The organism is Kitasatospora sp. NPDC098663 (genome assembly GCF_044760075.1).
Taxonomy (GTDB): Bacteria; Actinomycetota; Actinomycetes; order Streptomycetales; family Streptomycetaceae; genus Kitasatospora.
On the sequence record NZ_JBIWAP010000018.1, the window covers coordinates 115344 to 171203 of the forward strand.

A 55860-nucleotide genomic window follows, 5' to 3' on the forward strand; every position below is an offset into this window, starting at 1 on the left:
CGGGAGCCCGACCTGCTCGTCCCCGAGCTGGTCGCCGCGGGTGTCCTGGAGTCCGACGGGATCACCCGCGGCCCCGGGGGCGAGCCGCCCGCGGCCGTCCGCCGCCGCACCCTCGGCGTGGTCGGGCGGCGGTTCGGGCTGAGCCTGCCCCGGGCCGTCCTCGGCGAGCTGCGGCTGCCGGCGTACGCGGTGCGGGGCAGGCCGGGGATGGAGCCGCAGGGCCGTTGAGCCCGACCGGCCCCGGGCCCGCCCGGGCCGCGGGCCGGACGTTTTGGATGCCCCGGACGCGTGTTCAGTCGGAACGTGGCCTGGTCCGGCCGGCCCGGGCCTCCAGGTAGCGCCGCTCGGCGAGGCTGGCGGTGGCCTTCGCGGCGCGCCGGTAGTGCTCGTGGGCGCCGGCCGGGTCGCCGGCCTTCTCCAGCAGGTGCGCCCGGACGGACAGCAGCCGGTGGTGCCCGGCCATCCGCCCGTCACCGTCCAGAGCGGACAGCAGGGCCAGTCCGGCGGCCGGGCCGTCGGTCTCGGCGAGGGCGACCGCCCGGTTGAGGGTGACCATCGGGTTGGGTGCGATCCGTTCCAGGATCAGGTAGAGGGCGTGCACCTGGGGCCAGTCGGTCTCCTCGGCGGTGGCCGCGTCGGCGTGCGTGGCCGCGATGGCGGCCTGCAACTGGTAGGGCCCCAGGGTCGGGCCGGCCAGCGCCGCCTCGACGAGCCCGACGCCCTCGTCGATCAGCGCGCGGTCCCAGGCCTTGCGGTCCTGCTCGTCCAGCGGCACCAGGTCGCCGGCCGGGGTGGTCCGCGCCTCCCGGCGGGCGTGGGTCAGCAGCATCAGTGCGAGCAGCCCGGTCACCTCGTCGTCCCGGGGCAGCTGCGCGTGCACCGTCCTGGTCAACCGGATGGCCTCGCGCGCGAGGTCGGGGCGGTGCAACTCCGGTCCGGAGGTGGCGGTGTAGCCCTCGTTGAAGATCAGGTAGAGCACGTGCAGCACGACCCGCAGCCGTTCCTCGCGCTCCGCGCCGTCCGGCAGGGCGAACGAGCTGCCGGCGGCCCTGATGCGCTGCTTGGCCCGGCTGATCCTGGCCGCCATGGTGGCCTCCGGCACCAGGAACGCGCGGGCGATCTCGGCGGTGGTCAGACCGCCGACCGCCCGCAGCGTCAGGGCGGTCCGGGAGGCCGCGGTGAGCGTCGGATGGCAGCACAGGAACAGCAGGACGAGCGTGTCGTCGGTGTCCGGCACCTCCGGCGGCACCACCTCGGCGGCCGTCGCCGACTCCCGTTCGCGGCGCGCGCGGTCGCGGCGCAGCTGGTCGATGAGCCGCCGGGCGGCGACGGTCACCAGCCAGCCGTGCGGATTGTCGGGCCTGCCCTCGGACGGCCACTGCACGGTGGCGGCGAGGACGGCCTCCTGGACGGCGTCCTCGCACCCTTCGAACCGGCCGTACCGGCGAACCAGGGTGCCGAGGACCTGCGGCGTGAGCGCACGCAGCAGGTCCTCGAAATCCGGTGCTGTCATGCCTCCAAGTGTCCGTCGGCGAACATCACCTGCCGCACCTCGACCCCCAGGCCCTCGATCGCGGTGTCCGGGATCAGCGCCGCCAGCTCGATCGCCCGCTCCTTGTCCTCGCAGTCGATCAGGTAGAAGCCGCCCAGGTACTCCTTGGCCTCCAGGAACGGGCCGTCGGTCACCACCGGCTGGCCGTTGCGCACGGTCACCACGGCGGCCTGGGCCGGATCGGCCAGTGCCTGGGTGGTGATCAGCTCGCCGGACGCCTTCAGCGCCTCGATGAACTCGCCGTGGCCGTGGCCGATCGCCGCCTTCTCCTCGTCGGTCAGCGCGTCCATCACGGCCGGGTTGATGTGCAGGCTGATCAGGAACTTCATCTCGTGCTCCTCGTGGTTCGCGGGCCCGGCTGGGCTCCTCGACCGGTGGTCGGAGCCGTCGCCGCGGTCTTGACGTCCTCCGCCGGACGTTCGGAGGAATCCTCGCGGCCGCATCGCCACCCCGCACCCCGCACCCCGCACCCCGCACCCCACATCTCCGCATGGCCCGTACCGGGAGGGCCGGGGCCGGGAACAGTCCCGCCATCGCCCGGGAGTGCGATGGTCACGTCACATCGGGCGCCGCTACTGTGACCCGGTGGCGGAGCGTCACATGGAGCGGGTGGGCCGTCCCGGCCCGGTCCCGTCAGGAGGGGCAGTCATGAAAAGCACTCGTCGTGTGTTCGGAGCGGTGCTCGCGGCCGCCGCCCTGGCCGCCTGCGCCCCGTCGGCGTCGCCCGCCGCGGCCTCGATCGCCGCGCCGGCCGCCTCGGGGTCCGAGGCAGCGAGGGGAGCCGCGTCGGCCGCGGTGGCGAGCGGGAAGGCGGCCTGGACCGGCCAGTTCCGCGGCTACGGGACGGACCAGTGGAAGCACGTCTGGGGCGCGGTCGGCCAGGGGACGTGGGGCGGCTCGGACCTGAGCGCGGTCGACGACCCGGCCGCTCCCGGGGGCGGCTCGGCGCTCCAGGTCACCTACGGCGCCGGGTCCTCCTCCAACCAGTGCACCGACTGCCCGAATCCGGGCGGCGGCCAGTTCTACACGGATCTGACCAGCCTGGGCCTGTCCGCCCTGGCCCAGGGCCGGACGCTGGACCTGAAGTACTCCCTCAAGTTCCCGGCCGGCCGGGACTGGGGCAAGGCGGGGAAGCTGCCCGGGCTGTACGGCGGCAAGATCGGCGAGGAGTCGGGCGGCAACCACGGCGCGGGCTGGTCGACGCGCTACATGTGGCGCGGCGCCAAGGGCGTGCCGGACAACGGCGAGGTCTACCTCTACACCCCGACCAACTCCGGCCCGACCGGCTACGGGGTCGACGAGGGGCTCGGTGACTGGCGCTTCCAGGCCGACGGCGCGTGGCACAGCGTCGAGCAGCTGGTCGACCGCGGCACCGGGGACGTCACCGTCTGGTACGACGGCCGCCAGGTCTACGCGGCGCGCGGGGTGGCCTCGGGCATCGGCGGGATCCCCTTCGGCGGCGTGTTCTTCTCCACCTTCTACGGTGGGCACGACACCAGTTGGGGCCCGGCGAGCACCCAGCGCGCCTACTTCGCGGACTTCTCGCTGTCCTCCGGCGTCCAGCACTGACCGTCAGCCGGCCGTCGCCGTCACGGTGAGGGCCGGTTCGCCGTACGGGGAGGAGGTTCGGGTCCTTCAGGTCCGCACACGGTGTGCGGGTTTCCGTCTACCGCATGAACCGCCCTGATCCGAAACGGATTTGACGGTGAAACACGCGCAAGACATCAGCTTCCGACGTGCGGAGACCGCCCCCCTTGTATTCGGGGGCGGTCTCCGGCATCGCCAGGGGGGCCGGCGAAGCGTCAGTGCTTGTCGATGAAGCCGGTTCAGGCCACGAGTGCGGCGTTGCGCAGCCGGGCGGCGGAGCGGGCCAGGAAGAACGCCGCGAGCAGGGCGGGGCAGAAGCCCACCACGCAGGCGGCGAGGACGGCGGCCGCGGTCAGGCCGACCGGGGACGCGACGGCGGCGACGACGGCGGCCAGCGGAGTGAGCAGGAGGGGGGAGAGCAGCAGCAGGGCCGCCAGCCGCTTCTCCCGGCGGCTCCACTGCGTGGACCGCCAGACCCTGCTCGCGGCGATGACGGCGGCGGCCAGCGCGAGCGGGGGCCCGATGACCGGGACGAACGACAGCGGAACCGGCAGCACCGCGAAGACCAGGGTGCGGACGGTGCGGCCGCGGCTCTCCGGCTCCGGTCGGGTGCCGCCCACCTCGTCGAGCGCGGCGTCGGCGATCTGCCGGGGGCTGCCCAGCTGCTCCAGGACCCGCCGGACGGCGGCCTCGTCGGCGGGGTCGCTCTCGGCGAGCGAGACCTCGACGTGCTCGCGCAGGTCCGCGAGCAGTTCGCGGCGGCGCTGCTCGGGCAGCGGGGCGGTGTACCGGGCGACCGCGTCCAGGTGGGCGCGGACCAGGGGGTGCTCGATGGGGTTGTTCACGGGTTCTCTCCCGGGGCCAGGACGTGGTCGACGGTTTCGCGGAAGGCGGGCCACAGCGTGGTGAACTCCTCCAGTGCGCTGCGGCCGGCGTCGGTGAGCGTGTAGTACCGGCGGGACGGGCCGCTGGCCGAGTCGCGCAGGAAGGTGTCGGCGAGGCCGGCCCGGCGCAGCCGGGACAGCAGGGGGTAGATGGTGCCCTGGCTGGTCGCCAGCATCGGGAACCGGCCGAGCTCCTGCAGCAGTTCCACCCCGTACCGGGGGCCGTCCCGCAGCAGCGCCAGGACGCAGTACTCCAGTACGCCCTTGCGCAGCTGCGTCGCCACCGGTCCGTCGGCCGTACCGGCGTCGCCGTCGTGGTGTGTGATGCCAGGTACCATGCGATGCAAGATAGCATGCGACGCCAGGTAGTGGGCGATCCGGACGAGGGCCGCAGGAGCACCTCACCCGGACGGCGGGTGGCAGCCGGACCGGCGCACGCCCCCCGGCGGGGCCTTCCGACGGGCGTGACCGCCTGGCCACCCCTAGGGTCTGTGATGCGTTGACCGTGCCGAGCGCCGGGGCGCACGCCGCCCCGCCGTCTGCCGGGGCGCGCCCGGCAACCCGAGAGGTGGACCGCTCCATGCACACCGTCGTCCGCGGCGCCGGCGCTTTCGGCCTGGCCGTGCTGCTGCTCGCTTCCGCCGCCGGCTGCCAGGGCGACGCCCGCTCCGCCGTCGAGCCCGCACCGACCTCCCCGGCCTCCCCGCCCGGCTCACCCGCTTCGCCCGCCGCGTCCGCGACCGGACTCGCGGCCCAGCGGCTCGACTGGCAGGCCTGCTCGGCCCCCAGCCCCGCGCAGGGCAGCGGCACCGCGCCCGCCGGTGACTGGCAGTGCGCCACCCTCAAGGCGCCGCTCGACCACGGCAAGCCGGACGGCCCGACCATCGACCTGGCCATGATCCGGAGCCGGGCGAAGGACGAGAAGCACCGGATCGGCTCGCTGCTGTTCAACTTCGGCGGCCCCGGCGCCTCCGGCGTCGCCACGCTGCCCTCCCTCGCCGCCGACTACGCCTCCCTCAACGCCCGCTACGACCTGGTGAGCTTCGACCCCCGCGGGGTCGGCGCCAGCGCCGGGGTGAGCTGCCTGGACGACAAGGCGATGGACGCCAGCCTGGAGATCGACAACACCCCCGGGACCCCCGACGCGGTGAAGGCGCTGGACGCCAGCAACGCGCAGTTCACCGCCGCCTGCGAGCACAACTCCGGTCCGGTGCTGCCCTACGTGGACACCGAGAGCGCCGCCCGCGACCTCGACCTGATGCGGCAGGTGCTCGGCGACGAGAAGCTCTACTACTTCGGCATCAGCTACGGCACCCAGCTCGGCGGCGTCTACGCGCACCTGTTCCCGCAGGAGGTCGGCCGGATCGTCCTGGACTCGGTCGTCGACCCGACGAAGGACCCGCAGCAGGCCGCGCTCGGCCAGGCCCAGGGCTTCCAGCTCGCGTTCGACAACTTCATGAAGGCCTGCGCCGCCGAGGAGGCCGCCGCCTGCCCGACGGGTGCCGGCGGCGTCGAGGGCACGGCGGCGGTCACGGCGCTGCTGCAGAAGCTGGAGCAGTCCCCGCTGCCCACCACCGGCGGGCGGCAGCTCACCGAGACCCTGGCCGTCACCGGCATCGCCGCGGCCCTGTACAGCGAGGAGACCTGGCCCGTCCTGGCCGCCGGGCTCACCGAGGCGATGCAGCAGGGCACCGGCAACACCCTGCTCGAACTCTCCGACGCGATGTTCGGGCGCGACCCGCAGGGGCGCTACACCAACCTGAGCGCCGCCAACCGGGCGATCAACTGCGTGGACGCCCGGCAGCGCTACTCCGACCAGGACGTCGAACAGCAACTGCCGCAGTTCCGCGACGCCTCCCCGGTGTTCGGCCCCTACTCCGCCTGGGGCCTGACGAGCTGCACCGGCTGGCCGGTGCCGGGCAAGGCCGACCACCCGGACGTCTCCGCCGCCGGCGCGGCCCCGATCCTGGTGGTCGGCACCACCGGAGACCCGGCCACCCCGGTCGAGGGCGCCCACGCGATGGCGCAGCAGCTCGGCCCGGGCGTCGGCGTCAGCGTCACCCTCCAGGGCGAGGGCCACGGCGGCTACAACACCGGCGACCCGTGCCTGAAGCAGGCCGTGGACGCCTACCTGCTGGACGGCACCGTGCCGGCCGACGGGAAGACCTGCAGCTGAGAAGTGGCCCACCACGACGGTGATCGATTGGCCCTGGAAGGTGGTCCACTCGGCGCCTAGGCTCTTCACCGTGACCACCAAAGTCGATTTCTACTTCGATCCGATCTGCCCGTTCGCCTGGATCACCTCCCGGTGGATCCTGGAGGTCGAGCGCCACCGCGAGCTCGACCTCACCTTCCGGGTGATGAGCCTGTCCGTCCTCAACGAGGGCCGCACCGACCTGCCCGAGCGCTACCAGCGCCTGATGACCACCGGCTGGGGCCCCGTCCGGGTCTGCATCGCCGCCGCCGAACAGCACGGCGAGCACGTGCTGCGCGACCTGTACACCGAACTCGGCACCCGCCTGCACGACCAGGACCGGCCCGCCGACGACGCCGTCATCCGGGAGGCCCTGGTCGCGGCCGGGCTGCCGGAGGAACTCGCCGCCGCGGCCGACAGCACGGCGTACGACGTCGCGCTGCGCAAGAGCCACCACGAGGGCATGGACCCGGTCGGCGAGGAGGTCGGCACACCGACCATCCACGTCGACGGCGTCGCCTTCTTCGGCCCGGTGCTGACCGCCATCCCGCGCGGCGAGGACGCCGTCCGGGTCTTCGACGGGGTGCGGCTGCTGGCCGGCTACCCGAACTTCTTCGAGCTCAAGCGGACCCGGACCGGCTCGCTCGACTTCTCCTGACGGCCCCGGCCGGCCCCCGCGCCGGGGCCGGCCGGTTCGTCCTGGACCTCCCGTCCGGGCCCTTCTCGCCCCACCATGGAGAGGAAGGCCCGGCGACGGAGAGGCGGTGAGCGTGGATGATCACCCGAGTCCGGCTGCGCGCCGCCCGCCACCCCGCGACCCCGCCGCCCCCGGGCGGGGGCCCCGGGCGGCCCCGCACCCCCGGCGGCCCGCCGCCCAAGCCGCCTGCGCCCGCGATGCGCCGCTGGCTGCTGCCCGTCGCCGTCCTGGTGACCCTGCTGCTGCTCATCCTGTTCTCGCGCTCCGGCTCGACCGGCGCCACCTACGGCTACACCGACTTCCTCAACCGGGTCGGCGCCGGCCAGGTGCGGACCGTGGACATCACCGACACCGGCGGGGTCACCGGCACCCTCAAGGACGGCACGCACTTCACCAGCCAGATCCCGACCGCCCTGGACACCTCCCAGCTCAGCGGCGAGCTGGCCGGCCAGCACGTCGACATCACCGCCAGCCGCGGCGGCGGCAGCTCGATCTGGTCGACGCTGCTGCTGTTCCTGCCGCTGCTGCTCTTCGGCGGGCTGTTCCTGTGGTCCGGCCGGATGGCCGCCCGCTCGCTCGGCGGCGGCCTGAGCGCCATCGGCCGCTCCCGCGCCAAGATCATCGAGGCCGAGCGGCCCGCCACCCGCTTCGCCGACGTCGCCGGGTACGAGGGCGTCAAGCAGGAGGTCAGCGAGGTGGTCGACTTCCTGCGCAGCCCCGAACGCTACGCCGCCGCCGGCGCCAAGGGCCCGCGCGGGGTGATCATGGTCGGCCCGCCCGGCACCGGAAAGACCCTGCTCGCCCGGGCCGTCGCCGGGGAGGCCGAGGTGCCCTTCCTCTCCGTGACCGGCTCCGGCTTCGTCGAGATGTTCGTCGGCGTCGGCGCCTCCCGCGTCCGCGACCTCTTCGACGAGGCCCGCAAACGCGCGCCGTCCATCATCTTCATCGACGAGATCGACGCCGTCGGCGGCCGCCGCGCGGGCGGCACCCGGCTCGGCGGCAACGACGAGCGCGAGCAGACCCTCAACCAGCTGCTCTCCGAGATGGACGGCTTCGACCCGACCACCGGCATCGTCGTCATCGCCGCCACCAACCGCCCGGACGCCCTCGACCCGGCCCTGCTGCGCCCCGGCCGGTTCGACCGCCAGGTCACCGTCCCGCTGCCCAACCAGGCGGAACGGGCCGCGATCCTCGCCGTCCACGTCCGCGGCAAGACCCTCGCCCCCGATGCCGACCTCAACCGCATCGCCCGCGGCACACCGGGCTTCTCCGGTGCCGACCTCGCCAACCTGGTCAACGAGGCCGCCATCAACGCCGTCCGCGCCGACCGCGCCACCCTCACCGCCGACGACCTCGACGCCGCCCGAGACCGCGTCCTGCTCGGCCGCCGGGACTCCTCCAACGCGCTGCTGCCCGAGGAACGCCACGCCGTCGCCGTCCACGAGTCCGGGCACGCCCTGACCGCCGCGCTCTGCGAACACGCCGACCCCGTCGCCAAGGTGACCATCCTCCCGGCCGGCGTCGCCCTCGGCGCGACCGAACAACTCCCCGAAGCGGAACGCCACCTGTACACCGAGGGCTACCTCACCGACCTGATCACCGTCCAGCTCGGCGGGCGGGCGGCCGAGCTGGTGGTCTTCGGCGAGGGCTCCACCGGCGCCGCCAACGACCTCGCCCACGCCACCGGCGTCGCCACCCGGATGGTCCGCGAATTCGGCCTCTCCCCGGAACTCGGCCCGGTCGGCTACTCCAGCGGCTCCCCGAACTACCTCGGCGACGGTCCCGAGGACCTGTTCCGCCGTCCGTACTCCGAGCAGACCCAGCGCGCCGTCGACGAGGCGGTGGCCCGCCTGCTGCGCCGCGCCGAACGCCGCGCCGTCGACCTGCTCCGCGAACACCGCCACCACCTCGACGAACTGGCCGCCCTGCTGGTCGCCCAGGAGACCGTCGACGGCGCCGTCGTCCTCGACATCCTGCGGCACCCCGCGTAGGCGCCCGCCCCGGCCTGCCGCAGCACCGCCACCACCTCGTCGAACGCTTCGAACCCGCTGGTAGCGTCCTGGGCGGGCACCCACCGTGTCACCTTCACCCGGGAGTCGATATGACCGAACCCCTGTCCGCCGACCTCCAGCGGGAGATCGCCCGTACCCTGCGGGTGGCCCCCGTCCCCAGCCCCGAGCGGGAGGCCGAGCGCCGGGCCGACTTCCTCGCCGACCAGCTCCGGGCGGCCGGCGCCCGCACGCTGGTGCTCGGCATCAGCGGCGGCGTCGACTCCACCACCGCCGGGCGGCTCTGCCAGCTCGCCGTCGACCGGCTGCGTGCCGCCGGACACCCGGCCGAGTTCTGCGCCATGCGGCTGCCCTACGGCACCCAGGCGGACGAGGCGGACGCCCGCCGCGCGCTCGACTTCATCCGGCCGGACCGGACCCTGACCGTCGACATCAGGCCCGCGACCGACGCCGCCCTCGACGCGCTGACGTCCGCCGGCCTCACCTTCGCCGACCGCTCCCACGAGGACTTCGTCCGCGGCAACGTCAAGGCCCGCCAGCGGATGGTGGCCCAGTACGCGGTCGCGGGCGCCACCGGCGGCCTGGTCGTCGGCACCGACCACGCCGCCGAGGCGGCCGTCGGCTTCTTCACCAAGTACGGCGACGGCGCCGCCGACGTGATGCCCCTGGACGGGCTGACGAAGCGTCAGGTCCGCTCCCTGGCCGAGGCCTTGGGGGCCCCGGTGGACCTCGTCCACAAGACGCCCACCGCCGACCTGGAGAACCTCGCCCCCGGCCGCCCCGACGAGGACGCCCTCGGCGTCCCCTACGAGGCCCTGGACGACTTCCTGGAGGAGCGGCCGGTGAGCGAGGAGGTCTTCCGCACCGTCCTCGGCCACTACCGCCGCACCGAGCACAAGCGCCGCCCGCCCGCCACCCCGGCGTAGGGGCCGGGCGGGGGCGGCGCCGTCGCTGGCCCCGCCGACGACCCGGGCGGGAGCACGGCTACGGTACGGGGAACAGGCGTTCGACATCGAGGGAGGACAGCGTGGACGAGGTGACGTCGCGTCCGGTGGCGTGGGTGGTCGGCGGCCGGGAGGAGGTCAGGGACGACGACTGGGGGAGCGTCGGCGCGGTGATCCGGCTGGACGGCGCGCAGTTCGGTGAGGAGGCGCTGTACGGGCTGGCGGACTTCTCGCACCTGGAGATCGTGTACCACTTCGACCGGGTGCCCGCCGACAAGGTGGAGACCGGGGCCCGGCGCCCGCGCGGCAACCCGGACTGGCCGCTGGTCGGCATCTTCGCCCAGCGCGGCAAGAACCGCCCCAACCGGCTCGGCGTCTCGCGCTGCCGGCTGGTCCGGGTGGACGGCCTGGACCTGCACGTGACCGGGCTGGACGCGGTGGCCGGTACGCCGGTGCTCGACATCAAGCCCTACCTGGCCGAGTTCGGCCCGCGTGGCGAGGTCAGCCAGCCCGCCTGGTCGGCGGAGCTGATGCGCGCCTACTACGACGCCGGGACGAACTGACACCGGGACGAACTGACGCCGAGTCGGCTTCTGGCCGCGTGCCGCTGCGGGGCGGGGCCCCCGCCCCGCAGCCGTACGCCCCGCGGCGGCGGGCCCTACTGCGTCGCGATCCAGTCCGTGACCAGCGTGTCCAGCACTCCCAGCGGCAGGCTGCCGTGCCCGATCAGCTGGTGGTGGAACTCCCGGATGTCGAACCGGCCGCCCAGCGCGGCCTGCGCGCGCTCGCGGTGCCGGACGATCTCCCGGCGGCCGATCAGGTACGCGGTCGCCTGGCCCGGCCAGGCGAGGTAGCGGTCGATCTCGTTGCGGACGTTGGCCTCGGTGGTGGCCGTGTTGTCCCGCATGAAGGCGATCGCCCGCTCTCGGGACCAGCCGTAGTGGTGCAGCCCGGTGTCCACGACCAGGCGCACGGCCCGCAGCGCGTCGAGCGACAGCATGCCGAAACGGGAGAGGTCCGAGCTGTACAGCCCCATCTCGTCCGCGAGCCGCTCGGTGTACAGGCCCCAGCCCTCGACGTGGGCGGTCAGCTGGCCGCTCGGCCGGCGCCGGAACTCCGGCAGGTGGTGCAGCGTCTGGGCGACGGCGATCTGCAGGTGGTGGCCGGGCACGCTCTCGTGGAAGGCGATCGCCTCGTACTCGTACCTGAACCTGGACTGCGGGCGCAGCGTGTTGATCCAGTGGGTGCCGGGCAGGCCGCCCGGGCCCGGCGGCTGGTAGTAGGCCAGCGGCCCGGTCTCCGCCTCGATCGGGTCGATCTCCCGGGTCACGCAGTCGGCGATCGGGTAGGCCCGGAAGTAGTCGGCCGAGGCGCGGCGGGCGCGCTCCAGCGCCGCGTCGACCAGGGCGATGATCTCCCCGGCGCTGTCGAAGCGCAGCGCGCGGTCCTCCCGCAGCGCGGCCAGCACGGCGTCGGGGCCGGTGATGCCGAGCACCTTGCCGCCCAGCTCGGCGAACTCCTCGCGCAGCTGCGCCAGGGTGTCCAGGCCGATCCGGTGGACCTCCTCCGGGGTGAGCCCGGGCCGGGTGTAGCGCGTGACGGCGTCGGCGTAGCCCTCGGCGCCGCCGGGCACGTGGCAGACCCCGGCCCGGTCGTCCGGCCGGGCGTCCGCGGCCAGCCGCTGGGCCAGGCCGGCCCGGTAGCGGGCCACGGCCGGGCGCACGCCGTCGAGGACGATCACCCGGCCCCGGTCGAACTCCGGGCGGCCGTGCAGCGCGCGCAGCACCTGGTCGTCGTCCGGGCCGGCGACCAGGTAGGCGTCGAGCTGGTCGAGGGCGGCGTCGACGCCGCTGCGCAGGGGCGTGCGGCCCTCGGCGGCGGCGTCCAGGTGGAGCTGCAGGGCGGCGTCGAAGTAGCCCGGCAGGCCGGCCAGCCGCTCCAGGTACGCGTCGGCGCCCTCCTGGTCGACGGAGGTCATGGCGAGCGAGGTGAAGGCCTCGTTCTGGGGCGCGGTGATGGTCGCCGAGATGCTGAAGTCACCCAGCCCGTGGGTGATCCGGCCGGTGCCGTTGTCGATCAGCCGCCCGAGCACGCGGTGGGTGACCAGGTCCTCGCCGGCCAGCGCGTCCACCGGGATCGCGGCCAGTCGCGCCCCGAAGCCCGCCAGCGCGTCCCGGTGGCGCAGCGCGGCCGCGCGGGACGGGTCGGGCACCTCGTGGGCGTAGCCCTCGACCCCGCTCAGGGTCGCGTCGAACGGGGCGTGGGCGTTCTCGGCGGCGAAGTACTCCTCGGCCAGGGCGGCGAGTGCGGTGGGGGCGGTGAGCGCGGCGGGTTCGTCGTGGTGCGGTTGGTCGGTCATGCGCGCTCCCCGGTCCGGTGTGGTCAGAGTGACGAGGGTTGCCTGGGCGCCCCGGTGGCGCCGATTATTCGGAGTCGGCGGCGGCGCGGTCAATACGCGGCGCGGGGAAAGGGGTTCTCCCCGGCGCCCGGTGGCGCCGCCGCGACCAGGGCGATCCGACCGTCCAGTGACCCCGCTGACCGGGCTGCCCCTGCTGCCTGTGCCATCCGCCAGCTCCCTGTCCGCACGTCCGCCGACGACTGTGCCGACGCCCGTGGAACGGACGTCGGCACCAGCCCTGCGCAGGGGTCTGACCGTCGGGCCCGGCCGGCGGCCGGAGCGCGCGGGTCAGCCGGCCTTGGCGGCCTTGGCAGCCTTGGCGGCGAGCGCCGCGGCGTCCTTCTCCTGCTTCTCCTTGATCCGGACGGCCTCCTTGCGGACGTCCACCTGGTTGGCGCGCTCGTGCTGCAGCCAGAGCGGGTTCTCGGCCTTGACGGCCTCGATCTGCTCGGTGGTGAGCGCCTCGGTCACGCCGCCGCGGGCCAGGCCGGCGATGGAGACGCCGAGCTTGGCGGCGACCACCGGGCGAGGGTGCGGGCCGTTCTGGCGCAGCTCCTGGAGCCACTGCGGCGGGTCGGCCTGAAGCGCGTTGAGCTCCTCGCGGGAGACCACACCCTCCTGGAAGCCGGTCGGCGCCGCGTCGAGGTAGATCCCCAGCTTCTTGGCGGCGGTGGCCGGCTTCATGGTCTGGCTGGTCTTCTGCTTGAGCGATGTCATGGTGACAAGGGTAAGGGAGTGCGCGGGCGCTCCCGGTCACGGTCGGTAGCCTTGCCCTGTGACAGACATGCAGGTGAACCCGTCCTTCCGGCTCGTGTACGTCCCGGGCGTGACCCCCGGCAAATGGGTCCGGGTGTGGTCCGAGCGGCTCCCGGACGTGCCGCTCGACCTCCTCGCCGTCCCGGCCGGGGACGGCGAGGCGACCCTGCGCGAGGGCACCGCGGACGCCGGACTCGTCCGGCTGCCCGTCGACCGGGACGTGCTCAGCGCGATCCCGCTCTACGCCGAGACCACCGTCGTGGTCTTCCCCAAGGACCACTGGCTCGCGGCCGCCGAGGAGGTCGCGCTCGGCGACCTTGCCGAGGAGGTGGTGTTCCACCCGCTCGACGACACCCTCGGCTGGCCGGGCGGGCTGCCCGGCCGCCCGGCGATCGAGCGCCCGGCGAGCACCGCCGACGCCGTCGAGCTGGTCGCGGCCAACGTCGGCGTGCTGCTGGTGCCGCAGTCGCTGGCCCGGCTGCACCACCGCAAGGACCTCACCTTCCGGCCGGTCGCCGAGGCGCCGCAGTCCCAGGTGGCGCTCGCCTGGCCGGAGGACCGCACGACGGACCTGGTCGAGGAGTTCATCGGCATCGTCCGGGGCCGTACGGTCAACAGCTCGCGCGGGCGCGGCGCCCAGCCGGCGGCGGAGCCGCAGAAGGCCGCGGCGCCGCGCAAGTCGCAGCCGCAGAAGGGCGGTCAGCAGAAGTCCGGCCAGCAGAAGGCGGGCCAGCACAAGGGCGGCCAGCAGAAGGGCCGGCCGAAGCCCGCGGCGGGCGGCCGGGGCGCGGCCGCCGCCAAGCGCGGCAAGCCGAAGCGCCGCTCGTAGGTCCTGTCCCGCTGGAGTCCCGGGTTCGTCCGGGTGCTGGCCGGGGCCCGGCGGGGCGCGTACCGTCGGGCCCGGGCGGTGCCCGCCCCGTCCGGCCGAGGGGTTGAAGGAGCGGGGCCATGTGGCACGACCTGGTGATCGTCCAGATTCCGATCGTGGAGAAGATCCTCCGCACGATCGCGGTCTACGCGCTGATCCTGATCCTGTTCCGGATCGCGGGAAAGCGCGGGCTGGCGGGCCTGAACACCTTCGACATGGTGGTCATCTTCCTGCTGTCCAACGTGGTGCAGAACGCGATCATCGGCAATGACAACAGCCTGCTCGGCGGCGCCATCGGCGCGGTCACCCTGATCGCGGTGAACGCCGCCGTCACCCGCTGGCTGGCCCACGACCCGCGTGCCGCCCGGCTGTTGGAGGGCACCCCGACCACCGTGGTGCGCGACGGCAAGCTCGTCCCGGGCGCGCTGCGCGGGCTGGCGCTGCGCGCGTCCGAGATCGAGCACGCCGTTCGCGTCCAGAACGGCGACTCCATCCGCGACGTCGCGGTCGGGCGGCTGGAGCCCGACGGCCAGTTGGTGATCACCCTCAAGCCCGCCGAGCAGAGCGCCACCCGCGGCGACGTCGAGGACCTGCACCGACGGCTGGAGGCCATCGAGCGGCTGCTCACCACCCTGGCGGCGGACCGGCGCGGCGAGGACTGACCCGGCGGCCACCCCAGAGGTCTGGGATGGGAACGGCCGCACCCGGCCCGGCAGGATCGGCGTAGACCACTTCCGTCCACACTCGCCGGGCCCTTGTCCGGCCGGAGGAACGCATGCTGCGCAGACTCTCCTGGATCCCGGCCCTGACGGCCGTCCTGCTCGCCCTGGTGGCCGGGCCGACGGCCGGTACGGCATCCGCCGCGACCGAACGCGAATTCCTCCAGGGCTACGGGCAGTTGGTGCCGCTGCCGGCCCCGGTGACGCCGGCGCAGCAGTGCGTCGAGCGGCGGCTGTTCCTGGACGCCGGCACGTACGCCTGGAGCTTCAGCACGCCGGGTGGCAACGTGCCGTCCCAGGACGTCCAGCTCTCCTCGGGCTGGTTCCGCTGGACGATCTGCGTGTACCCGCGGGCGTCCGTCTACGGCGCGACCACCTGGCTCGACCCGGAGACCTCCGGCCAGCCGCACCTGGAGCGGACCACCAGCTTCGACGTCACCTTCGCCTACACCTACACGTGGGAGTCCATGCTCTACCGCTGGCAGGGCATCCCCCGCCCGCCGCGTACGTGACGTTCCGTCAGGCATGGCTCCCGTCCGCGCCGCGCGGGGCGGGAGCCCCGGTCACCACCGCCGGCGGGCGAGGGTGGCCGTGAAGGGACGGGGGGACAGCGAGGAACTGCGGGTCGGGCGGACCGGGCGGCCGGGGGTGGGGGTGACGGTCCAGCGGGCCGCGATGGTGGCGATGGCGAGGGCGGCCTCGGTGGTGCCGAACACGTCGCCGATGCAGCGGCGGGGACCGAGGCCGAAGGGGGCGTAGGTGCCGGGGGAGGGGCGGGTGTTGGTGAGCCAGCGGTCGGGGTCGAAGCGGGCGGGGCAGGCGAAGACGTCGGCGCGGCGGTGCAGCAGGTACGGGCTGAACAGGATGGTCGCGCCGGCCGGGACGCGGTGGCCGCCGAGTTCGGCGTCGGCGGCGACGACGCGGCTGAGGATCCACACCGGCGGGTAGAGCCGCAGCGTCTCGGTGACCACCCTGGCGGTGAGCGGCAGGGCGGGCAGGTCCTCGTGGCGGGCGGGGCGGCCGTCGAGCACGGTGTCCAGCTCGGTGTGCAGGCGGTCGCGGACGGCCGGGTGGGCGGCGAGCAGGGTCCAGGCCCAGGAGAGGGTGGCGGCGGTGGTCTCCATGCCGGCGAGCAGGAAGGTGACCACCTGGTCGTGGATCTCGGCGTCGGTGAGCCCCCGCCCGTCCTCGTCGCGGGCGCTGAGCAGCATGGACAGCAGGTCGTTGTGGTCGGTGCCGGCGGCCCGGTAGTCGGCGATCAGCCGCCGGGTGACCTCCTTCAGGTCCTGCTGGGCGCGGCGGAAGCGGCGGTTGCCCGGGGTGGGGATGCGGTCGGCGCCGGGCAGCGGCATCATGACGCGCCGGCCGACGCCGCGGGTGATGACGTCCATGCTGTCGTGGACGGGCAGCGCGCCGGCCCGCTCGTGGGCGGCGAACAGGCAGCGGGCGGTCACCGCGGTGGTGAGGCGGTACATCGCGGCGGGGACGTCGACCACGTCGCCGTCGCTCCAGGAGGCGGTGGTGCCGGCGATCTCCTCGGCCATCATCGCGGCGTAGCCGGGCAACCGGTCGCGGTGGAACGCGGGTTGCAGCATGCGGCGTTGGCGCCGGTGCGCGGCGGCCGGGCAGGTGGCCAGGCCGTCGCCGAAGACCTCGCGGGCCTTGTCGAGGACGAGCCCGCCCTTGTCGTAGGTGCGGTCCTCGGCGAGCAGTTGGCGGACCAGTTCGGGGTGGCAGGCGACGTACGCGTCGAGCGGGCCGAGCCGTAGCCGGACGAGGTCGCCGTGGGCGGGCAGGCCGGCGACGAACTCCAGTGGCCGGCGGACGAAGGCGGGGGCGTGGCCGAGCAGCGGGAGGGCGCCGGGGGCGGTGGCCGAGGTGTACTGGGTGGGCACGGGCGTCACCTTGGAGTTGGGTGGGAGGACCGGATCGGTTCGTGATCCGGCCTTTCCTCGGGGCCGCCGGCGAAACGATCTCCGACCGGCGGGTGGGGGGAACGCGGGGGCGCATGCCGAACGCCCGTGCGCCGTCGGGGTTCGGCGACGGGAGCCGGGGGTGGGGTATCCCCCGGCGCGGCCCCACGCCTACACTGCGAACTCTTGCGCGACTACCGGTCAGTAGGGATTGGGGAGTTCGGATGACCGACGAGCGGGCCCACGGGTTCACCGACGACGCCCTCGGCGCGCACGACGCCGTGGCCCTGGCCGCCCTCGTCCGCGCCGGCGAGGTGGCCCCCGTCGAACTGGCCGCGGCCGCCACCGCCCGCGCCGCCCGGATCGACCGGACGCTCACCCCCGTCGCCCACCCGTCCTACGACCGGCCCCGGCTCGGCCCGGACGGCACCGACGGCCCGCTGTACGGCGTCCCCACCTTCCTCAAGGACAACGTCGACCTGCGCGGCCTGCCGACCGGCATGGGCAGCGAGGCCTTCCAGGCCCGCCCGGCCCGGCGCAACTCCCGCTTCACCGACCAGTTCCTCGCCACCGGCCTGGCCGTCCTCGGCAAGACCCGGCTGCCCGAGTTCGGCCTCAACGCCTCCACCGAGTTCGCCACCGCCCAGCCGGTGCGCAACCCGTGGAAGCCCTCGCACTCGGCCGGCGCCTCCTCCGGCGGCTCGGCCGCGCTGGTCGCCGCCGGAGTGGTGCCGATCGCGCACGCCAACGACGGCGGCGGATCGATCCGCATCCCGGCCGCCTGCTGCGGACTGGTCGGACTCAAGCCCACCCGGGGCCGCCTGGTCACCAACGCCCAGAGCGGCAAGCTGCCGATCGACCTCGTCACCGACGGCGTGCTCACCCGCTCCGTCCGCGACACCGCCGCCTTCTACGCCGCCGCCGAGCGCCACCACCGCAACCCCGCGCTGCCCCCGCTCGGCCTGGTCGAAGGCCCGGGGCGGCGCCGGCTGCGGATCGGACTGGTCGTGGACTCGCCGCTCGCCACCACCGACGGACCCACCCGCGCCGCCGTCGAGCAGACCGCCGCCCGGCTGGCGGCACTGGGCCACCACGTCGAGGAGACCACCCTGCCGTTCGGCGAGGAGTTCTCCCGCGACTTCGTCCTCTACTGGGGCTACATCGCCTTCGCCATCGCGATCAGCGGCCGGCTGGTGCTGGACCGCAGCTTCCGGATCAACCGGCTCGACGGCCTGACCACCGGGCTGCGCCGGCTCTACCAGCGGGAGTTCCTGCACACCCCGGCCGTGCTGCGTCGACTGCGCGCCGCCGAAGCCGCGTACGCGGGCCTCTTCCGCACCCACGACGCGATCCTCTCGCCGGTCCTCGCGCACACCGCCCCGCCGATCGGCCACCTCAGCCCGAACGTGGCCTTCGACGAGCTGATCGAGCGCCTCCAGCGCTACGTGGCCTTCACCCCGGTCAACAACGTGACCGGCGGCCCCGGCATCGCCCTGCCCACCGGCGCCGCACCGAGCGGCCTGCCGATCGGCGTGCACCTGTCGGCCGCGCACGGGCAGGAGCGGCTGCTGCTGGAGCTGGCCTTCGAACTGGAGGCGGACCGGCCCTGGCGGCGGATCCAGGACTGACCCGGCCCCCGGCCGGCCCGGCCCTCAGGCGGGCACCACCGCCCGGGCCGCCTGCACCTCGCGGTGCAGCCGGCCCAGCGCGCAGTCGGGCGGGAGGGCGTCCGGCCCGGCCTCGGGCAGCGGCCCGCCGCTGCGCAGCGCCCCGGCCAGGTCGCCCAGCTCCCGGACGACGGCGCCGACCTCGGCCGGGGACGGCGCCGGAGCGCCGTGCTCGACCCGGACCCGGGTGGCGGTCGTGGTGTCCACGATCCGCTCGACCGCGATCACCAGCGGCCACCAGGCCTCGGCCCGGGCCCCGACCGGCGGCGGTTCGGTGAGCGCCCGCTGGAACTCGCTGCGCACGGCGGACAGGTCCCGGTAGAGCCGCCGCCGGTACCGGGCGCGGGCCGGCTGGTCGGCCCCGGGCGCGGTGGTGAAGGCCAGCGAGACGTACGCGGCGGTGTCCGCGACGGCGTCGGCCAGCCGCTCCCCGATCCGGGTGTGCCAGGAGTCCGGCCACAGCAGGTAGCCGGTCAGCAGCGCGATGCCGCAGCCGATCAGCGAGTCGTACAGCCGGGGCAGCACCAGGTGGAAGCCCCGGTGGTTGAGCAGGTCGGAGAGCAGCAGGATCACCGGGGTGATCGCCGCGGTCTGGAACGCGTACCCCTTCGCCGACAGCACCGGGATCAGGGTCGCCAGCGCCGCCATCACCGGCACGTCCCACCAGCCGTGCGGCACCTCGGCCAGCACCGGGATGGCGACCAGCAGCCCGGCGGCGGTGCCGAGCGCGCGCAGCACCGCCCGGGAGAACACCGAGCCGAAGTCGGGTTTCAGCACGAAGGTGACGGTCAGCGACACCCAGTACGAGCGGGGCACCGCGATCACCGACACCAGGATCTGGGCGAGGCCGATGCACAGCGCCAGCCGCAGCCCGTACCGCCAGGACGCCCGGGACAGCAGCAGCGCGTGGGCGGCCCGGCGGGCGCGGATCCGCAGTGCGGCGGGCCGGCCGAGCGGGTCGTCGCCGGCGTACGGGTCGGGTGCGGGCTCGTGCGCGACGGCCCGGGCGTGGCCGATCGCGGCGACCAGGGCGCGGGTGGACGGTCCGGCCGGATCGGGCAGTCCGGGCGGCGGGGTCGGCGCGGCGCGGCCCCGCTCGACGGCCGCGGCCAGCTCGCGCACCGCCGCCGGGTAGGCGGGCGGTAGCGGACCGTACTCGCGTGGGCGCAGCTGCGCCGCCGAGGCGGCCTCCACCACCGGGATGGCGGCGTTGAGCTGGGCGAGCAGCCGGACCAGGGTGGGGGAGCGGCCGTGCCGGCGGGCCCGCCGGGCGAGCAGCAGGTCGTAGGACTGGTTCAGCGACTGGGTGAGCGCCTGGCGCGCGTCGTCGGCTCCGGGGGTGCCGGCGGCCTCCAGGAAGTCGGCGACCGACCGGTAGGTGCCGGCCACGGCGGAGCGCTCCGGCGCGCCGCCGCGCAGCGGCCAGGCGAGCAGGGTGAGGCCGAGCACCAACAGGCCGCCGAGCAGCAGCAGTCCGGGCGGCAGCCACCAAGGGGAGGGCAGCGGCAGCCCGGCGCCGACCACCGCGTTGAGCAGGAGGAGCAGTCCGGACACCGAGGCGACCGCGCCGATCGAGGAGATCATGCCGGAGACCAGGGCGACGGCGGTCAGCACGGCGACGGCCGTCCAGCCCGCACCGTACACCAGGGTGCCGAGCAGGATCCCGAGGGCGCCGAAGAGCTGCGGCACGGCGATGTTGAACACCCGCATCCGGTAGGCGTCCGCGGTGTCCCCGATGACCCCGGACAGCGCACCCATCGACACCAGCGCGCCGTACCCGGGCCGGTCGGTGGCCGTGCCGACCGCGAGCGGCGCGGCCAGCGCCACCGAGGCCCGGGCGGCGGCGGCCCAGGGGACCGGCGCGGCCTTGGGGCGCAGGCTCGCGGTCAGCCAGCCGGGCGGGGTGAGCCGGGTGGCGGCGGGGCGGTGTGCCATAGGCCCAACGTACGGCGCGAAGGACGGGGCGCAACGCTGGGGAACGCGTTTCGGTTCACGTCCGGGTATGTCAATTCCCGAAACATACCCCTGCTTATGTCACTCTCCGAAACATAAAGCGAACCCCGAGGGGCCATCTGAACTGCGCGGATTTCCCTATTGGTAACCAGCCGTCGAGGGTTGACACCATTAGTTGGTCTAGTCCAACGTATGAGGGGCGCGGTTCGGCAGGGGCTGAGGCGGGGTGAGAGGCCGTGCCGGACCGATGAGTTGGCCCCCTGACGTGGCGGAACCTTGCACGGCCGGGGCCCGGGCGAGGTGGAGCGCATGCGGACGGCATGCGGTCCACGGACTGAATTCCACGCACGGCCGGTGACGGGCCGTCGGCTCGCCGTGCCCGCACTGTGCGTCCAGGAAGCGCTGCGTCGACTACGAACCATGGAGTGACTGCCCATGCCGAGCCCTGACGGATATCTGCACCGAGCCGCCTCGGCGCGCCCCTACTTCAGCGAGGACGGGGAGAGCTACCTCGCGCGCACGGCGCTGCGCGAGGTCCGCAAGGAGCGTCCGCTGCGGGTGCTCTCCGAGGAGGACTTCGCGTTCTGGCAGACCTACGGCTACATCGTGGTCAAGGAGGCCGTCCCGGCCGAGGCCGCACGGCGCCTGCTCGACTTCGCCTGGGACTTCCAGGGCCTCTCGCCCGACCGCCCCGAGGACTGGTACCGCGAACGCGACTACCGCGACGAACTCGACCGGGAACTGCACATCTACGGCTTCGTCGAGGCCTACCACCACCAGCTGATCTGGGACAGTCGGCAGGCCCGGAGGGTCTACGACGCCTTCGTCGACGTCTGGGACTGCGAGGAGCTCTGGGTCACCCTCGACCGGCTCAACCTCAACCCGCCGAACATCCGCAACCGCGACCGCGCGCTGATCGAGCCCACCGACCGGGGCTTCGACATCGAACTGCACTGGGACGTCGACACCACCCAGGGCATGCTGCCCCAGCGCGTCCAGGGCATCATCGCGCTCGACGACACCCGGCCCGACCACGGCGGCTTCCAGTGCAACCCGGAGCTGTTCCGCCGCTTCAACGAGTGGCAGGCCGCCCAGGCCGCCGACCGCGACCCGATCCGCCCGGACGTCGACCGCACCGAGTTCCCGGTGGTGCGGCCCGAGTTGAAGGCCGGCGACCTGCTGATCTGGAACGGCCTGCTCGCCCACGGCGTCGCCCGCAACACCTCCGAGAGCGGCGTCCGCGCCGTGCAGTACCTGTCGATGATGCCCGCGCTGGAGGAGGCCGCGCAGATGCGCCGCTCCCGGGTGGAGTCCTGGCGCACCCTCGCCACCCCGGACTGGAACCGCACCCTGGTCGGCGACGCGACCCGCCACGAGTCGCTGCGCTACGGGCCCGCCGAACTCACCGAACTCGGTGAGCGGCTGCTCGGCCTGCGCTCCTGGCACGACCCGGAGCCCACGGGCGACCGGCCCGCCCCGCAGCAGCCCGCCGAGTCCGCGGGGGAGCCGGCATGCGCGCCGTCTGCCTGACCCTGCCCACCAACCGCGAGTGCGCGGCCACCATCGCCGCGATCGGCGCCGAAGCCGCCTACGCCGCACGGCGGTTCGGCGTCCGGGTGCACCTGCTGATCCTCGACTCCGCCGACCCGGCCACCTACCGGCGGCACGCCGAGGCCGTCGCCGCGCTGCCCGCCGTCGGGTCCGGTGCCGCGTCGGGTGCCGCGTCCGCCGTCGGGTCCGGTGCCGGGTCCGGTGCCGCTTTCGAGGTCGGGGAGGTGGTCGTCCACCACCTCGACGAGGCCGCCCAACGCGGCTTCCTGCGCGACGTGATCGAGCGCTCCGGCACCGCCGGCCCGGACGGGCGGCCCGGCGACAAGCTGCTCGACCTGATGCTCCCCGACGCCGTCTCCTACGGCGCCTGCACCAACCGGGCGTTCCTGCTCGCCGGCGCGCTCGGCTGCGCCTCCGTGCACCGCCGCGACTCCGACAGCGCGTACCAACTGCTCGACGGCGAACCGGTGTTCCCGATCGAGCACGAACTCGCCACGCTCGGCCTCAAGGCGGCCGACGCGGCCGCCGCCGTCACCGAGGTCACCCTCGACCCGGTGCACGCCGACAAGCCCGTCGCCCTGGTCGGCGGCTCCTTCGTCGGTGAACTCTCCGTCGACATCGGCGAGATCCGCGAACTCGACCCGGACGCCTACCACCAGGTCGTCGCGCTCTGGGCGCCCACCGGCGCGAGCGAGCGGGAACGCCGCGAACTCGTCGCCGACTCCTTCACCGGCGGCGGCACCGACCCGTTCCGCCACGACCGCGCCGTGCTCGACCTGCCCGACATCTGGCGGATCGACATGTGCAACGTCGCCCTCGACCACGAGGTCTACGACCGCGTCCCGCTGCCGCCCGCCACCGCCACCATCGGCAGCGACTACTTCCTGCTGCACCTCGTCCGCGACGCCACCCTGCCCGGCGTCGTCCACAACCGGCACATCGTCAACTACTACACCCCGGAACGGCGCACCGGCACGGGCTTCACCGCCTACCAGCTGCGCTACGCCAAGTTCCTGCTCTCCATGCTCTACCTGTACCCGGTCTACTCCGAGATGGAGGCGGCCGGCGGGTCCCTCCTCGACGAGGCGAACCACATCCGCGCCGACGTCATCGCCGACTCCGCCCGCCGCAGCGCCGCGACGGACCGCGCGGAGAACCACCGACGGCTCGACGCGCTGGACCACTGCTACCGGCGACTCGGCGGGAAGTACGCCGAGTTCGCCGACCACCTGGCGCCCCAGCGGGCGCGTCTGCTCGACGAAGCGCAGGCGGACATCGAGGACTTCGCGCTGCTGATCGACGCGTGGGGCCCGCTCATGCGGGCGAGCAAGGCCACGCCCGCCGACCGGCTGCCGCGGTAGCCGCACCGGGAGCCATTCGTGATACGTCAGACCATCGCCCACCGCGCCCCGGCGCACCACACCACCGCCCACACCGGCGTCGCGCCCGACCCGGCCGCGCACGACCGGACGGCGCTCCGCGCCGCCCTCGCCGCCGCCACCGACGACCGGATCATCTACGACCTCGACGGCATCGAGCGCCAGTACACCGACCTGATCGGCGAACTGCCCGACGTCGCCGTCCGGTTCGCCATGAAGGCCTGCCCGGTGGACGAGGTGCTCGGCCGCCTCGCCGCCCTCGGCTCCGGCTTCGACGCGGCCAGCCCGCAGGAGATCGCCCAGGCCCTGCGCACCGGGGTGAGCCCCGACCGAATCCACTACGGCAACACCATCAAGTCCGACCGCAACATCGCCGAGGCCTACCGGCTGGGCGTGCGCGACTTCGCCACCGACAGCCTGGAGGACGTCGCCGCCATCGCCGAACACGCCCCCGGCTCCCGGGTGTTCTGCCGGGTCGCCACCTCGGGCGACGGCGCGCTGTGGGGCCTGAGCCGCAAGTTCGGCTGCTCGCCCGAGGACGCCCTGCGCGTCCTGGACGCCGCCCGCTCGGCCGGCCTCACCCCGTCCGGACTCTCCGTGCACGTCGGCTCCCAGCAGATGACCGCCGAAGCCTGGGGCGCCGCCGTCGACTCGCTCGCCGCCGTCCTGGAGGCGCTCAACTGGCGCGGCATCACCCCGCAGCGGATCAACCTCGGCGGCGGCCTGCCCGCCCTCGGCGTCCTGGACCGGCACGGCCGCCCGCTCGACCCGCCGCTGGACAAGATGTTCGCGGTCATCCGCGAGGGCATGGACCGGCTGCGCACCGTCAACGCCGCGCCGCTGGACTTCCTGCTGGAGCCCGGCCGGCACCTGGTCGCCGACCACGGCGCCATCCGCGCCCACGTCGCCCGGCTCTCCTCCCGGCACCAGCTCGACGGCACCCGCGAGGACTGGCTCTTCCTGAGCTGCGGCAAGTTCAACGGCCTGTACGAGATGGACGAGCTCCAGTACCGGCTCGAATTCCCCACCCACCCCGGCGGCCAGTTCGTCAACGCCGTCATCGCCGGCCCGACCTGCGACAGCGACGACGCGTACGCCCAGGAGGACGGCCTGGTGCGCGTCCCGCGCGCGATCGCCTCCGGCGAACCGGTCTGGATCCACTCCTGCGGCGCCTACGCCACCGCCTACACCACCCAGGGGTTCAACGGCTTCGAGCCGCTGCCCTACACCTGCATCGGCCAGACCGGCGGTCCGGACGGAGACTCGGGCAGATGACCGACCTCCGCATCCGGCTGCTCCAGGAGGGGGACTGGGACGGCGTCGTCGCGCTGGAGGAGCGCGCCTACGCCGCCAGCGGCCTGTCCGAAGGCCGCGAGGCGCTGCGCTCCCGCCACCGCGCCTCGCCCGACACCTGCTTCGTCCTGGAGCACGCCGGCGGCCTCGGCGGCTACCTGCTGGCCCTGCCCTACCCGCTGTTCCAGTGCCCGGACCTCAGCCGGGCCGAGGCCGGCGGCGTCCGCGCGACCAACATGCACCTCCACGACCTGGTCGTCGCCGAGGAGTTGCGCGGCCGCGGCCTGGCCCACCGGATGCTGCGCGGCCTGGAGGAGGTGGCCCGGGCCCGCGGCTACCGCACCATGTCCCTGGTCGCCGTCCGCGGCTCGCAGGTGGTGTGGGCCCCGCTGGGCTACCGCGCCCGCCCCGAGATCGGACTGCCCGGGAGCTACGGCCCCGAGGCGCTCTACATGGCGATGCCGCTGAGCCCGGCCGCTGCTTCTGTCGCCGTCCCGGCCCCGTCCGCCGTCCCGTCCGCCGTCCCGTCCGCCGTCCAGGCGCTGACCCCCTCCACCGACCCGTCCCCCGGGTTCCCACCCAGAGCCGAAGTGGGCTGATGCACATGTCCCCCGTTCGCGACGACTTCCGCCGGTCCCAACTGGCCATCGCCGCACTGTTCTTCCTGCTCGGATTCCAGTACGCGACCTGGGTCTCCCGGATCCCCGCGCTGAAGACCCGGCTCGACCTCGGCGAGGCCCAGATCGGCCTGCTGCTGATGACCTGCGGGGTCGGCGCGGCGGTGTCCTTCCCGCTGGTCGCGGTGCTGATGCGGCGGTTCGGTTCCCGCCTGCTGTCCGTGCTCTCCGCGCTCGCCCTCGGCGGCGTCCTGGTCGCCCTGTCCGTGGTGCCCGACTACCCGCTCACCCTGCTGGTGCTGTTCTGCGACGGCGTCGCCGTGGGCTGCCTGAACGTCGCGATGAACGCCCAGGGCGCGGCGCTGGAGGCCCGCTACGCGCGGACCACCATGTCCCGCCTGCACGCCACCTTCAGCGCCGGCTCGCTGCTCGCCGCGCTGCTCGCCTCCGGCGTCACCGCCTTCACCGGCACGCTCGCCGTGCACTTCGGGGTCGCCGCCGCGCTGCTCGCGGTGCTGGTCGTGGCCGCCAGGCCCGGACTGCTCACGGACGACGCACCGGCCGCGGCGCAGGACGGGCCGGACCAGACGCAGGCGTCCGCCGCGAAGAAGGACCGCCGCCGCTTCGTCCTCCCGGCCGCGGCGACCCTCTGGATGGGCCTGGCGATGGTGTTCGGCACCGTTACCGAGGGCGCCATGAACGACTGGTCCGCGCTGTACCTCAAGGACGTCGTGAACGCGGGTGCCGGGCTCGCCCCGCTGGGCATCGCCGTCGTCTCGGTGATGATGGTGCTCGCCCGGATCTTCGCGGACGGCTGGCGCACCCGCTTCGGCGACGGCCGGATCGTGCGGACCGGCAGCCTGCTGGCCGGCGCCGGACTGGCCCTCGCGCTGCTCGTCGGCGGCGTCGTGCCGACCCTGATCGGCTTCGCCTGCGTCGGCCTCGGCGTCGCGGCGGTCACCCCGTGCGTCTACGTCGCCGCGGCCCGCCAGGGCTCGGACGCGCTCTCCCTGGTCGCCGCGATGGGCACCACCGGGCTGCTCGCCGGGCCCGCCGTGATCGGCTTCATCGCCGACGCCACCAGCCTGGTGTGGGGCATGGCCGCCGTAGCCGTCTCCGCCGCGGTCGTCTCGCTCTGCGCCACCCGGATCAGCTGGCCCGCCCCGGAGCCCCGCCCCGAGCCCCATCCCGAGCCCCGTCCCGAGACCCGCGACGGCCGACTCGCCCCGGACGGGACCTAGCTTCGATGCCGGTGGCTCTGGCGGCTTCCAGGGCGAGTTTTCGCAGGTCAGTACCCTATGGAGCCCGTTTGAGTAAGTGGCGTTTGCCCTAGCTTCCCGCGTCGGTGCGGCTCCGGCGCCGGTAGCGCAGCACCTGCCGGAGCAGGAGGACCGCGACCAGCAGCCCGAGGCCGATCGCGAACCAGAGCTGGTAGCGGATCGCCGTCCGGTAGACGGCGCCGATGTTGGCCCCGGCCACGTAGCCGAAGGCGCCCCAGACGCCCGTCCACAGCGCGGCGCCGAGCAGGTTGAACGGTTGGAACCGGCGCCAGGGCATCTCCGTCGTCCCGGCGATGATGCCGTTGGTCTGGCGCAGCCCGTCCACGAACCGGGCGACCGTGACGACCTTGCCGCCGTGCCGGGCGAAGAAGCCGTCCGCGCGCTCCATCCGGGCCGGGGTGAGCAGCACGTAGCGGCCCCAGCGGTGGACGAAGGCGCGCCCGCCGGTACGGCCGATCAGGTAGCCGAGGCTGTTGCCGAGCGCGGCGGCGCCGATGGCGATCAGGAGGACGGCGGCGAAGTCCAGGTGGCCGCTGCCGGCGTACACGGAGGCGAGCACCAGGACGGTCTGCCCGGGCACCGGGACGCCGCAGTTGTCGAGCAGCACGAGCAGCGCCACCGCGAGGTACCCGTAGTGGTCCAGCAGTGGCGCGAGCCCGGCGAGCGCTCCGGGCAGCGGGGTCGTGGGGGCGGACACCGCTGCTCACCACCTCGCCCGGGTGGGGTGCGGGGCGGTGGGGGAGTCGGTCAGCGGTCCGCCGTGCGGTGCTCGATGTTGCAGTCGGGGCCGGGGTAGATCAGGCCCTCGTGGCCGTCCTCGAAGCGGACCACGTACGGCGGTTCGCCGTCGGTGCCGCGCACCTCGACGATCTCGCCCTTCTGGTCCGTCATGCCCACCGACCTGCTGTGGATGTGGAGCTGGTCACCTACCGCTGCCTGCATGGTCTGCTCCTCGGGTCGTGGCGGCCGCCTCCGCGGCCGTTCCGCTTTCCACTGTGCTGCGGCGGAGGCGGGCCCGCAACGGCGCGGGCGGACGGGACGCGCGGGACGGATGGCGGGGAAGGGCGTGCGGGGACCGGGCTCAGCCGGCGGGCGGCTGCTCCGCGAGGTAGCCGCGGACCAGCCGCTTGCACTCGGCGATCAGCGCCGGATCGCCCTGCGGATCGCCGCGGAAGGCCAGCTTGAGCACCGCGTCGGCGGCCTCCAGGGCGACCCGCAGGGCGAGGGTGAGCGCCGCCGGGTCGCCGGTGGCGAACACCTCGCCGCCGAGCGCCTGGAGACGCAGCGCGACGGCGGTGTTGTTGTCCACGCCCGGGTCGAGCAGGTGCCGGTCGTCCCGCAGCCCGGCGGGGGCGGCCGCGTCGGCGAGGCCGAAGTCGAGCTGGCCGAATCCGGGTACCGCGCGCTTCATCGCGACGAACTCCTCCACCGCGAGGTCGGTGAACCCGGCCGGGCCGAGGGGCGCGGCGGTCGCCAGCCGGTGGTCGAGCCGCTGGAGGTAGCGGTCGAGGTTGCGGCCGGCGAGGGCGGCCAGCAGGTCCTCCTTGCCGGAGAAGAACTGGTACAGGGTGCCGATCGGCACCTGGGCGCGCTGGGCGACCTCCTTCGTGGTGAGCGCGGTGGCGCCGACCTCGTCGAGCAGCCCGGCGCAGGCGTCGAGGATCCGGCCATACCGCTCCTGGCTGCGCTGCTGGACCGGACGGCGCCTGGTCACGGGGCCCCGCCCGGCGCTCTCGTGACTCCTGGTGTCGCCGCTCATGACGTCACTGTGCCGCATCCGCTGTGCCAGCGGCGAATCACCGGGGCGCAACGGGTCACGAGTTTCGGGCGGGAAACGAGTCGATCGGTGGCTGGAGCTGAACGTCACGGTGGCGGGAAGATGTCCACGAGTCGGCGATGGTCTTGTGGTGGACACGAACAACGGTTCATACTCCTCAGCGGATACCTTGCGTGATCAACTCGTGCCCTTTCGTGGTGAACGTGTGTCAGCTGTGGCGACGACGGACGAACCCGGCGCCACCCGAGGTCTGGATGATCCCGTGCGTTTCATACAACCTGTTCAGGTCCGATCCGCCGTGCCCGACTGTGCGACCCGTCATCCGGAAGGAGGGGGCCGGTTCGGTGACGCAGACTTCCGGAGGGCGTGAAGCCCTAGACACCGAGCAACACCGCCAGTTCCTGGAGTCCGGATACCTGGTCCTGCCCGGCCTGGTGCCGGAGCCGCTCGGGGCCAGGCTCGCCCCCGAGGTCGACCGCTGGGTGGACGAGGGCCTACGGGCCCGCTCGATAGCCGCCTGCACCGACCCCGCCCGGCACGGCCCGCCCCCGGTACTGGAGCTGGAACTGCCGGCCCACGGCGAACTCCTCACCCACCCACCGCTGTTACGGACGCTGGCCGGTCTGATGGGGCCGTCCTTCGTCTTCCACCACCTGCACAGCGACCGCCAGGCCCCGGGGATCCCCGGCAAGGCCTGGCACCACGACTGCGAGCCCAACGACCGCGCCGACCCGTCGCTGCTGATGGTCCACGCGCTGCACTACCTCGGCGGCCTGGACGAGAAGGTCGGCAGCCTGGCCGTCCTGCCCGGTTCGCACCGGCGTACCGTCGGCAAGACGGCGTACGCCCACCACGGCACCGCCGAACTGCCCGGCGAGGTGGTCATCGACCGGCTGCCGCCCGGCTCCACGGTGCTGCTCAACTCGGCGCTGTTCCACACCCGCAGACCGGCGCCGGACGGCCCGGGCAGGCCCCGCTACTTCATCGACGCCTCCTACTGCCAGGTGGGGGCGCGCTGGCGCCCGGTGAAGCCGCACTGGCGGCTGATGCTCGCCCGGGCCCGTGAACTCGGCCTGGCCGAGGGCCGGTGGCCGGAACTGTTCGCGGAACGGCACTTCACCGAGTACGTCGGAACCGCCTGACCGGAACCGTCCGGCGAGAAATGTCTGATCGGAACCGCCTGATCGGAACTGTCTGAGGAGCACCGCGTGGAGATCGTCACCGCCGTCGCCTACGCCGAGGTCCACCACGCCTACCTGCGGGACCACCCGGCGGAGCGCACCCACGAGGCGAACAGCAACCGGGACGGCGAGGAGAACGTCGAACGCGCCGGCCGGATCCCCGGCGGCTGGTGGCGCGTCCGGCTCTCGCGCTCGGACGTCCTCGGCGTCGTCCTGCCCTGGCACCTGAGCGAGGGCGGTGCGCGCGAACTCGTGCCCCGCTCCGGCCTGACGGTGGCCGAGGCGGCCGAGCGCATCCGCTCCGACGAGGCCGCCTGGTCGGCCGCGAACCCGGTCTGCGCCGCCAAGCTCCGGCTGCTGCGGTGGGCCCCGTTCACCCCGGTCTACCTGAGCACCGGCGCGGTCGACCACTCCGACTACACGGACCTGCTGGTCCGGGAGGGACTGATCCACATCGACGGCCTGCACCGCATGCTGGCCTGGGAGCTGGCCGGACGCCTGCCCGACCGGCCGGGCCTGGACGCGTTCCTCGCGGGCGACCCCCTGGTCGTGGACCCGCACGCGACCGGGGCGGTCCGCGCCGGGCGGGCGGCCCGGACGGGAGGCGAGCCGGAGTGACCTTCGCGACGCAGCACGTCCGGTCCACACCGTCCACACCGTCCTCGTCGTCCACACCGTGCACGCCGTCCGACCAGGCCGCGTCCGCCGCGTCGTCCGCCCGGTCACTGTCCGGGTTCCTGTTACGGCTCGCCCGGGAGCACCCGGACCGGACCGCCCTGACCGACGGCGACCGCACCCTCGACTACCGCACCCTCGACGCCGCGGCGGGCCGGATCGCGGCCCGGCTGGCCGCGTCCGGCACCGGCCCGGGCGACCGGGTCGCCCTGCTCGGGCCCCGGGACGCCCGGATGCTGGTGCTGCTGCACGGCGTGCTGCGCTCGGGCGCGGCGGCCGTGATGGCCGATCCGGACTGGTCGGCGGCCGACCTCGCCCGGCGGCTGGCGGCCGTCCGGATCGGCCGGGTGCTCAGCACCGAGGCGGCCTTCCCCGGGCCGGAGGGCCATCCGGCCGAGGTGGTGGACGTCGACCGGCTGGCCGGGCCGGAGGGCCTGCCCGGCGCACCGGGCGGCGCGCCCGGTACGGCCGAGGACCTCATGCCCTGCGGGGCCGGTGACCTCCTGCTCTGCGGGGCCGAGGAGCTGATGCCCGGCGCGGCCGAGGACCCCGCGTACCTGTCCTTCACCTCGGGGTCGAGCGGTGAGCCCAAGGCGGTGGCCGTCACCCACGCCAACGCGGTGCACTACGCGCGGGCACTGGCCGACCGGCTGGGCTTCACCGAGGCCGACGCCCCGTGCGTCGCGCACGTCACCACGCTGGCCGCCGACCTCGGCCACACCGCCTGGCTGCTGGCCCTCGCGGCCGGCGGTTCGGTGCACGTGGTGCCGGACGGCGAGGTGCGCGACCCGGAGGCGTTCTGGGCGTCGCTGCGGCGCGCCGGGGTGTCCGTGCTGAAGACCACCCCTTCGCACCTGACCGTCCTGCTGGAAGGCCGGCCCGGCGACACCCCGCCCCTGCATACCGTGCTGCTCGGCGGTGAGGCGCTGCCGCGCCCGTTCGCGGCCGGCCTCCTCGACACCGGCGTCACCGCCCGGCTGGTCAACCACTACGGCCCGACCGAGACGACCGTCGGCGCCACCTGCTTCCTGGCCGCCACCTCCCGCCAGCTGCCGGCCGAGGAGCCGACCGTCCCGATCGGCACCGGGATCGGCGAGGTGCGGCTCGCCCTGCTGGACGGCGACGGGCGGCCGGTGCCCGACGGCGCGGTGGGGGAGCTGCTGATCGGCGGCCGGGGCGTCAGCGCCGGCTACTTCGGCCGGCCCGCCGAGACGGCGCGCGCCTTCGTCCGCCACGACGGTGAACGCATGTACCGCACCGGCGACTTGTGCCGCCGCCGGGCGGACGGGAGCCTGGTCTTCCTCGGCCGGGTGGACCGCCAGGTCAAGATCCGGGGCTACCGGGTCGACCTCGCCGAGATCGAGCGGGCGATGGACGGCTTCCCGGGCGTCGTCCGGTCCGCGGTGCTGGTCCGGGAGACCGCCGTGGGGAACCAACTCCTGGCCGCCGTAAGGCTGTCGGCCGACGGCGCCGGGCTGGCCGGGATCGGCTCCTACCTGCGCGACCGGCTGCCCGGCTACTCGGTGCCGCAGCCGATCCTGACCCTGCCGGAGTTCCCGGTCGGGCCGAACGGCAAGCTCGACCGGGAGCGGCTGGCCGAGCTGGTCGCCGAACTGGTCGAGGCCCGGGCGGAGTCGGGGCCGTCCTCGGGCGGGGACGCGCTGGCCCGGTCGATCGCCGGGTTCTGGGCGGCCGCACTGGGCCTGCCCGGGGTCGGGCCGCACACCGACGTGCTGGACCTCGGCGGGGACTCCATCCTCGCCATGCGCACCGTCGCCTTCCTGCGCCGGTCGGGCCTGCGCGTCCACTACGACGACTTCTACCGGCACCCGACCGCGCACGGCCTGGCCGCAGCCGCCGCAGCCGTTCCGGTTCCGGCCGCCGCTCCGGCCGGGCGGACCGGAAGCGGCGGCCGGGGGAGTCAACTCGCCCCTGCCCAGCGGTGGTTGTACCGCCAGCGGTCCGTCGACGACCTGCGGCACTGGAACCAGTCCGTCCTGCTGCGCTGCCGGACGGCCGTCGACCCGGCCGCGCTCTCGGCCGCCCTCGCGGCCGTCCTGGAACGCCACCCGGCACTGCGGCGGCCCGTCTCGCCGGAGGGCTACGACGCACCCCGGCCGGTGGCCGACCTCGACCCGCTGTCCTTCTCCCGGATCCCGCGCGGGGCGGCCCCGATCGCGGAGACCGTCGCCGGGGTCTGCACCGAACTCCAGCGCAGTCTGGACCCGTTGGCCGGCCGGCTGCTGCGCGCCCACCTGTTCACCGGCCCGCCCGGCACCGACGACCGGCTCGCCCTGATCGCGCACCACCTGGTGGTCGACGGGCTGTCCTGGCGCATCCTGCTGGACGACCTCGCCCACGCCTACCGGGCGGTGCTCGACCAGAAGCCGGCCGACCTGCCGCCGACCCCGGACTTCTACCAGTGGGCCGCTGCCGCGCCGCCGCCCCCGGCGCCGGTGTCGCCTTCTGCGGAGTCCGTTTCTCCGGAGTCCGCTTCTGCGGAGTCCGCGCCGGAATTCGCGCCGGAGTTCTTGCCGGAACCCGTGGTCCGCGCGCAGCCGGCGGCCGTCGGCTGGACGCTCGACGAGGACGGCACCGCCCGGCTGGTCGGCCGCCACGGCGGCGGGACCGGCCTGGAGGCCTTCCTGCTGGCCGCCTTCGCCGACGCCGTGACCGGCTGGAGCGGCCACCCGCGGCTGCCCGTCGAGGTGGAGACCCACGGCCGGGACACCGTCGGCGATCCGGGTGAATTCCTGGACACCGTCGGTTGGTTCACCGCCGTCAAGTGGCTGGTGGTCGAGGCGTCGGCCGGCCCCGAGGGGGCCGCGCGGCGCCTGCGCGAGGCCCCCGTCCAGGCGATGGACGCACCCGGCACCCGCCCCGCCGCCGGGTTCAACTTCCTCGGCACCTTCCGGCTGCCCGACGAGCCCGCACTGGACTGGACCGTCGCGGACGAGCAGGCCGGAGTGGCCCGCTGTACCGGCGGAGACCCGCTGTACGACCTGCGGCTCACCGCCCGCATCGTGGAGAACCGGCTGGTCGCCGACCTGGTGTACGGGTGGCCCGGTCTGCCGCACCCCGCCGCCGAGCGGATCGTCGCCGCGTTCGCCGAGGCGGTGGCCACCGAGGCCGGTGTCGGTGCCGGGATCGCCACCCGTCCCGTCCGGGAGCCGCTGTCGACCTCCGGCCAGCTGCTCCACCCCGGCACCCGGGCACCCGCCGTACCGGCGGCCCGCACCACGGTGCGCGAACCCGCCCGGGTGCTGCTCACCGGTGCCACCGGCTACCTGGGGCGGCACCTGCTCGACGCCTTCGTCCAGCGGGGCGCCCACGTCACCTGTCTGGTCCGGGCCGAGCACGACGCCGGCGCCGTCCGGCGGTTGGGCGCGGGCGCCGACGACGGCCGGATCCGGGTCGTCGCCGGGGACATCGACCGGGAGGGGCTGGGCCTGTCCCCGGCCGGACTGGAGCGGGCCCGGGGCGCGCAGCTCGTCGTGCACGCCGCCGCGGACGTCCGGCTGGTGGCCTCGCCCGACGACCTGGAGCGGACCAACCACACCGCGGTACGGCGGCTGCTCGGCTGGATCGACGAGCACGCCCCGGCGGCCCGCGTCCACCACGTCTCCACGCTCGCCGTCGCGGGCGGCGTGGACGGCCCGCCCCGCCGCTTCAGCGAGGCCGACCTGCGGATCGGCCAGCACTTCCGCACCCCGTACGAGCGGACCAAGTTCGCCGCCGAGCAGACCGTCCGCGCCTGGGCGGCCACCGGGCGGGCCGCCTACCTGTACCGCAGCGGCCACATCGCGGCGCACAGCCGGACCGGCGCCTTCCAGGCCAACATCGGCGACAACCGGATCTACCAGCTGATCCGCGGCTACCTGCTGGCCGGCGCCGCCCCGCGCCGGCCGCGCACCACCTACGCGTTCTCCTACGTCGACACCGTGGCCGCCGGGATCGCCGCGATCGCGCTGGACCCGCACGCCGCGCCCGGCGCCTACCACGTCGAAAGCCCGCACGAGACGCCGCACGACGAGCTCGTCCGCTGGCTCGCCGGCCACGGCCACCCCGTCCGGCTCACCGACGACGAGGCCTTCGCGGCGGCGATCGCCCGGGCCGAACGCGACCACCCGACGGCGGCGGGGCTGGCCGCCGCGTGGTCCCTCCAGGAGGAGCGCAACGTCCTCGTGGACCGCGCGTACACCACCTCCGTGCTGGACCGGCTGGGCGTCCGGTTCGCCGAGCCCACCCCGCAGTGGTGGTCGGCCGCGCTCACCCGGGCCGCCGAGGCCGGCTACCTGCCGCCCGTCGCACCGCCGCACTGACCCCGTCCGCCGCACCGACTCCCGTCCGCAGGACCGACCCCCGTCCGCCGTACCGACCCCCGTCCGCCGTACCGACCCGCCCGGCGCGCCGCCGCCCCGTGAGCCGCGCCCCCACCGACCCGTACCCCCAGACCCATGGAAGGCGGACCTCGTGTCCCAGCTCTCCCCGGTGCTCAAGCAGGCCACCCCCGTCGTCGCCACCCGCGGCGAAGGGCTCCACCTCTTTGACGCCGACGGCCGCCGCTACCTCGACTTCACCTCCGGCGTGGGGGTGACCAGCACCGGCCACTGCCACCCGCGCGTGGTGGAGGCGGTGCGCGAGCAGGCCGGCCGGCTGATCCACGGCCAGTACACCACCGTGCTGCACGACCCCCTGCTCACCCTCACCGAGCGGCTCGGCGAGGTGCTGCCGTCCGGCCTGGACTCGCTGTTCTACGCCACCGCCGGCAGCGAGGCGGTGGAGGCGGCGCTGCGGCTCGCCCGGCACGCCACCGGCCGGCAGAACGTGATCGTCTTCGAGGGCTCCTTCCACGGCCGCACCATGGGCGCGGCCGCGCTCACCACGGCCGGCAGCCGCTTCCGCGCGGGCATCGGCCCGGTGATGCCCGGTGTCGCGGTGGCGCCGTTCCCCGACGCCTTCCGGCTCGGCCTGAGCCTGGGGCTGAGCGAGGCGCAGGCCGTGGAGCACGCCCTGCGCGGACTCGACCAGGTGCTCGCGACCGTCAGCGCCCCCTCCGAGACCGCCGCCATGTTCATCGAGCCGGTGCTCGGCGAGGGCGGCTACGTGCCCGCGCCCGCCGGGTTCCTCGCCGGGCTGCGCGAGCGTGCGGACCGGCACGGCATCCTGCTGGTCGTCGACGAGATCCAGACCGGCTTCGGCCGCACCGGCCGGTTCTGGGCCCACCTGCACCACGACGGCGTGGTGCCCGACGTCCTGATCACCGCCAAGGGCCTGGCCAGCGGCTTCCCGCTGTCCGCGATCGCCGCGCCGACCGACCTGATGCGGCGGGCCTGGCCCGGCTCGCAGGGCGGCACCTACGGCGGCAACCCGGTGGCCTGCGCCGCCGCGCTGGCCACGCTGGACGTCATCCGGGACGAGCAGCTGGTCGACAACGCCGCCGAACAGGGGGCGCGGCTGCTGGACGGCCTGCGGGCGGTCGCCGCCGGAGCGCCGGGCGTCGCCGACGTCCGGGGCCTCGGGCTGATGATCGGCAACGAGTTCTGCCACCCGGACGGCTCCCCGGATCCGGACACCGCCAAGCGTGCCCAGCAGGCGGCGGCCGACCTCGGCCTGCTGCTGCTGATCTGCGGCGTCCACCTGAACGTGGTGAGGATGATTCCGGCGCTGACCGTCACGGCCGGGCAGGTCGACGAGGCGCTGGCGCTCTGGTCCAAGGCGGTGGCGGCGGCCGCCGCCCAGCGGTAGAGAGGAGTGGTTCCGCACATGTACGACGACACGGTGTCCGAAATCGGCTGGAGCAGCGAGGAGTTGGAGGCACGGCGGGAGCAGTGGTCGCTCCCGCTCGACGAGGGTGAGCGACAACTGCTCTGGGCGGACGCGCGGGCCGAGCGGTGGGGCGCGGCCGAGCCGGTCCGGGCGAAGCTGCGCGCGCTCGTCCAGGGCGGCGCCCGCTCCGTCGGCGTCGCCCACGTCACCGGACTGATGGATCCGACCGCCCCGGAGGAGGAGGTCGCGGCCGCCCTGTCCTTCCTGCTGCGGGACTTCGGCGAGATCGTCCCGCAGAACGGGCGCGGCGACTTCACCCAGGTGCTGCGCGACCAGGACGGCGACGGCAACACCGAGCTCGGCTTCCACTGCGACACCTGCGACCTGCTCGTCCTGCTCTGCATCCAACCCGCCTACAACGGTGGAGGGTTGACCAAGCTGGCGAGCGCACGGCACGTCTACGACCTGATCAGGCGGGAGCGGCCGGACGCCCTGGCCACCCTCACCGAGGACTGGACCTTCGACCGGACCGGTCGGGCCGGGCCCCAGGTCGTGGTCTCCCCGATCCTCTACACCCAGAAGGACGGGACCATCGCCTGCTACTACCAGACCCGCACCGTCCGCTCGTCCCCCGACCGTGGAGGCCCGCCGCTGACGGACCGCCAGTGGGACGCGCTCGGCGTGCTCGACGAGGTGCTCTACCGGCCCGAGATCGCCTTCGGCCTCTCGATGGCCGCCGGGGACCTGTTGATCATCCGCAACAGCCGGGTCCTGCACGGGCGTTCGCCCTACGTGGACGAGCCGGCCCCGAACTCCCGGCGGATGCTGCGGATCTGGATGAACACGGAGGACATGTGACCGGGAGCGTACAGGCGCCGCACGGGCGGACGGCCGTCGTCACGGGCGGCGGCAGCGGGCTCGGCCGGGCCGTGTCCCTGGCGCTGCTGGGCGCCGGCTGGTCCGTCGCAATGGCCGGGCGGCGCAAGGACGCCCTCCAGGAGACCATCGCCCTCGCGGACGTCGACCCCGCCCGGGTGCTGGCCGTCCCGACCGACATCCGCCAACCGGACGAGGTCGCCGCCCTGTTCGACGCCGTCCGCGACCGCTTCGGCCGGGTCGACCTGCTGTTCAACAACGCCGGCGCCGCCGCCCCGCGCCGGCCCATCACCGAGACCCCGTTCGAGGACTGGAACCGCGTCCTGGACACCATCGTCACGGGAGGCTTCCTCTGCGCCCGCGAGGCCTTCCGGGTGATGAGCACCCAGTCCCCGCAGGGCGGGCGCATCATCAACAACGGCGCGCCGTCCGCCCACGTCCCGCGCCCCAACTCCATCGCCTACACGGCCGCCAAGCACGCCGTCCTCGGCCTCACCAAGGTGCTCTCCCTGGACGGCCGCGCGCACGGCATCGCGGTCGGCCAGATCGACGTCGGCAACGTCACCCCGGTCGACGGCGGCCCGCAGCCCGCCGCCATGCAGGCGGACGGCACGATGGCGGTCGAGGCGACCATCCCGGTGGAACGCTTCACCGAGGCCGTCCTGCTGATGGCCTCGATGCCGCCGGACACCAACGTCCAGTCCCTGACCGTCCTGCCCACCACCATGCCGTACGTCGGGAGGGGCTGAACCGTGCTGGTCAGCGCACGTTCCTTCGACGAGTACCGGGCGATGTTCGCGCTCACCGACGGCGACCTCGCCCCCGGCCGGCGCATCCTGGACTGCCCGGGCGGCGCGGCCGCCTTCACGGCCGAGGCCGGCCGGCGCGGCATCGACGCGGTGGCCGTCGACCGCGAGTACGCCCACCACCGGGAGGACCTCGGCGTCCTCGTCGAACGGGAGACCCGGCACAAGCGCGACCAGCTGGTCCGGGACGCATCGGACTTCGTCTGGACGTGGTACGGCGACCCCGACCGCCTCACCCGGCAGTGGATCGCCAACGCCCGCGACTTCCAGGCCGACATCGCCGCCCGCCCGGACCGCTACGTCGCCGGCTCACTGCCCGAACTCCCGTTCGCCGACGACTCCTTCGACCTGGTGCTCAGCTCGCACCTGCTCTTCTCGTACGGCAACCGGCTGGACGGGGACTTCCACCTGGCGGCCCTCCTGGAACTCGCCCGGATCGCCCGCCGCGAAGTCCGGCTCTTCCCCGTCATGGTGTACGACACCGGCGTCCGCTACGGGGAGCTGGACGGGCTGCGCCACCACCTGGACGCCCTCGGGATCCCGAGCCGGGTGGAGCGGGTGGACTACGAATTCCAGCCCGGGGACAACGAGTTGCTCGTGCTGTCGTGCGCCGACTACCGGCCGCTGGCGCGGACCGGGGCCGGGGCGCCGGGAGCCGGCGCGTCGGTGCCGAGCGCCGCCGACCCGGTGCGGTGGCGGCACCGGGAGAAGCCCTGACCTGAGGCCTGACGCCTGAGGCCTGACGCCTGAGGCCTGGTCCCGGTCCCGGTCCCGGCCCTGACCGACACCGACTCCGCGTCGGTCAGGGCCGGGACCGGCTGGGTCCGGGCCCAGGTCACCCGCCGGCGCCGTCGCCGCCAAGGTGGGCGGCAATCCTCCGCGCGCACTCCAGCGACTCGGTGCGCGAGGTGTCCACCTCCAGGTCGTAGCGCACGCCCTGGTGGACCAGCTCCGCCTGCGAGGCGGCCATCCCCAGGATCCGGTTCCCCCGGGCGAGCTCCCGGCCGGTGGCCACCGCCGCCTCGCAGCGGACCGCGACCCACAGCACGTCCAGGCCCACGAGCGCCTTCTCCCAGCGGAGTTGGGACTCCGTCCGGCCGAGGAAGACCTCGTCGACGATCACCCGCGCGCCCGCCCCCGCCATGGCCGCGACCCCCGTGATCCATGCCGCCTCCAAGGCCCGGAACGCCGCCCCGACGCTCACCCCGCCATCGGCTGCGAAGCCGATGCCCCCGTCCGTATCGTGCAGGGACGCGGGCATCGCCTCGATCAGGGTGTCGACCCCGACCGTCAGCCAGGGCTCCGGCAGCACCGCCTGCAGACACCGGGCGATCCCGGACTTGCCCGAGCTGGAACCACCGTTCAGCACAATCACCTGAGTCGCCATCCCGACACCGTAGCCACTCCGGCGCCACGTCCCAACCGGATATCGGACGCCCGGCGGGAGCCCGGCCGCCGACGGCTGGGGCACGTCGAGGGAGTGGCATTGGTCACGGTCCGTGTCGACGTGGTGACGGCGCGGTCACTCGTGCGGGGGAAAAGCGATGGTTGCGCTTTGAACAGTCGCGGTGGCTGGCCAGACTGGTCCTTCTCCGACCGGCCGGGTCGGAAGTGGTGAGCGAGGGGGAGCACGGGCATGGGCATGGGCATTTCGCCGTACCGCGGCATGTGTGGCCTCGCCGCCGAGCACCCCGGAGGCCCGGACCTCCTCGCGGGAGTCGCCAGACCGGCGCCGCACGGCGAGGCCGACGCCCTCCGCCGGGACGTCGGGGCGTGGCTGGTGGCGAGCGACGTGCTCGGCGGTGACGTCCAAGGGTTCCTGGCACAGGGCCACCTGGACCTGGTGGCGGAGGCGTGGGGCGACGTCCCCCGGGGTCCGAGGCTGGTCGCGGCGGCGAAGTGGCTGGTGCTCACCTGGATCCTCGACGACCGCTTCGACGACCAGTGGATCGGCGGGCCCGTCACGGCGGCCCGGCGGACCGTCCGGGCACTCACGGACGTCCTGGAGGGCGGTTCGGACGGCGGTTCGGAGGGCGGTTCGGACGGCGTCGAGCCGCCCGGTGACGCACTCGTCGAGGCGTTCGCGGTGCTGTGGCGAGAGACGGTCGAGCTGACGCCACCGCAGTGGAGAGCGCGCTACGCGGCGTACTTCCGCGCGTACCTGGACACCTCGCTCGGCTACCTCGACGAGGCCGCGCTCCACGGCACCCCCTTCCGCGATGCCCCGTTCCACACTCCCGGCCTCCACACTCCCGGCTTCCACACTCCCGGCCTCCACACTCCTGGCTTCCGCGCCCCCGGGGCCGCCGCCCCGGCCGGCGCCGTGCAGACCGTCCCCGAGTACCTGCGCCGCCGGGACCAGGACGGCGCCGTGTCGTGCGCGGCGGGCTGGATCGAGCTGGCTCACGGCCTGGACATCGCCGACGAGGTGTTCCGGCACCCGAGGGTGACGGACCTGCTGATGCGCTTCAACCACGTCGTCTGCTGGGTCAACGACCTCTACTCAGCCGAGGGGGAGTCCGCCGCCGGGAACGGCAAGAACCTGCTGCGCTCGTTCACCGTCCACGAGGGCCTGGCCCCCGAGGAGGCGTCGGCCCGGCTCGGGGCCCTGTGCGAGGCCGAGTCGACGACGCTGGAGTTCCTGGCGGACGGCATCGCCCGCGACCCGTCGTCGCCCGGCGAGGTGCGGGCCTTCGCCCTCGGACTGGTCCGCTTCACCCGCGCGCTCATCCACTGGACGGCGACGGCCGCCCGCTACCGTACGGAGTCACCGCGATGATCCCCCGTCCGCCCGGCGGCCTGCCGCTGCTCGGGCACCTGGTGCCGTTCCTGCGCGACCCGCTGGCGTTCCTGCGTTCCCTCCCCCCGTACGGCGGCCTCGTCCAGATCAGGCTGGGGCCGGTCTCGGCCGTGGTGGTCTGCGACCTGGAACTGACCCGGCACGTCCTGCGCGAGGACCGGGTCTTCGACAAGGGCGGGTTCCTGTTCGAACGGGTCCGCGACTTCGCCGGCAACGGCCTGGTGACCTGCCCCCACGCCGACCACCGCCGCCAGCGCCGCTACGTCCAGCCCGCCTTCCGGGCCGACCGGATCGCGCGGTACACGGAGGTGATGGCCCGGGAGGCCCGACGGCTGGCCGGGTCCTGGAGCGACGGGCAGGAGGTCGACATCACCGCCGAGTTGAGCCTGGCCGCCGGGCGCAGCCTGGTCTCGACCCTGTTCACCCGGCTGCCGTTCACCGGCCTCCAGGAGACCGTCGACGACTTCGTGCTGCTCATCGGCGGCTCCTACCGGCGCATGCTGCTGCCCCACCGGCTCAACCGGATCCCGCTGCCGGCCAACCGCCGCTACGACGCCGCCCGCACCCGGCTGGTGCACCTGGTCGACGAGGTCGTCACCGCCTACCGCGCGGATCCGGAGGACCGGGGCGACCTGGTGTCGACGCTGGTGGCCGCCGACGCGGGCGGGCAGGCGCTCTCCAACGCGGAGGTCACCGACCAGGTGATGACGATCTTCGCCGCCGGCTTCGACACCATCGCCAACTCCACCGTGTGGGCCCTGCACCTGCTCGCCCAGCACCCGGACATCGCCGACCGGGTCCGGGCCGAGGTGGACGCGGCCCACGTGGACGCGGCCGGGGCGAACGCGCTCGGGGCGAACGTGCTCGGGGTGAACGTGCTCGGGGTGAACGTGCTCGGGGTGAACGCGGCCGAGGCGGACCTGGCCGAGGCCGACGCCACCGCGCCGGCCGGCACGTCAGCGAGCGTGGCCGGGTTGGAGCTCACCACCAGGGTCGTCCGCGAGGCCGTCCGGCTGTACTCCCCGGGCTGGCTGCTCACCCGCGTCACCACCACCGAGACCGAACTCGGCGCGCACCGCCTGCCCGAGGGCACCTCGGTCATCTACAGCCCCTACCTGCTCCACCGCCAGCCCGCCCTGTTCCCCGACCCCGACCGCTTCGACCCCGAGCGGTGGGTGGGCGTCCACCCGCAGCGCGGCCCGTTCATCGGCTTCGGCGCGGGACCGCGCCGCTGCGTCGGCGAGCAGTTCGGCATGACCGAGTCCGTCCTGCTGCTCGCCACGATCATGCGGGCCTGGCGGCTGGAGCCCGTCCCCGGCCGGACCGTCCGCGAGGTGCCGCTCGCCACGCTGCGCCCCGGCCCGGTGTGGATGCGCGCGACCCGCCGGGACGGCCTCGTCCGCACCGGGGCCGCCGGGTGAGCACGGCCCTCGTCCTCGGCGGCGGCCTGGCCGGCACGCTGGCGGCCGCCGCCCTGGCGCCGCACGCCCGGAGCGTCACCGTTCTCGAACAGGACGTCCTGCCCGTCCTGCCCGGCCCGCGCCGGGGCCTGCCGCAGGGCGAGTTCAGCCACATCCTGCTCGGCGGCGGCGCGGACGCCGTCGAGGAGGTCCTGCCCGGGACGCTCGACGCCCTGCTCGCCGCCGGCGCCCACTACCGCTCGATCCCCGCCGGCCTGCTGATGCGCCTCGGGCCGGGCTGGCTCCAGGGCTTCGACTCGCCGGCCTACCTGATCGCGTGCAGTCGCCACTTGCTCGACCACGTCGTGCGGCGGCGGCTGCGCGAGCAGGCGAACGTGACGGTCCGCGAACGCACCTCCGTCCTCGGCCTGGTGGGCGGCCCGGGCCGGATCGTCGGGGTCCACATCGAGAACCCGGACGGCTCGCGGGAGACCCTGCGGGCCGACCTGGTCGTGGACGCGACCGGCCGCCGCTCCCGTGCCCCGGAATGGCTGCGCGCGCTGGGCGTCAAGGGCCTGTGCGAGGAGACGGTGGACGCCGGACTCGCCTACGCCGCCCGGGTGTTCGAGACACCGGGCGGGAACGAGGGCTTCCCGGTGGTGAGCATCGTGCCTGTCCCGGGGCGTGGCCGGCCCGGTCGGGGCGCCACCATCATCCCGATCGAGGACGGGCGCTGGATCGTCACGCTCTCCGGCACCCGGGGCGGCGAACCCGCCCGGGGCGAGCGCGAGTTCCACGACTTCCTGAAGGCGCTGGACCACCCGGTCGTCCACGACCTCGCCCGCGCCGCCCGCCCGCTCGGCCCGATCCGAACCTGCCACGGGACGCTGAACCGCCGACGCCGCTACGAGTGCTACGAGGGCGGCCCGCTGGCCGGGTTCGCGGCCACCGGCGACGCGGTGGCGGCGCTGAACCCGGTGTACGGGCACGGCATGACGGTCGCAGCCCAGTGCGCCGCCGCCATCCGCGCCGCCGTCGACAGCGAAGGCCTGCACCCGGGGGTGAGCGCACTGATCCAGCGGCGGATCGCCAGGATCGTCGACACGCCCTGGGACATGGCCAAGGACCAGGACGAGGGCTTCCCGGACGCGCTGTCGAGCCACCCCGCCACCGCCGCCGGGCCCGCCGCCGTGTTCACCCGCTGGTACACCCGCCGGGTGCTGGGCGCGGCCCTCACCGACCCCGCCGTCTCGGCCGCCTACTTCGAGGTGTTCTCCCTCGCCGCCAGACCCGCCCGGCTGGCCAGACCCGCGGTGGCCCTCGGCGCACTACGACCCCGGCGCGCCCACCCGCCGACCGCCGGCCAGGCGATCGCCCGCTTCCCGGGGGTGGCCGCACTGGCCGGGCCGTACTGACGGGCCCGGCCGGCCCGGCCGGTCGGAACCGCCCAACCTCCCGCTCCGGCACTCCAGTTCACGCCGTCGCCGCCGTCGCCGCCGTCGAACGCCCAGGCCCTGTCCCGCCCGGATCGGTCGGACAGGCCTGGGGCGGCCAAGCGGCTCCGCTCACCGAGTCGCCGCGGCCATGGCCTCGCGAACGGTGATCAGGCATGGATCGCAGTAGCGGTCCGGGCCCGCCGACTCCTCGACACCCGCAGCCGGCGCGACGCGCTGGGCGGGTTCGAGGAAGCGTCCGCACAGGGACGTCGACGAGTCGTTCTTCGTCACCACGTGCCACACCACGGCCGGCGGTGACACCGCCGGGTCGTGCTCGGCCCACATCTCGTACACGGTAGCCTCCCGAATCGCTGGGGCCCGGTCACCCCATGCAACCCCCCTCCCCGGCGGTCGGCCACCGGACGGGGCCCGGTGGGATGGCGCGCGGGCGGGTCGGGGCATGTCCGGCCACGCCCGTCGGGGCCGCGCCGCGTTCCTCCGGCCGGGTGGCGGCTGTTCCCTTGTGGTGGTGGCCGGTTGCCCCTGGCGTTTCGGTGCCGCGCCACCAACATGAGTTCCCCTCATGTTCTCGTCAGGAGGCAGTCATGCCGGATCGCTACGACCTGCCGACGGGGTTCCGCCGGGGCGCCGCCACCGCCGCCTACCAGATCGAGGGGGCCGTGACCGAGGACGGTCGCGGGCCGTCCGTCTGGGATGTCTTCGCCGCCCGCCCCGGCGCCGCCCTCGACGGGCGGGACGAGGTGGGGCTCACCAGCCGTGCAGAGCCTCGGTGATCAGGGCGCGGGCGCCTGGCCCGTAGACGGCGGACTCCTGGAGCAGCCGGAACGCCCGGTGGAAGAGGCCGACGCGCTTGGGGTCGGTGATGGTCTCGCACCCGCGGTAGCCCTCCACTTCCACTCGGGTGCCGTCGTGGATGCCGAAGCCGTCGCCGGGGTAGATGTTCAGGCGGGCTCGGGCGGGGATGATTCCGAGTCGCAGACCGGGTGTGTCGAGGGTGGCCAGCAGGTGTTCCAGCTGGGCACGCATCACCTCGGGGCCGCCGATGCCGGTCAGCAGGGCCTGTTCGCCGAGCAGGACGTGGTAGGTGCGGCCGCCCTGTCCGAGGTAGCGGGCGCGGGCGGTGCGTTCGGCCGCACCGGCGCGCGAGTCGTCGGGCAGCTGGTGCAGGTTGGCGACCATGCGCAGGACCTCCCGTGCGTACTCGGGGGTCTGCAGGTTGCCCCAGATCAGGTCGGGGCTGTGCCCGGCGTAGTCGCTGGTGGCCGCGACGAGTTCGTGGAAGGCGCGCTGGATGTGCTCGGTACCGCGGTTCAGCAGGTCGTCCCACGACGGGGTCGGGGCTGATGGCTGCGGCATCTCGGGCGGGGTCGGTGCACTCACTGGCTTCTCCCTGCTGGTCGGAATGTTCGGGTCGGGGGTAGTGAGTAGGCGGTCAGACGCTGGAGGTGGTCGAGGTGGTCGAGGTGGTCGGGGTGGTCGGGGTGGTCTGGTGGGGCAGGCGGCCGCCGAGGTCCTACTGGGCGGACCGACGGGGTCCGGCGGACACCGATCACGTTCCGACGAGCTGGTGCCCGCCGGAGGCGGTGTCGAATCCGTGGGCGGAGAACGCGGGCCCACCTGCGAGGTACGCCTCCACTGCGGCCTTGGACGTCGGGAACATCGGGTTGGGCAGGACGTCGGCGGAGTGGTGCCAGCGCACCTCCAGGTGCTTGTCCGGCTCGACGTTGGCCAGCTCACCCGTGAACTCGCTGGTGGCGAAGACGAAGAGAACGAACCCGCCGCCCCCGTCCCAGCCCTCCTTGGCCTGGATCGTGTGCACCAGGCGCAGGTCGGACGGCCGGGCGATGAGCCCGGCCTCCTCACGCAGCTCCCGGGCAGCAGCATCGGGGATGGCCTCCCCGGGGTCGACCTTCCCACCGGGGATCGTCCACGCGGGCCCCGGTGTCCAACTGCGCTGCGCGTAGTGGACGGTGGCGATCCGGTCGGTGTTCAGGTCGTGGGCGATGACGCCGACCGACAGCCTGCTCGTCTCGTGCAGCAGGTACTCCTCGTCAAGGGGGATGGATGGGCGGAGTCGCGGCGGTCAGCCGGTCCGTCCTGGTGAGGTGGGGCGCAGGGCCATGAAGCCGCCGACGGGCTCGAAGCCGAGGCTGCGGTAGAGCGGGGCGCCGGCGTCGGTGGCGCGGTCGCTGGAGCGGGCGCGGCGGTCGGACAACTGCTCCTAGCTGTCGCGGTCGGCAAGCTCCGAGAGCGCGGTGTCGCGCATGATGCGGTCGACCGAGTCGTGGAGGGTGCTGTCGCTGCCGACGACGGTCTCGATGCCGCCCGGGAGCAGGTCGTGCTCGCGGTACCAGTCGCGCAGTTCCCGCTCGGTGACGGCCGCCAGGTACTCGCGGTCGGCCTTCGAGGCGTGCCGGACCAGCGTCTCGTCGATCGGGATGTCGAGGTAGTAGCAGCGGGTGACGCCGCGATGGTCGTCCACCAGGCGCTGGAGCATCTCGCCGTAGTGGTCGGCGTACAGGATGCCTTCGATGACGACGTGGTAGCCGGCGCCCAGCGCGTACCGGGCGACGGTGTCGATCAGGCCGATGTTCGCGCCGCCGGGGCGGTCCCGCTCGCGCAGCACGATGCGGCGGAGGTTGTCCTGCGCGACCACGGCCAGGCCCCGCCCGAACCGGTCCCGGATGCCCGCCGCTACCGACGACTTGCCCGACGCCGAGTTTCCCCGAACGACCACGAGACGGGTCTCCGCGCTCCCGGCAGGCATCCCGGTCGCTGGGGGCGCCGGGTGGTTCACGGCGCTCATGCCGGCCAACCGACGACGGACAGCGGGCGGCCGGCGGTGATCTGCGTGAGCGCGTCCGCGGTGTAGCCGACGATCGGCTCCGGAAGGCCGTCCAGCGGCCAGAAGCGGAGAGCGGTGCACTTGTCCGGTTCACGGTTGGTGATCTTGCCGGTGTACGCGCGGGGGGTGAAGAACAGCTGGAGGCGTCCGGCCCCGTCGTCGGCGTCGAGGTGGTGGAGGGTGTGCACCAGGACGAGGTCCTGCTCCCGGATGGTGATGCCGAGTTCCTCCTCGGCCTCGCGGGCCATGCCGGCCAGGACGGACTCTCCCGCTTCGAGGTGGCCGGCCGGAGCGTGCCAGTGCCGGTCGGCGAACGCGGTGTTGGCGCGCTGTCCGAGCAGCACCCGGCCGTTCTCGATCAGGACCAGGTGAACTCCGACACTCAGCGTGTGCGGCACGGGGATGTCTCCTTCCAGGGGCGGGAGAGAGCCAGCGCGGGGAGTCCGGCTGGTTCAGGACATGGCGAAGCTGCGATCAAACTGGTGATCGTCAGTCGTACGTGAGTGCGTCGGCAGGTGTCCCACCGTAGGCGGCCCGGCGAGGCAGTGTCGGCGTGTCGCGGCAGATGCCACACGATCCGGTGAACGGCCCCAACTCGTCATACTGGTAAGGCGATTGCCGACCGGCCAGGGCGCCCTCGGTGCGGAACAGCTCATCCCCGCGTCCGTCCCGCGACTACGTGAGCTGGCTGGGGTCACCTCGCCGCAGGTCACCGACCCCGGCCTTGTCCGGTAGACCATGGACCTCCGGCGGGAGCCCGTCCGTCACGTCCTGGACCAGGTGGAGCAGCGCCTCGGCACTAGGCTGGATCGGACCAGCGTGGTGAGCAGGCGCCGGACGGTCGGAGCCGGCACCGACCGCAGCAACTGGGTCCGGACCGAACGACATGGGCGTGGAACCCGCGCAGCGCGAGGCCGCGCGACTGATCCGGCCCCTTCAATCGAGCTGAACGCAGCTGTACTGCTACTGCACCATCGTCACCGAACACGGAAGGAGCAGGCATGGACCCCACCACGCGTCCTCCGGGCGGCCACGACGCCGAGGACATCGCGAGCATGAAGGAGCGAGGCTGGCGCGATCTGGCACCCATCGACGAGGCGTACCAGGCAGGCGAGATCACGGCGACCGAGTGGCACTCCGCTGTCCTGAACGTCATCGAACCGGCCTACCTCAACGGCGACAACCCGCGGGCCCAGTCCGGCCACAGCGGCGACGAGATCCGCTGGCGAGAAGCCCGTGGCCTGCTCGTCGACCTGCTCCCGCCTCACGGCGGGACGTTCCTCGACGTCGGATGCGCCAGTGGCCACCTGATGGAGAGCCTGACCAACTGGGCGGCTGAAACAGGGATCATCATCGAGCCCTACGGGGTGGAGATCTCCACGGCCCTCGCCGACCTCGCCCGAACGCGCTGCCCGAAGTGGGCGCATCGGATCTGGACCGCGAACGCGATGGGCTGGAAGCCTTCACATCGCTTCGACGCCGTCCGCACCGGCCTGGACTACGTACCGACGGACCTGCGTGGAGCCTACGTAGCCCATCTGTTGGACCATGTCGTCGCCCCGGGCGGCCGATTGATCATCGGCGTCTACAACGAGGAACGAGACCAAGTCACAACGGCGGACCTGCTGCGGTCCTGCGGCTACACCCCGGCCGGTACCACCACAAGAGACCACCGGCACCCCAAGATCCAGTACAAGGGTCTGTGGCTGGCCAACGCTTGAGCAGCCGCTTCGCTCCCGGCGCCGGGGCACGCACCCTCCAGCGCTCTGTGGACAGCGTGCTCGTCTCGACAGGCCGGTACCGTCGGCGAACAGCCAGTCATCACGCGTAGCGCCGGCACGGACGCCAGAGCCTGGCCCATGGCGGTGTCGAACCCGCCGCCTTCGTGAATACGGCAGTTGGGCATTCGGGCGTAACGTCATCGCGCCCTGGCGGCTCGTACCAATGGGGCGGGACGACCAACATGCACCCTCGGTAGATCCCTCAGCCGGTCCCGCCGTCGCTCGCAGCGGGGTGGGACCCGGCTTCGCGCTGTCACCCGCGTGGGATACGCCGGGCAGCCCCACCGGTTACGTTTCGGGACGTCCTCAGAGCGTCCCGAAACGTGGTTGGAAGGCACCCAGTAGACCCGTCAGAATCTGGAGAATTCTCCATTCTGGCGGCGCAAGGTAATCGCAGCCTGGAGAACCGCGCTCACTCCTGGAACCGGATCAATTCGCGCAGCTCTCCTTCTGGACACTGTTCCCCTGAAAGGCAGGTGCCCGTGAAGCACGAAGCAATGCAGAAATCCGTGAAGGTGATGGACAATCGGTACTCGTCCGGCATGCGTAAATGGAATCTCCGGTTCGGCATTACGTCCCGCTGCAATATCCGCTGCCAGTACTGCCTTCCGGAAGGGAAGCAGGGAGTCATCGTTCAGCCTTCGCTGGAGGAGGCGATCGAGGTCCTGCAGGCCGGCTATGACATCGGCTTCCGGAGGGTCCACTACACCGGTGGAGAGCCGACCGTGAGGCGCGACTTCGTGGATCTGCTGCGTGCCGGCAAGGAGATCGGCTACGACCAGCAGATCGTCACGACCAATGGCTACCGCCTGCACCACTTCATCGAAGAGGCGATCGATGCCGGCCTGACCCGGGCGATCGTCAGCATCGACACCCTGGATGAGCAGCGCAATCTGTTGATCACCCGGCGGGGCTTTCACAGTGACACCCTGCGCAGCATCGAGCGTTCGGTCGAGTTGCTGCCGACTCTGACGAAGATCTCGTGCGTGACGATGCGCGACACCCTTCACGAGCTGCCCGCCTTCATCGACCACGCCCGTGAGCTGAACAACAGCGGAGGGGCGGGCCAGCTGGCGATCAAGCTGAACCAGTTCTTCCCCTCGAACCCCGCCCAGCTCGGCGCCGAGGGCGAGGCCTTCTGGAAGAACCAGTTCGTGGAGGAGCAGGCGATCCTCCAAGCGCTCGCGAAGGCGGGTGAACTGCGGCCGGTGCGGCGGGAGTCGATCGAGGGCGACAATCCGAGCTACAACTACTTCGAGATCGGCGACACTGGGGTAAAGGTCGCGGTGCTCGCGATGTTCTCCTGGGACTACCCGTGCGGTGGCTGCTGGAAGCTGCGGATCAGCCCGAACGGGATGACGACGGTCTGCATCAGCCAGAAGAACCCTCCGGTCCTGTGGGGGATGTCCCTGGATGAGAAGCGCGAGACGTTCAAGCGGCTGACCGGCTACCGCGACAGCGAGCAGTTCGACATCGACAACCCGAACCGCAAGCACTACCGCGACCAGCTCGGCGAGTTGCGGTTCGACAAGGTCATCGGCGAGCAGAAGACGATCGCGCACTTCCGCACCATCTTGACCCGCGAGGCGCTGGAAGCGCGGGGGGAGATGTGACGGGCCTGGAGCGCCTGTGCTTCGGCACTTCGACGTTCGTCGCCGGCCGTCTGCTGCCCGGCAAGGACTCGCGGCCCGGTCTGGCCGCGCTGCGTACCGCGCTGGAGGCCGGGGTCCGCACGATCCACTCCAACCCGCACCTCGGCACGCAGTGGGCGGTGCGGGAGGTGCTGGACCACGTCGGCCCCGTTGCCGGGCTCCGTCACCTGGTCAAGGCGGAGTGCCCGCTGCGGGGGGACCTCGAAGCGCGCATCAGCACGGCCATCGAGATGTCCACCGGCCAGCTGGGCATCGCCCGGATCGACGCGGTAGTGCTGCAGGTTGACCTCAAGCGCACGGAGCGGGCTGAACTTCTCAACGACCAGAAGGCGTTGAGGGATTTCTATCGGCATGGCTCCCGGGTCGCGTTCGCTTCGGGGCGGATCGGCGCGGTCTACGCCTACTGCCACGGCCCGGCCGAGGTCCGTGCTGCCCTGCGGGAGGAGTCGATCTCCGCCGTTGCCGCCCAGTACCACCTCGCCTCTCCGTGGCCGATCTCGCATCTGGCCCAGATCTCGCAGGCCGACCGTGGCTTCGTCGGGATGTCGCCGCTCAACCGCGGTGCCCTGATCGACCCGCTCGCCCGCACCGCCCGCGGCAGACTCCGCCCTCTCACCTGGGCGCTGAGTGATCCGCGTGTGGAGGCCATCGCCATCACGATGTCCTCACCGGAACACGTCAACGAAGTGATCGACACCGTCCGGAACTCGCAACGCTCAAGGCCCTCCGGTCCCCGCACCAGCAGCACCGGATACAAGGAGGCCATCCTGTGATTGACGTCGCCCTGCCACGAACGGGCCCCGAGGGCCACGTCCAGGCCGGCAGCATGATCCTTGCCTCCAGAGCCCTGCGCCCGTGCGTGGGAGGCCACAAGCAGATCGGCGAGGGCTGTTGACTCTGACCTTGGGGCTGAACTTCGGTACCCACGACGCGGCAGCGGCCATCGTTCACAACGGAACGGTGGTCGCCGCCGTCGAAGAGGAGCGCCTGAATCGGATCAAGAACACGAAGGTGTTCCCCGAGCAGGCGATCCGGGCCTGCCTGGACCTGGCCGGCGCCCACCCACAGGACCTCGACCAAGCAGCGCTGTTCGTCGACCCGAAGCTCCACCTTCTCCTGGCGCCGTCGAACCTGCGCTACGGCACACCGGCGTCGATCGGTTCGGTGCTGTCCGACCTGGCCAAGTACCGCACGCGGCGCAGGCTGCCCCAGGTGGTTCGCCGCAGCGGCCTCTTACCGGCCCACCTGCCGCTCATACCCGTGCCGCACCACCGGGCGCACGCCGCCAGCGTCTACCTGACCTCCCCCTTCGATGAGGCGCTGGTCGTCACCCTCGACGGCCGCGGCGAGTACGAGACCGCCGCGATCTACGACAGCACCGACGGCCGGATGACGAGGCGCCATCACATCGTCTACCCGCACTCGTTCGGATACCTGTACAGCGCCCTGACCCGGTACCTCGGTTTCTGTCCGCAGAGCGACGAGTGCAAGGTGATGGGCCTGGCAGCCTACGGAGGCCCCCGGTACTTCGACCAGATCGGGCGCCTCGCCTGGTTCGACCAGAGCGTCGGCCGACTGCACCTGAACCTGCGCTACTTCGACCACCACCGCCGGCCCAGCGCCCGGCGCAACCTGTTCAGCCCGGCTCTGGTCGAACTCCTCGGGCCGCCCCGGCACCCCGAGGACGCGATCACCGATCGGCACCGCGATATTGCCCGCGCCCTCCAGCACCTCCTGGAGCAGCTGGTCTGCTCCTACCTCACCTTCGCCCAGCGCCTCGTACCACGACGATCGCTCTGCCTGGCCGGCGGCGTCGCACTCAACTGCGTCGCCAACGCCACCGTGATCGCATCGGGCCGGTTCGACCGGATCTTCATCCAGCCTGCAGCAGGCGACGCCGGCACCTCCATCGGCGCGGCGCTGGTCACTGCGGTCAGCCCGGTCCGGAGCCCGCTTCGACACGCCTTCCTCGGCCCCTCCTACGACGAGGAGACCATCCGCTCGGCCCTGAGCGGCATCCCTACCAGCCGGTACCGGGTGCGGCGCACGGCCGAGCCGCACCGGGACGCCGCCCGGCTGCTGAGGGCGGAGAAGGTGATCGGCTGGTTCCAGGGCCGCATGGAGTTCGGACCGCGGGCGCTGGGAGCCCGCAGCATCCTGGCCTCTCCCCAGTACGCCACGACCGCTTCCCGGATCAACGCCATGATCAAACAGCGGGAGGCGTTTCGCCCGTTCGCGCCGGCCGTACTGGCAGAGCACGCCGACGACTACTTCGCCCTGCCGTCCGCCGGCGCACTCGTCTACCCGTACATGCTGGCGACCGGCACGGTGCACCGGCAGCAGCGGGATCGCCTGCCAGCCGTGGTCCACGTGGACGGCTCTGCCCGGGTCCAGACAGTGCACCGGGATACAAACCCCTTGCTGTGGAACGTCATTGACGCCTATCACCAGCTCTCGGGTCTGCCCGTCGTGCTGAACACCTCGTTCAACGGCGCGGACGAGCCGATCGTCTGCACCCCGAGCGATGCGGTCGCGACCTTCCTGAAGTGCGGCCTGGACGCACTCGTGGCCGGCCCGTACGTCATCGAGGAGACCACGCGGTGAACCACCCCGGCGGCATCATCCCCGCCCCCTTACGCATAGCGGTGGAACGGGAGTTCGGACCCGTCCTCCGCATCGAGGAGCGCCCTGGCGGCCACACCCCCGGCATCAGCGCCGCTCTCACCCTGGCCCACCGACGCGTCTTCCTCAAGGCGATAGCCGTCTGCCACCCGCTCTCGAAGGATCACCAGCTGGAGGCCGGGATCAACTCCGTCCCGCCAGCCGGCCTCGGGCCTCGGCCGCTGTGGTCCGGGACTGTCGACGGCTGGCTCATCCTCGTCTTTGAGTACGTCGACGGCCGCCACCCGGACCTGAGCCCGCGCTCACCGGACATCCCGATGGTCCTGGCCGCTCTGCGGGAGACCCTGGAGGAGTGCGGCCTGACGGCGACGATCACCGGCTACCTCGGCTCTGTCGACTACACCAACCGCAAGGGGCAGCGAGGCCGGCAGTACGCCTTCACCGCCACCGCGCCCATCATCCTGAGCGAGCACGACGACTTCGTCTGGGCCAGGCCGAACGCCCTGCCGGACGTCTCGGACGCAGTGCGAGGGCTGATCGCGCTGGCCGAGCGACACTCATCAGCTTCGGCAACCGGCTCTCACGAGAACCGGCGGCAGTGAAGCTGCCGAGCTGGCAAGACAGCGAGCCACACCCACCACCGTGATGTCGCTCAGGGTGATCGGACGAATCTGTACGGCGATTCTGCGTTGCTCGCGGCGGCCCGAGCAATCTATCCTCTGGGCAACGCGCTGACGGAGACAAGTAGCCGCAGGGCACGCGAGCCGAGAGAGCTGCCGGCAGCTGGGAAGGCAGCCTCGCGTCCTGGGGTGAATCCCCTCCCGAGTGGGGGGAGGAACGGCCGGCTGCGGCCCAATGCCCCGCCGGTTCGCTCCCGTTATCGAGCTGTCGAGGCCGTCACCTCCGGGTGCCGGCGAAGGCGTGGTGGCACCGCGAGTTCCCTTCTCGCCCACGCCCCCAAGGGATCACGTCGGACTCCGACTGATCGATGGGACCCGAAATGCTGGACATCACCGTGATCCGAGAGCACCCCCAGCGCGTCGAGCGCGCGCTGGCGAAGCGAGCCCTTCACATCGACCTCACCGCCTTTCTCGCCCTGGACGAGAAGTACCGGCACGGCATGACCGAGGTCGAGACGCTACGCGCCGAGCGCAAGCAGATCTCCCGCGAGATCGCGCGGCTCGACTCGGCGGACCCCGCCGCCCACGCCAAGCGCACCGAGGCAACCGAACTCGGTACCCGCCTCGCCGCACTCGAGGAGCAGCTCACCACCCTGGCCGACGAGCGCCAGGCGTTCCTCGACCAGCTGCCCAACCTGCCCGACGAGGACGTGCCGACCGGCGGCAAGGAACAGAACCAGGTCGTCCGCGCGCACGGCACCCGCCCGGCCTTCGACTTCGAGCCGCACAACCACGTCGATCTGGCCCGCCGACTCGGTCTGATCGACTACGAGCGCGGCGTCAAGCTCGGCGGCACCGGCAACTGGGTCTACCGCGGCAACGGCGCGCTCCTCGAATGGGCGCTGCTCAACTTCTTCATCGAGACCCACGTCCAGGACGGCTACGAGCTGATCCTGCCGCCCCACCTGCTGACCTACCAGGCCGGCTACACCGCAGGTCAGTTCCCCAAGTTCGCCGAGGACGTCTTCGCACTCGAGCAGGGTCCGGCCGGGCCGCAGCGGTTCCTGCTACCGACCTCGGAAACCGCCCTGGTCAACCTCCACCGCGACGAGGTCCTCCCGGAGGCCGAACTGCCGCGCAAGTACGTCGCCTACTCGCCCTGCTACCGGCGCGAGGCCGGCAGCTACCGCGCCGCCGACCGCGGTACCCTTCGCGGCCACCAGTTCAACAAGGTCGAGATGTTCCAGTTCGCGCACCCCGACGCCTCCGACATCGCCCACGAGGAACTCCTGACCAAGGCAGCCAACTTGGTCGAGGCGCTCGGCCTTCACCACCGAATCACCCGGCTGGCTGCCGAGGACACCAGCGCCTCGATGGCCAAGACCTTCGACGTCGAGGTCTGGCTGCCCAGCATCGACGGCTACGTCGAGGTGAGCTCGGTATCGAACGCCCGGGACTACCAGGCCCGGCGCGGCAACATCCGCTACCGCCCCGTGGCAGGAAAGGCCGCCTACCTGCACACCCTGAACGGCTCCGGGCTGGCCACCAGTCGGCTGGTGCCGGCCCTGCTGGAACAGCACCAGCAGGCGGACGGCACCGTCGCGGTGCCGACCGTGCTGCAGCGCTGGCTCGGCTGCAAGTCCTTGACCCCAGCTGAACGCAGGTAGTCGTACCAGCGGCAGGCCCGGAACACAGCGCGTCCGGGCCGACAGCGGGCCACTGCCCAGGGCACTGCTACAGCGGTGACCTGGGCAGTGCGTGCTCCCCCCAGAGCAACGCATGGACCAGGTGTTGGGCGGGGAGGCTGGCAACGTGACGGAGACCTTGCCACAGTGGGCGCGGCGGATCGCCGAGCAGGAGCTGGCGGACACCCTGCCGAGGCGGTGGTTGCACTCCCAAGGGGTGACACGTCAAGCCGAGCAACTGGCCGCGGTCGCCGGGCCGGATGATGGCCTGCTGGTCGCCGCCGCAGTGCTCCACGATGTCGGCTACGCTCCCCGCTTGGCCCTGACGGGCTTTCATCCTCTCGACGGTGCAAGGTTCCTGCGGGACGAGCACGGCGCGGACACGCGGCTCGTGCGACTGGTGGCAAACCACTCGCTCGCCCTGCTGGAAGCTGAGGAACGCGGGCTACGCGAAGCCCTGGAGTGGGAGTTCCCGATGCTCGCCGACCAGGTACTGGTGGACGCCCTGATCTTCTGCGACATGACCACTACCCCCGACGGGAAGCCGACCCGTTCCAGGGACCGGGTCGCGGAGATCCTCGCCCGGTACGGAGCAGACACGCTGGTGGGACGGTTCATCCAGCGAGCCCAGCCGGAGATCGCGGCGGCGGTGGCCCGCACCGAAGAGCGGATCGCCGCCGCGGGTCAGCCGAGGTAGGGGTACCGCCCGCTGAGGTAGTGGCCGATCTGCTGCCGCATGCTCGGGTGGATGTCGTACTCGTCCAGGTCGCCGGGCCGCACCCAGCGCACACCGTCGGCCTCATCGTTGATCGTCGGGGTACCGCCGATCGGGCGGCCGATGTACGCCACCTCGAACTGCTGGCGGGCTTCGTCGTTGCTGCTGTAGACGACGATGTGCTCCGGATTGGAGTAGACCCCGAGGAGACCGGTCACCTCCGCCTTGATCCCGGTCTCCTCCTCGCACTCTCGCACCGCGCAGTCGGCGGCGGACTCACCGATGTCCTGCTTCCCGCCGGGCAGCGCCCACTGCCCGGTGTCGCGTCGGCGCTGCAGCAGGATCTCGCCGACCTCGTTCTGCACGAGCAGGTTGCTCGCAGGGACCAGCGAGTTCGCGGCCGGTGCGTCCGGATCGCCGTAGTACTCAGTCCTGCCGGCCATGAGACTGGCTCCCCTGTGCGTCGTCGTTCCACGGCCGGGCGGAGTTCCAGACCGCGTCGAAGCTCGAAGCGTAGCCGCTGAACCAGCCCAGCCGGCCGTCGTTCTGAAGGTGCAGCAGCGGGTTCGCGGACGCCGGCCGGCCCCAGACGTGCGGGTTGACCAGCAGGTCGTCGTCGTAGCGGAACAGCGAGTTGTACAACGTGGTGTCGTGCAGGCGGATCTCGCAGCCGGGCGTGCCCAGCAGCGGTCGGTAGTAGGTCAGCGAGGCGCGGATCTTCGCTGCGAGGGCGTCGCCGATGCCCTCCTCACGTCCGCGGATCGCCACCGCGCGGCCCTGCGGGTCTCCGAAGCACAGCCGGACCTTCACCCCGGCCGCCGCGCGCTGCGCCAGCATCGTGGCGATGCGCGGGTTCGACTGGGCGAAGAACGTCCCCGAGAACACCAGCACGTCAATGTTCTGGTCTGCCTCCAGCAGCAGGGAGAGCCACATCTCCC

Annotated in this window: 53 protein-coding genes and 1 pseudogene (2 of these 54 running past the window's edge); 34 read left to right on the plus strand and 20 right to left on the minus strand. The window is 73.2% G+C overall.

Annotated elements, in window-relative coordinates; translation table 11 throughout:
• On the plus strand, nt 1-228 hold the 3' end of the coding sequence (locus ACIQVZ_RS20955) for a DUF6461 domain-containing protein (RefSeq protein WP_402451917.1). 435 nt of this gene lie to the left of the window's left edge; the window shows 228 of its 663 coding nt (coding positions 436-663); its start codon lies off the left edge, out of view; it ends in the stop codon at nt 226-228.
• A gap of 64 nt (nt 229-292) precedes the next feature.
• Here the strand turns inward: ACIQVZ_RS20955 and ACIQVZ_RS20960 are convergent, their stop codons facing one another.
• Together ACIQVZ_RS20960 and ACIQVZ_RS20965 are read right to left on the minus strand one after the other, a co-directional pair.
• The gene (locus tag ACIQVZ_RS20960; protein WP_350883942.1) at nt 293-1513 is read right to left on the minus strand and encodes a sigma-70 family RNA polymerase sigma factor; all 1221 of its coding nucleotides are present in this window, start codon (nt 1511-1513) and stop codon (nt 293-295) included.
• Nucleotides 1510-1881 (minus strand): YciI family protein, encoded by a 372-nt coding sequence (locus tag ACIQVZ_RS20965; RefSeq protein ID WP_402451920.1) that lies wholly within the window; start codon nt 1879-1881, stop codon nt 1510-1512. Before ACIQVZ_RS20965 ends, ACIQVZ_RS20960 begins: the two co-directional genes overlap by 4 nt.
• A 319-nt stretch (nt 1882-2200) precedes the next feature.
• Between ACIQVZ_RS20965 and ACIQVZ_RS20970 the strand changes: the two genes are divergently transcribed.
• Nucleotides 2201-3121 carry a polysaccharide lyase gene (locus ACIQVZ_RS20970; RefSeq protein ID WP_402451922.1) on the plus strand — a complete coding sequence of 307 codons (921 nt, stop codon included), beginning with the start codon at nt 2201-2203 and terminating at the stop codon, nt 3119-3121.
• A gap of 257 nt (nt 3122-3378) precedes the next feature.
• Here ACIQVZ_RS20970 and ACIQVZ_RS20975 read toward each other — a convergent pair whose 3' ends face one another.
• Together ACIQVZ_RS20975 and ACIQVZ_RS20980 are read right to left on the minus strand one after the other, a co-directional pair.
• The gene (locus ACIQVZ_RS20975) at nt 3379-3984 is read right to left on the minus strand and encodes an HAAS signaling domain-containing protein (protein WP_402451924.1); all 606 of its coding nucleotides are present in this window, start codon (nt 3982-3984) and stop codon (nt 3379-3381) included.
• Nucleotides 3981-4361, minus strand: a complete 381-nt coding sequence (locus ACIQVZ_RS20980; RefSeq protein WP_350883950.1) for a PadR family transcriptional regulator — start codon at nt 4359-4361, stop codon at nt 3981-3983. The genes ACIQVZ_RS20975 and ACIQVZ_RS20980 overlap by 4 nt, the downstream gene beginning before the upstream one ends.
• Before the next feature lie 242 nt (nt 4362-4603).
• Here ACIQVZ_RS20980 and ACIQVZ_RS20985 point away from each other — a divergent pair, with 242 nt between their 5' ends.
• The 5 genes from ACIQVZ_RS20985 to ACIQVZ_RS21005 all read left to right on the plus strand — a co-directional run bounded on the left by ACIQVZ_RS20985 (nt 4604) and on the right by ACIQVZ_RS21005 (nt 10430).
• Nucleotides 4604-6199: an alpha/beta hydrolase gene (locus ACIQVZ_RS20985; RefSeq protein ID WP_402451927.1), complete on the plus strand. Its 1596-nt coding sequence runs from the start codon at nt 4604-4606 to the stop codon at nt 6197-6199.
• 70 nt (nt 6200-6269) lie between these two features.
• A complete protein-coding gene (locus ACIQVZ_RS20990; RefSeq protein WP_350883954.1) occupies nt 6270-6875 on the plus strand; it encodes a DsbA family protein in 606 nt (201 codons plus the stop codon).
• A gap of 116 nt (nt 6876-6991) precedes the next feature.
• Nucleotides 6992-8905 (plus strand): ATP-dependent zinc metalloprotease FtsH, encoded by a 1914-nt coding sequence (gene ftsH, locus ACIQVZ_RS20995; protein WP_402451929.1) that lies wholly within the window; start codon nt 6992-6994, stop codon nt 8903-8905.
• A 110-nt stretch (nt 8906-9015) separates the two neighbouring features.
• Complete coding sequence (gene nadE / locus ACIQVZ_RS21000; protein WP_402451931.1) at nt 9016-9849, plus strand: ammonia-dependent NAD(+) synthetase; 834 nt, start codon at nt 9016-9018, stop codon at nt 9847-9849.
• A 110-nt stretch (nt 9850-9959) separates the two neighbouring features.
• Nucleotides 9960-10430, plus strand: a complete 471-nt coding sequence (locus ACIQVZ_RS21005; RefSeq protein ID WP_350884046.1) for an SAM-dependent methyltransferase — start codon at nt 9960-9962, stop codon at nt 10428-10430.
• A gap of 95 nt (nt 10431-10525) precedes the next feature.
• On the opposite strand, the gene ACIQVZ_RS21010 is transcribed toward ACIQVZ_RS21005, so the two are convergent.
• Both ACIQVZ_RS21010 and ACIQVZ_RS21015 read right to left on the minus strand, forming a co-directional pair.
• On the minus strand, nt 10526-12226 hold the full coding sequence (locus tag ACIQVZ_RS21010) for a DUF885 domain-containing protein (protein ID WP_402451933.1): 1701 nt from the start codon (nt 12224-12226) through the stop codon (nt 10526-10528).
• A gap of 327 nt (nt 12227-12553) precedes the next feature.
• Entirely contained in the window at nt 12554-12982 is a 429-nt protein-coding gene (locus tag ACIQVZ_RS21015; protein WP_350883962.1) for a DUF5997 family protein, read from the minus strand.
• 67 nt (nt 12983-13049) lie between these two features.
• Between ACIQVZ_RS21015 and ACIQVZ_RS21020 the strand changes: the two genes are divergently transcribed.
• The 3 genes from ACIQVZ_RS21020 (at nt 13050) to ACIQVZ_RS21030 (ending at nt 15120) form a co-directional block, all read left to right on the plus strand.
• Nucleotides 13050-13850: a LysR family substrate-binding domain-containing protein gene (locus ACIQVZ_RS21020; RefSeq protein ID WP_402452010.1), complete on the plus strand. Its 801-nt coding sequence runs from the start codon at nt 13050-13052 to the stop codon at nt 13848-13850.
• Between the two features lie 119 nt (nt 13851-13969).
• Nucleotides 13970-14551 (plus strand): YetF domain-containing protein, encoded by a 582-nt coding sequence (locus ACIQVZ_RS21025; protein ID WP_350883966.1) that lies wholly within the window; start codon nt 13970-13972, stop codon nt 14549-14551.
• 113 nt (nt 14552-14664) lie between these two features.
• On the plus strand, nt 14665-15120 hold the full coding sequence (locus tag ACIQVZ_RS21030) for a hypothetical protein (RefSeq protein ID WP_350883968.1): 456 nt from the start codon (nt 14665-14667) through the stop codon (nt 15118-15120).
• A 51-nt stretch (nt 15121-15171) separates the two neighbouring features.
• On the opposite strand, the gene ACIQVZ_RS21035 is transcribed toward ACIQVZ_RS21030, so the two are convergent.
• Nucleotides 15172-16503 carry a cytochrome P450 gene (locus tag ACIQVZ_RS21035; protein ID WP_402451937.1) on the minus strand — a complete coding sequence of 444 codons (1332 nt, stop codon included), beginning with the start codon at nt 16501-16503 and terminating at the stop codon, nt 15172-15174.
• Nucleotides 16504-16745: 242 nt separating this feature from the next.
• Here ACIQVZ_RS21035 and ACIQVZ_RS21040 point away from each other — a divergent pair, with 242 nt between their 5' ends.
• Nucleotides 16746-18149: an amidase gene (locus tag ACIQVZ_RS21040; protein WP_402451940.1), complete on the plus strand. Its 1404-nt coding sequence runs from the start codon at nt 16746-16748 to the stop codon at nt 18147-18149.
• 24 nt (nt 18150-18173) lie between these two features.
• Here the strand turns inward: ACIQVZ_RS21040 and ACIQVZ_RS21045 are convergent, their stop codons facing one another.
• On the minus strand, nt 18174-20123 hold the full coding sequence (locus ACIQVZ_RS21045; RefSeq protein ID WP_402451942.1) for an FUSC family protein: 1950 nt from the start codon (nt 20121-20123) through the stop codon (nt 18174-18176).
• Nucleotides 20124-20576: 453 nt separating this feature from the next.
• Here ACIQVZ_RS21045 and ACIQVZ_RS21050 point away from each other — a divergent pair, with 453 nt between their 5' ends.
• From ACIQVZ_RS21050 to ACIQVZ_RS21070, 5 genes are all read left to right on the plus strand, one after another.
• Nucleotides 20577-21671: a phytanoyl-CoA dioxygenase family protein gene (locus ACIQVZ_RS21050; protein WP_402451944.1), complete on the plus strand. Its 1095-nt coding sequence runs from the start codon at nt 20577-20579 to the stop codon at nt 21669-21671.
• Nucleotides 21653-23053, plus strand: a complete 1401-nt coding sequence (locus tag ACIQVZ_RS21055; protein WP_402451946.1) for a DUF6271 family protein — start codon at nt 21653-21655, stop codon at nt 23051-23053. The genes ACIQVZ_RS21050 and ACIQVZ_RS21055 overlap by 19 nt, the downstream gene beginning before the upstream one ends.
• A 150-nt stretch (nt 23054-23203) precedes the next feature.
• Nucleotides 23204-24346, plus strand: a complete 1143-nt coding sequence (locus tag ACIQVZ_RS21060; RefSeq protein ID WP_402452013.1) for a type III PLP-dependent enzyme — start codon at nt 23204-23206, stop codon at nt 24344-24346.
• The gene (locus tag ACIQVZ_RS21065; RefSeq protein WP_402451948.1) at nt 24343-24963 is read left to right on the plus strand and encodes a GNAT family N-acetyltransferase; all 621 of its coding nucleotides are present in this window, start codon (nt 24343-24345) and stop codon (nt 24961-24963) included. Before ACIQVZ_RS21060 ends, ACIQVZ_RS21065 begins: the two co-directional genes overlap by 4 nt.
• A 5-nt stretch (nt 24964-24968) precedes the next feature.
• The gene (locus ACIQVZ_RS21070; protein WP_402451949.1) at nt 24969-26222 is read left to right on the plus strand and encodes an MFS transporter; all 1254 of its coding nucleotides are present in this window, start codon (nt 24969-24971) and stop codon (nt 26220-26222) included.
• Between the two features lie 88 nt (nt 26223-26310).
• Here the strand turns inward: ACIQVZ_RS21070 and ACIQVZ_RS21075 are convergent, their stop codons facing one another.
• The 3 genes from ACIQVZ_RS21075 to ACIQVZ_RS21085 all read right to left on the minus strand — a co-directional run bounded on the left by ACIQVZ_RS21075 (nt 26311) and on the right by ACIQVZ_RS21085 (nt 28020).
• On the minus strand, nt 26311-26958 hold the full coding sequence (locus tag ACIQVZ_RS21075) for a DedA family protein (RefSeq protein ID WP_350883984.1): 648 nt from the start codon (nt 26956-26958) through the stop codon (nt 26311-26313).
• Nucleotides 26959-27008: 50 nt separating this feature from the next.
• Nucleotides 27009-27203, minus strand: coding sequence for a DUF1918 domain-containing protein (locus ACIQVZ_RS21080; protein WP_350883986.1), 195 nt, complete (start codon nt 27201-27203; stop codon nt 27009-27011).
• Between the two features lie 139 nt (nt 27204-27342).
• Nucleotides 27343-28020, minus strand: a complete 678-nt coding sequence (locus ACIQVZ_RS21085; protein ID WP_350883988.1) for a TetR/AcrR family transcriptional regulator — start codon at nt 28018-28020, stop codon at nt 27343-27345.
• A 362-nt stretch (nt 28021-28382) separates the two neighbouring features.
• Here ACIQVZ_RS21085 and ACIQVZ_RS21090 point away from each other — a divergent pair, with 362 nt between their 5' ends.
• The 7 genes from ACIQVZ_RS21090 (at nt 28383) to ACIQVZ_RS21120 (ending at nt 38062) form a co-directional block, all read left to right on the plus strand.
• Nucleotides 28383-29180, plus strand: a complete 798-nt coding sequence (locus tag ACIQVZ_RS21090) for a phytanoyl-CoA dioxygenase family protein (protein WP_402451953.1) — start codon at nt 28383-28385, stop codon at nt 29178-29180.
• Between the two features lie 66 nt (nt 29181-29246).
• Nucleotides 29247-29837: a DUF6309 family protein gene (locus tag ACIQVZ_RS21095; protein ID WP_402451956.1), complete on the plus strand. Its 591-nt coding sequence runs from the start codon at nt 29247-29249 to the stop codon at nt 29835-29837.
• On the plus strand, nt 29834-34216 hold the full coding sequence (locus ACIQVZ_RS21100) for an amino acid adenylation domain-containing protein (protein WP_402451958.1): 4383 nt from the start codon (nt 29834-29836) through the stop codon (nt 34214-34216). The genes ACIQVZ_RS21095 and ACIQVZ_RS21100 overlap by 4 nt, the downstream gene beginning before the upstream one ends.
• Before the next feature lie 151 nt (nt 34217-34367).
• Nucleotides 34368-35642 (plus strand): aminotransferase class III-fold pyridoxal phosphate-dependent enzyme, encoded by a 1275-nt coding sequence (locus tag ACIQVZ_RS21105; RefSeq protein ID WP_350883996.1) that lies wholly within the window; start codon nt 34368-34370, stop codon nt 35640-35642.
• 18 nt (nt 35643-35660) lie between these two features.
• Nucleotides 35661-36521 (plus strand): TauD/TfdA family dioxygenase, encoded by an 861-nt coding sequence (locus ACIQVZ_RS21110; RefSeq protein WP_350883998.1) that lies wholly within the window; start codon nt 35661-35663, stop codon nt 36519-36521.
• On the plus strand, nt 36518-37288 hold the full coding sequence (locus ACIQVZ_RS21115) for an SDR family oxidoreductase (protein ID WP_402451960.1): 771 nt from the start codon (nt 36518-36520) through the stop codon (nt 37286-37288). The genes ACIQVZ_RS21110 and ACIQVZ_RS21115 overlap by 4 nt, the downstream gene beginning before the upstream one ends.
• A gap of 3 nt (nt 37289-37291) precedes the next feature.
• Nucleotides 37292-38062: a class I SAM-dependent methyltransferase gene (locus ACIQVZ_RS21120; RefSeq protein ID WP_402451963.1), complete on the plus strand. Its 771-nt coding sequence runs from the start codon at nt 37292-37294 to the stop codon at nt 38060-38062.
• Between the two features lie 118 nt (nt 38063-38180).
• Here the strand turns inward: ACIQVZ_RS21120 and cpt are convergent, their stop codons facing one another.
• The gene (gene cpt, locus ACIQVZ_RS21125; RefSeq protein WP_350884004.1) at nt 38181-38732 is read right to left on the minus strand and encodes a chloramphenicol phosphotransferase CPT; all 552 of its coding nucleotides are present in this window, start codon (nt 38730-38732) and stop codon (nt 38181-38183) included.
• Between the two features lie 249 nt (nt 38733-38981).
• Between cpt and ACIQVZ_RS21130 the strand changes: the two genes are divergently transcribed.
• Genes ACIQVZ_RS21130 through ACIQVZ_RS21140 form a run of 3 tightly spaced genes read left to right on the plus strand, consistent with a single transcriptional unit; the run spans nt 38982 to nt 42960 of the window.
• Entirely contained in the window at nt 38982-40124 is a 1143-nt protein-coding gene (locus tag ACIQVZ_RS21130) for a terpene synthase family protein (RefSeq protein WP_402451965.1), read from the plus strand.
• Nucleotides 40121-41566 carry a cytochrome P450 gene (locus ACIQVZ_RS21135; protein WP_402451967.1) on the plus strand — a complete coding sequence of 482 codons (1446 nt, stop codon included), beginning with the start codon at nt 40121-40123 and terminating at the stop codon, nt 41564-41566. The genes ACIQVZ_RS21130 and ACIQVZ_RS21135 overlap by 4 nt, the downstream gene beginning before the upstream one ends.
• Nucleotides 41563-42960, plus strand: coding sequence for an FAD-binding protein (locus tag ACIQVZ_RS21140; RefSeq protein WP_350884010.1), 1398 nt, complete (start codon nt 41563-41565; stop codon nt 42958-42960). The genes ACIQVZ_RS21135 and ACIQVZ_RS21140 overlap by 4 nt, the downstream gene beginning before the upstream one ends.
• A gap of 150 nt (nt 42961-43110) precedes the next feature.
• On the opposite strand, the gene ACIQVZ_RS21145 is transcribed toward ACIQVZ_RS21140, so the two are convergent.
• Entirely contained in the window at nt 43111-43335 is a 225-nt protein-coding gene (locus ACIQVZ_RS21145; RefSeq protein ID WP_350884012.1) for a hypothetical protein, read from the minus strand.
• Between the two features lie 251 nt (nt 43336-43586).
• Here ACIQVZ_RS21145 and ACIQVZ_RS21150 point away from each other — a divergent pair.
• Nucleotides 43587-43733, plus strand: a pseudogene (locus ACIQVZ_RS21150) (family 1 glycosylhydrolase); the annotation flags it as partial.
• Between the two features lie 16 nt (nt 43734-43749).
• Here ACIQVZ_RS21150 and ACIQVZ_RS21155 read toward each other — a convergent pair.
• From ACIQVZ_RS21155 to ACIQVZ_RS21175, 5 genes are all read right to left on the minus strand, one after another.
• On the minus strand, nt 43750-44382 hold the full coding sequence (locus ACIQVZ_RS21155) for a DUF5753 domain-containing protein (protein ID WP_402451969.1): 633 nt from the start codon (nt 44380-44382) through the stop codon (nt 43750-43752).
• Nucleotides 44383-44551: 169 nt separating this feature from the next.
• On the minus strand, nt 44552-45064 hold the full coding sequence (locus ACIQVZ_RS21160) for an NUDIX domain-containing protein (RefSeq protein ID WP_402452015.1): 513 nt from the start codon (nt 45062-45064) through the stop codon (nt 44552-44554).
• Nucleotides 45065-45085: 21 nt separating this feature from the next.
• The gene (locus ACIQVZ_RS21165) at nt 45086-45217 is read right to left on the minus strand and encodes a hypothetical protein (protein WP_402451972.1); all 132 of its coding nucleotides are present in this window, start codon (nt 45215-45217) and stop codon (nt 45086-45088) included.
• 6 nt (nt 45218-45223) lie between these two features.
• Nucleotides 45224-45769 (minus strand): AAA family ATPase, encoded by a 546-nt coding sequence (locus tag ACIQVZ_RS21170; RefSeq protein WP_402452017.1) that lies wholly within the window; start codon nt 45767-45769, stop codon nt 45224-45226.
• Nucleotides 45770-45804: 35 nt separating this feature from the next.
• Nucleotides 45805-46245: an NUDIX domain-containing protein gene (locus tag ACIQVZ_RS21175; RefSeq protein WP_402451973.1), complete on the minus strand. Its 441-nt coding sequence runs from the start codon at nt 46243-46245 to the stop codon at nt 45805-45807.
• 603 nt (nt 46246-46848) lie between these two features.
• Here ACIQVZ_RS21175 and ACIQVZ_RS21180 point away from each other — a divergent pair.
• From ACIQVZ_RS21180 to ACIQVZ_RS21210, 7 genes are all read left to right on the plus strand, one after another.
• Nucleotides 46849-47568 (plus strand): class I SAM-dependent methyltransferase, encoded by a 720-nt coding sequence (locus ACIQVZ_RS21180; RefSeq protein WP_350884023.1) that lies wholly within the window; start codon nt 46849-46851, stop codon nt 47566-47568.
• 542 nt (nt 47569-48110) lie between these two features.
• A complete protein-coding gene (locus ACIQVZ_RS21185) occupies nt 48111-49241 on the plus strand; it encodes a radical SAM protein (RefSeq protein WP_402451976.1) in 1131 nt (376 codons plus the stop codon).
• On the plus strand, nt 49238-50053 hold the full coding sequence (locus ACIQVZ_RS21190; RefSeq protein ID WP_402451978.1) for a hypothetical protein: 816 nt from the start codon (nt 49238-49240) through the stop codon (nt 50051-50053). Before ACIQVZ_RS21185 ends, ACIQVZ_RS21190 begins: the two co-directional genes overlap by 4 nt.
• Nucleotides 50054-50171: 118 nt before the next feature.
• Nucleotides 50172-51884, plus strand: a complete 1713-nt coding sequence (locus ACIQVZ_RS21195; protein WP_402451980.1) for a carbamoyltransferase — start codon at nt 50172-50174, stop codon at nt 51882-51884.
• Nucleotides 51881-52504, plus strand: coding sequence for an NUDIX hydrolase (locus tag ACIQVZ_RS21200; RefSeq protein ID WP_402451982.1), 624 nt, complete (start codon nt 51881-51883; stop codon nt 52502-52504). Before ACIQVZ_RS21195 ends, ACIQVZ_RS21200 begins: the two co-directional genes overlap by 4 nt.
• Nucleotides 52505-52890: 386 nt before the next feature.
• Entirely contained in the window at nt 52891-54189 is a 1299-nt protein-coding gene (serS, locus tag ACIQVZ_RS21205; protein ID WP_350884033.1) for a serine--tRNA ligase, read from the plus strand.
• Nucleotides 54190-54301: 112 nt separating this feature from the next.
• Nucleotides 54302-54904 carry an HD domain-containing protein gene (locus ACIQVZ_RS21210; protein ID WP_402451985.1) on the plus strand — a complete coding sequence of 201 codons (603 nt, stop codon included), beginning with the start codon at nt 54302-54304 and terminating at the stop codon, nt 54902-54904.
• On the opposite strand, the gene ACIQVZ_RS21215 is transcribed toward ACIQVZ_RS21210, so the two are convergent.
• Together ACIQVZ_RS21215 and ACIQVZ_RS21220 are read right to left on the minus strand one after the other, a co-directional pair.
• The gene (locus ACIQVZ_RS21215) at nt 54892-55365 is read right to left on the minus strand and encodes an NUDIX hydrolase (protein ID WP_402451987.1); all 474 of its coding nucleotides are present in this window, start codon (nt 55363-55365) and stop codon (nt 54892-54894) included. The two genes, ACIQVZ_RS21210 and ACIQVZ_RS21215, sit on opposite strands and share 13 nt — an antisense overlap.
• Nucleotides 55349-55860, minus strand: partial view of an XRE family transcriptional regulator gene (locus ACIQVZ_RS21220; RefSeq protein ID WP_402451991.1) — the 3' portion only. It continues 262 nt past the right edge of the window; only the last 512 of its 774 coding nucleotides appear in the window; its start codon lies beyond the right edge, outside the window — the gene reads right to left on this strand; its stop codon occupies nt 55349-55351. Before ACIQVZ_RS21220 ends, ACIQVZ_RS21215 begins: the two co-directional genes overlap by 17 nt.

What these genes read in the sequence shown, in the direction of transcription:
- ACIQVZ_RS20960 (WP_350883942.1), bottom strand. Translation starts at nt 1,513, where the DNA reads ATGACAGCACCGGATTTCGAGGACCTGCTGCGTGCGCTCACGCCGCAG.
- ACIQVZ_RS20965 (WP_402451920.1), bottom strand. Translation starts at nt 1,881, where the DNA reads ATGAAGTTCCTGATCAGCCTGCACATCAACCCGGCCGTGATGGACGCG.
- ACIQVZ_RS20970 (WP_402451922.1), top strand. Translation starts at nt 2,201, where the DNA reads ATGAAAAGCACTCGTCGTGTGTTCGGAGCGGTGCTCGCGGCCGCCGCC.
- ACIQVZ_RS20980 (WP_350883950.1), bottom strand. Translation starts at nt 4,361, where the DNA reads ATGGTACCTGGCATCACACACCACGACGGCGACGCCGGTACGGCCGAC.
- ACIQVZ_RS20985 (WP_402451927.1), top strand. Translation starts at nt 4,604, where the DNA reads ATGCACACCGTCGTCCGCGGCGCCGGCGCTTTCGGCCTGGCCGTGCTG.
- ftsH (WP_402451929.1), top strand. Translation starts at nt 6,992, where the DNA reads ATGATCACCCGAGTCCGGCTGCGCGCCGCCCGCCACCCCGCGACCCCG.
- nadE (WP_402451931.1), top strand. Translation starts at nt 9,016, where the DNA reads ATGACCGAACCCCTGTCCGCCGACCTCCAGCGGGAGATCGCCCGTACC.
- ACIQVZ_RS21010 (WP_402451933.1), bottom strand. Translation starts at nt 12,226, where the DNA reads ATGACCGACCAACCGCACCACGACGAACCCGCCGCGCTCACCGCCCCC.
- ACIQVZ_RS21015 (WP_350883962.1), bottom strand. Translation starts at nt 12,982, where the DNA reads ATGACATCGCTCAAGCAGAAGACCAGCCAGACCATGAAGCCGGCCACC.
- ACIQVZ_RS21020 (WP_402452010.1), top strand. Translation starts at nt 13,050, where the DNA reads ATGCAGGTGAACCCGTCCTTCCGGCTCGTGTACGTCCCGGGCGTGACC.
- ACIQVZ_RS21025 (WP_350883966.1), top strand. Translation starts at nt 13,970, where the DNA reads ATGTGGCACGACCTGGTGATCGTCCAGATTCCGATCGTGGAGAAGATC.
- ACIQVZ_RS21030 (WP_350883968.1), top strand. Translation starts at nt 14,665, where the DNA reads ATGCTGCGCAGACTCTCCTGGATCCCGGCCCTGACGGCCGTCCTGCTC.
- ACIQVZ_RS21040 (WP_402451940.1), top strand. Translation starts at nt 16,746, where the DNA reads ATGACCGACGAGCGGGCCCACGGGTTCACCGACGACGCCCTCGGCGCG.
- ACIQVZ_RS21045 (WP_402451942.1), bottom strand. Translation starts at nt 20,123, where the DNA reads ATGGCACACCGCCCCGCCGCCACCCGGCTCACCCCGCCCGGCTGGCTG.
- ACIQVZ_RS21050 (WP_402451944.1), top strand. Translation starts at nt 20,577, where the DNA reads ATGCCGAGCCCTGACGGATATCTGCACCGAGCCGCCTCGGCGCGCCCC.
- ACIQVZ_RS21055 (WP_402451946.1), top strand. Translation starts at nt 21,653, where the DNA reads ATGCGCGCCGTCTGCCTGACCCTGCCCACCAACCGCGAGTGCGCGGCC.
- ACIQVZ_RS21065 (WP_402451948.1), top strand. Translation starts at nt 24,343, where the DNA reads ATGACCGACCTCCGCATCCGGCTGCTCCAGGAGGGGGACTGGGACGGC.
- ACIQVZ_RS21070 (WP_402451949.1), top strand. Translation starts at nt 24,969, where the DNA reads ATGTCCCCCGTTCGCGACGACTTCCGCCGGTCCCAACTGGCCATCGCC.
- ACIQVZ_RS21080 (WP_350883986.1), bottom strand. Translation starts at nt 27,203, where the DNA reads ATGCAGGCAGCGGTAGGTGACCAGCTCCACATCCACAGCAGGTCGGTG.
- ACIQVZ_RS21085 (WP_350883988.1), bottom strand. Translation starts at nt 28,020, where the DNA reads ATGAGCGGCGACACCAGGAGTCACGAGAGCGCCGGGCGGGGCCCCGTG.
- ACIQVZ_RS21110 (WP_350883998.1), top strand. Translation starts at nt 35,661, where the DNA reads ATGTACGACGACACGGTGTCCGAAATCGGCTGGAGCAGCGAGGAGTTG.
- cpt (WP_350884004.1), bottom strand. Translation starts at nt 38,732, where the DNA reads ATGGCGACTCAGGTGATTGTGCTGAACGGTGGTTCCAGCTCGGGCAAG.
- ACIQVZ_RS21130 (WP_402451965.1), top strand. Translation starts at nt 38,982, where the DNA reads ATGGGCATGGGCATTTCGCCGTACCGCGGCATGTGTGGCCTCGCCGCC.
- ACIQVZ_RS21135 (WP_402451967.1), top strand. Translation starts at nt 40,121, where the DNA reads ATGATCCCCCGTCCGCCCGGCGGCCTGCCGCTGCTCGGGCACCTGGTG.
- ACIQVZ_RS21170 (WP_402452017.1), bottom strand. Translation starts at nt 45,769, where the DNA reads ATGCCTGCCGGGAGCGCGGAGACCCGTCTCGTGGTCGTTCGGGGAAAC.
- ACIQVZ_RS21180 (WP_350884023.1), top strand. Translation starts at nt 46,849, where the DNA reads ATGGACCCCACCACGCGTCCTCCGGGCGGCCACGACGCCGAGGACATC.
- serS (WP_350884033.1), top strand. Translation starts at nt 52,891, where the DNA reads ATGGGACCCGAAATGCTGGACATCACCGTGATCCGAGAGCACCCCCAG.
- ACIQVZ_RS21210 (WP_402451985.1), top strand. Translation starts at nt 54,302, where the DNA reads ATGGACCAGGTGTTGGGCGGGGAGGCTGGCAACGTGACGGAGACCTTG.
- ACIQVZ_RS21215 (WP_402451987.1), bottom strand. Translation starts at nt 55,365, where the DNA reads ATGGCCGGCAGGACTGAGTACTACGGCGATCCGGACGCACCGGCCGCG.